46 protein-coding genes and 1 pseudogene (2 of these 47 only partly in view) are annotated in these 57,671 nt (G+C 59.1%); 23 read left to right on the top strand and 24 right to left on the bottom strand.

The annotated features are described in order from the left end of the window. Together B9Z51_RS08020 and B9Z51_RS08015 are read right to left on the bottom strand one after the other, a co-directional pair. Positions 1-1,529, bottom strand: the 5' portion of a protein-coding gene (locus B9Z51_RS08020) for a bifunctional (p)ppGpp synthetase/guanosine-3',5'-bis(diphosphate) 3'-pyrophosphohydrolase (protein ID WP_199227485.1). Its footprint begins 712 nt before the window's first position; 1,529 of the gene's 2,241 nt are visible here — the first part of the coding sequence; the start codon lies at positions 1,527-1,529; the stop codon falls past the left edge of the window. A 4-nt stretch (positions 1,530-1,533) separates the two neighbouring features. Then, the gene (locus tag B9Z51_RS08015) at positions 1,534-2,463 is read right to left on the bottom strand and encodes an alpha/beta fold hydrolase (protein ID WP_233254881.1); all 930 of its coding nucleotides are present in this window, start codon (positions 2,461-2,463) and stop codon (positions 1,534-1,536) included. 101 nt (positions 2,464-2,564) lie between these two features. Here B9Z51_RS08015 and B9Z51_RS08010 point away from each other — a divergent pair, with 101 nt between their 5' ends. From B9Z51_RS08010 to B9Z51_RS08000, 3 genes are read left to right on the top strand one after another with little or no spacing between them, the layout of a single operon-like run. Beyond that, a complete protein-coding gene (locus B9Z51_RS08010) occupies positions 2,565-3,335 on the top strand; it encodes a 3-hydroxybutyrate dehydrogenase (protein ID WP_108373497.1) in 771 nt (256 codons plus the stop codon). Between the two features lie 3 nt (positions 3,336-3,338). After that, positions 3,339-4,067, top strand: coding sequence for a two-component system response regulator OmpR (ompR, locus tag B9Z51_RS08005; protein ID WP_108373495.1), 729 nt, complete (start codon positions 3,339-3,341; stop codon positions 4,065-4,067). Then, on the top strand, positions 4,064-5,446 hold the full coding sequence (locus B9Z51_RS08000; protein ID WP_108373493.1) for a sensor histidine kinase: 1,383 nt from the start codon (positions 4,064-4,066) through the stop codon (positions 5,444-5,446). The genes ompR and B9Z51_RS08000 overlap by 4 nt, the downstream gene beginning before the upstream one ends. 233 nt (positions 5,447-5,679) lie before the next feature. Here the strand turns inward: B9Z51_RS08000 and ispF are convergent, their stop codons facing one another. From ispF to B9Z51_RS07965, 7 genes are all read right to left on the bottom strand, one after another. Then, positions 5,680-6,177, bottom strand: a complete 498-nt coding sequence (gene ispF / locus B9Z51_RS07995) for a 2-C-methyl-D-erythritol 2,4-cyclodiphosphate synthase (protein WP_108373491.1) — start codon at positions 6,175-6,177, stop codon at positions 5,680-5,682. Continuing rightward, positions 6,174-6,914: a 2-C-methyl-D-erythritol 4-phosphate cytidylyltransferase gene (gene ispD, locus B9Z51_RS07990; RefSeq protein WP_108373489.1), complete on the bottom strand. Its 741-nt coding sequence runs from the start codon at positions 6,912-6,914 to the stop codon at positions 6,174-6,176. The genes ispF and ispD overlap by 4 nt, the downstream gene beginning before the upstream one ends. Positions 6,915-7,019: 105 nt before the next feature. Further along, a complete protein-coding gene (locus B9Z51_RS07985) occupies positions 7,020-7,757 on the bottom strand; it encodes a SapC family protein (RefSeq protein WP_158272849.1) in 738 nt (245 codons plus the stop codon). Positions 7,758-7,922: 165 nt separating this feature from the next. Further along, the gene (locus tag B9Z51_RS07980) at positions 7,923-9,956 is read right to left on the bottom strand and encodes a M3 family metallopeptidase (RefSeq protein ID WP_108373486.1); all 2,034 of its coding nucleotides are present in this window, start codon (positions 9,954-9,956) and stop codon (positions 7,923-7,925) included. A 105-nt stretch (positions 9,957-10,061) separates the two neighbouring features. After that, positions 10,062-10,913, bottom strand: a complete 852-nt coding sequence (gene folD, locus B9Z51_RS07975) for a bifunctional methylenetetrahydrofolate dehydrogenase/methenyltetrahydrofolate cyclohydrolase FolD (RefSeq protein ID WP_108373484.1) — start codon at positions 10,911-10,913, stop codon at positions 10,062-10,064. A 76-nt stretch (positions 10,914-10,989) separates the two neighbouring features. Next, positions 10,990-11,616, bottom strand: coding sequence for a response regulator transcription factor (locus tag B9Z51_RS07970; RefSeq protein ID WP_108373482.1), 627 nt, complete (start codon positions 11,614-11,616; stop codon positions 10,990-10,992). Further along, entirely contained in the window at positions 11,613-14,144 is a 2,532-nt protein-coding gene (locus B9Z51_RS07965) for a PAS domain-containing sensor histidine kinase (RefSeq protein ID WP_108373481.1), read from the bottom strand. Before B9Z51_RS07965 ends, B9Z51_RS07970 begins: the two co-directional genes overlap by 4 nt. Before the next feature lie 174 nt (positions 14,145-14,318). On the opposite strand from B9Z51_RS07965, the gene aceE reads away from it, so the two are divergent. From aceE to lpdA, 3 genes are read left to right on the top strand one after another with little or no spacing between them, the layout of a single operon-like run. Next, on the top strand, positions 14,319-17,015 hold the full coding sequence (aceE, locus tag B9Z51_RS07960; protein WP_108373479.1) for a pyruvate dehydrogenase (acetyl-transferring), homodimeric type: 2,697 nt from the start codon (positions 14,319-14,321) through the stop codon (positions 17,013-17,015). Positions 17,016-17,030: 15 nt separating this feature from the next. Beyond that, positions 17,031-18,680, top strand: a complete 1,650-nt coding sequence (gene aceF / locus B9Z51_RS07955) for a dihydrolipoyllysine-residue acetyltransferase (RefSeq protein WP_108373477.1) — start codon at positions 17,031-17,033, stop codon at positions 18,678-18,680. Between the two features lie 15 nt (positions 18,681-18,695). Further along, positions 18,696-20,522, top strand: a complete 1,827-nt coding sequence (gene lpdA / locus B9Z51_RS07950; RefSeq protein ID WP_108373475.1) for a dihydrolipoyl dehydrogenase — start codon at positions 18,696-18,698, stop codon at positions 20,520-20,522. Between the two features lie 195 nt (positions 20,523-20,717). Here the strand turns inward: lpdA and B9Z51_RS07945 are convergent, their stop codons facing one another. Then, complete coding sequence (locus B9Z51_RS07945; RefSeq protein WP_108373474.1) at positions 20,718-21,932, bottom strand: ATP-binding protein; 1,215 nt, start codon at positions 21,930-21,932, stop codon at positions 20,718-20,720. A 97-nt stretch (positions 21,933-22,029) separates the two neighbouring features. Here B9Z51_RS07945 and B9Z51_RS07940 point away from each other — a divergent pair. The 9 genes and pseudogenes from B9Z51_RS07940 to B9Z51_RS07900 all read left to right on the top strand — a co-directional run. Then, positions 22,030-22,212, top strand: a pseudogene (locus B9Z51_RS07940) (hypothetical protein); the annotation flags it as partial. A gap of 46 nt (positions 22,213-22,258) precedes the next feature. Next, a complete protein-coding gene (locus B9Z51_RS07935) occupies positions 22,259-24,607 on the top strand; it encodes a class I SAM-dependent DNA methyltransferase (protein ID WP_108373472.1) in 2,349 nt (782 codons plus the stop codon). Then, positions 24,604-25,620, top strand: coding sequence for a YhcG family protein (locus B9Z51_RS07930; RefSeq protein ID WP_199227484.1), 1,017 nt, complete (start codon positions 24,604-24,606; stop codon positions 25,618-25,620). The genes B9Z51_RS07935 and B9Z51_RS07930 overlap by 4 nt, the downstream gene beginning before the upstream one ends. Positions 25,621-25,757: 137 nt before the next feature. After that, the gene (locus B9Z51_RS07925; protein ID WP_199227483.1) at positions 25,758-26,966 is read left to right on the top strand and encodes a restriction endonuclease subunit S; all 1,209 of its coding nucleotides are present in this window, start codon (positions 25,758-25,760) and stop codon (positions 26,964-26,966) included. 76 nt (positions 26,967-27,042) lie between these two features. Continuing rightward, positions 27,043-28,185, top strand: a complete 1,143-nt coding sequence (locus B9Z51_RS07920) for an AAA family ATPase (RefSeq protein ID WP_108373468.1) — start codon at positions 27,043-27,045, stop codon at positions 28,183-28,185. Positions 28,186-28,199: 14 nt separating this feature from the next. Further along, the gene (locus B9Z51_RS07915; RefSeq protein ID WP_108373466.1) at positions 28,200-31,472 is read left to right on the top strand and encodes a type I restriction endonuclease subunit R; all 3,273 of its coding nucleotides are present in this window, start codon (positions 28,200-28,202) and stop codon (positions 31,470-31,472) included. A gap of 309 nt (positions 31,473-31,781) precedes the next feature. Further along, positions 31,782-33,887 (top strand): ATP-dependent endonuclease, encoded by a 2,106-nt coding sequence (locus B9Z51_RS07910; protein ID WP_108374853.1) that lies wholly within the window; start codon positions 31,782-31,784, stop codon positions 33,885-33,887. A gap of 1 nt (position 33,888) precedes the next feature. Beyond that, positions 33,889-35,727 carry a UvrD-helicase domain-containing protein gene (locus tag B9Z51_RS07905; protein ID WP_108373464.1) on the top strand — a complete coding sequence of 613 codons (1,839 nt, stop codon included), beginning with the start codon at positions 33,889-33,891 and terminating at the stop codon, positions 35,725-35,727. Between the two features lie 45 nt (positions 35,728-35,772). Next, on the top strand, positions 35,773-37,185 hold the full coding sequence (locus tag B9Z51_RS07900) for a DUF2130 domain-containing protein (protein WP_108373462.1): 1,413 nt from the start codon (positions 35,773-35,775) through the stop codon (positions 37,183-37,185). 36 nt (positions 37,186-37,221) lie between these two features. Here the strand turns inward: B9Z51_RS07900 and B9Z51_RS07895 are convergent, their stop codons facing one another. Beyond that, positions 37,222-38,226, bottom strand: a complete 1,005-nt coding sequence (locus tag B9Z51_RS07895) for a hypothetical protein (protein ID WP_233254879.1) — start codon at positions 38,224-38,226, stop codon at positions 37,222-37,224. A gap of 116 nt (positions 38,227-38,342) precedes the next feature. Here B9Z51_RS07895 and B9Z51_RS07890 point away from each other — a divergent pair, with 116 nt between their 5' ends. After that, on the top strand, positions 38,343-39,437 hold the full coding sequence (locus B9Z51_RS07890) for a DNA glycosylase AlkZ-like family protein (RefSeq protein ID WP_108373460.1): 1,095 nt from the start codon (positions 38,343-38,345) through the stop codon (positions 39,435-39,437). A gap of 58 nt (positions 39,438-39,495) precedes the next feature. Here the strand turns inward: B9Z51_RS07890 and B9Z51_RS07885 are convergent, their stop codons facing one another. From B9Z51_RS07885 to ylqF, 6 genes are all read right to left on the bottom strand, one after another. Beyond that, positions 39,496-40,089, bottom strand: coding sequence for a 3'-5' exonuclease (locus tag B9Z51_RS07885; RefSeq protein ID WP_108373458.1), 594 nt, complete (start codon positions 40,087-40,089; stop codon positions 39,496-39,498). A gap of 18 nt (positions 40,090-40,107) precedes the next feature. Beyond that, a complete protein-coding gene (locus tag B9Z51_RS07880) occupies positions 40,108-41,781 on the bottom strand; it encodes an FAD-dependent oxidoreductase (RefSeq protein ID WP_108373457.1) in 1,674 nt (557 codons plus the stop codon). A gap of 31 nt (positions 41,782-41,812) precedes the next feature. Next, positions 41,813-42,670, bottom strand: coding sequence for a dioxygenase (locus B9Z51_RS07875; protein ID WP_108373455.1), 858 nt, complete (start codon positions 42,668-42,670; stop codon positions 41,813-41,815). Positions 42,671-42,682: 12 nt separating this feature from the next. Next, a complete protein-coding gene (locus B9Z51_RS07870) occupies positions 42,683-43,552 on the bottom strand; it encodes a fumarylacetoacetate hydrolase family protein (RefSeq protein ID WP_108373453.1) in 870 nt (289 codons plus the stop codon). Between the two features lie 80 nt (positions 43,553-43,632). Beyond that, positions 43,633-44,541 carry a tripartite tricarboxylate transporter substrate binding protein gene (locus tag B9Z51_RS07865; RefSeq protein WP_158272848.1) on the bottom strand — a complete coding sequence of 303 codons (909 nt, stop codon included), beginning with the start codon at positions 44,539-44,541 and terminating at the stop codon, positions 43,633-43,635. Positions 44,542-44,653: 112 nt separating this feature from the next. After that, on the bottom strand, positions 44,654-45,580 hold the full coding sequence (gene ylqF / locus B9Z51_RS07860; protein ID WP_108373449.1) for a ribosome biogenesis GTPase YlqF: 927 nt from the start codon (positions 45,578-45,580) through the stop codon (positions 44,654-44,656). A gap of 256 nt (positions 45,581-45,836) precedes the next feature. Here ylqF and B9Z51_RS07855 point away from each other — a divergent pair, with 256 nt between their 5' ends. Genes B9Z51_RS07855 through B9Z51_RS07845 form a run of 3 tightly spaced genes read left to right on the top strand, consistent with a single transcriptional unit; the run spans position 45,837 to position 48,444 of the window. After that, complete coding sequence (locus B9Z51_RS07855; RefSeq protein WP_108373447.1) at positions 45,837-47,264, top strand: cytochrome ubiquinol oxidase subunit I; 1,428 nt, start codon at positions 45,837-45,839, stop codon at positions 47,262-47,264. Next, positions 47,261-48,265, top strand: coding sequence for a cytochrome d ubiquinol oxidase subunit II (cydB, locus tag B9Z51_RS07850; protein WP_108373445.1), 1,005 nt, complete (start codon positions 47,261-47,263; stop codon positions 48,263-48,265). The genes B9Z51_RS07855 and cydB overlap by 4 nt, the downstream gene beginning before the upstream one ends. Then, positions 48,262-48,444, top strand: a complete 183-nt coding sequence (locus B9Z51_RS07845) for a DUF2474 family protein (RefSeq protein WP_108373443.1) — start codon at positions 48,262-48,264, stop codon at positions 48,442-48,444. The genes cydB and B9Z51_RS07845 overlap by 4 nt, the downstream gene beginning before the upstream one ends. Positions 48,445-48,562: 118 nt before the next feature. Here the strand turns inward: B9Z51_RS07845 and B9Z51_RS07840 are convergent, their stop codons facing one another. The 5 genes from B9Z51_RS07840 to B9Z51_RS07820 are packed head-to-tail and all read right to left on the bottom strand — an operon-like array spanning position 48,563 to position 51,351. After that, on the bottom strand, positions 48,563-49,039 hold the full coding sequence (locus B9Z51_RS07840; RefSeq protein ID WP_108373441.1) for a DUF2269 domain-containing protein: 477 nt from the start codon (positions 49,037-49,039) through the stop codon (positions 48,563-48,565). Next, on the bottom strand, positions 49,036-49,398 hold the full coding sequence (locus tag B9Z51_RS07835) for a DoxX-like family protein (RefSeq protein ID WP_108373439.1): 363 nt from the start codon (positions 49,396-49,398) through the stop codon (positions 49,036-49,038). Before B9Z51_RS07835 ends, B9Z51_RS07840 begins: the two co-directional genes overlap by 4 nt. Then, entirely contained in the window at positions 49,386-50,282 is an 897-nt protein-coding gene (locus B9Z51_RS07830; protein ID WP_108373437.1) for an NAD-dependent epimerase/dehydratase family protein, read from the bottom strand. Before B9Z51_RS07830 ends, B9Z51_RS07835 begins: the two co-directional genes overlap by 13 nt. Continuing rightward, positions 50,279-50,797: a thiol-disulfide oxidoreductase DCC family protein gene (locus B9Z51_RS07825; protein ID WP_108373435.1), complete on the bottom strand. Its 519-nt coding sequence runs from the start codon at positions 50,795-50,797 to the stop codon at positions 50,279-50,281. The genes B9Z51_RS07830 and B9Z51_RS07825 overlap by 4 nt, the downstream gene beginning before the upstream one ends. Continuing rightward, positions 50,794-51,351: a GbsR/MarR family transcriptional regulator gene (locus B9Z51_RS07820; protein ID WP_108373433.1), complete on the bottom strand. Its 558-nt coding sequence runs from the start codon at positions 51,349-51,351 to the stop codon at positions 50,794-50,796. Before B9Z51_RS07820 ends, B9Z51_RS07825 begins: the two co-directional genes overlap by 4 nt. A 128-nt stretch (positions 51,352-51,479) precedes the next feature. On the opposite strand from B9Z51_RS07820, the gene B9Z51_RS07815 reads away from it, so the two are divergent. From B9Z51_RS07815 to B9Z51_RS07805, 3 genes are all read left to right on the top strand, one after another. After that, positions 51,480-53,543 (top strand): ATP-dependent DNA helicase RecQ, encoded by a 2,064-nt coding sequence (locus B9Z51_RS07815; RefSeq protein WP_233254878.1) that lies wholly within the window; start codon positions 51,480-51,482, stop codon positions 53,541-53,543. A 356-nt stretch (positions 53,544-53,899) separates the two neighbouring features. Continuing rightward, positions 53,900-54,394 carry a hypothetical protein gene (locus tag B9Z51_RS07810; protein WP_108373429.1) on the top strand — a complete coding sequence of 165 codons (495 nt, stop codon included), beginning with the start codon at positions 53,900-53,902 and terminating at the stop codon, positions 54,392-54,394. Positions 54,395-54,567: 173 nt separating this feature from the next. Continuing rightward, on the top strand, positions 54,568-55,743 hold the full coding sequence (locus tag B9Z51_RS07805) for a YbfB/YjiJ family MFS transporter (RefSeq protein WP_108373427.1): 1,176 nt from the start codon (positions 54,568-54,570) through the stop codon (positions 55,741-55,743). Between the two features lie 16 nt (positions 55,744-55,759). On the opposite strand, the gene B9Z51_RS07800 is transcribed toward B9Z51_RS07805, so the two are convergent. Both B9Z51_RS07800 and B9Z51_RS07795 read right to left on the bottom strand, forming a co-directional pair. Further along, positions 55,760-56,464, bottom strand: a complete 705-nt coding sequence (locus tag B9Z51_RS07800) for a VOC family protein (RefSeq protein ID WP_108373426.1) — start codon at positions 56,462-56,464, stop codon at positions 55,760-55,762. After that, positions 56,461-57,012 carry a C40 family peptidase gene (locus B9Z51_RS07795; RefSeq protein WP_108373424.1) on the bottom strand — a complete coding sequence of 184 codons (552 nt, stop codon included), beginning with the start codon at positions 57,010-57,012 and terminating at the stop codon, positions 56,461-56,463. Before B9Z51_RS07795 ends, B9Z51_RS07800 begins: the two co-directional genes overlap by 4 nt. A gap of 122 nt (positions 57,013-57,134) precedes the next feature. On the opposite strand from B9Z51_RS07795, the gene B9Z51_RS07790 reads away from it, so the two are divergent. Continuing rightward, positions 57,135-57,671, top strand: partial view of an isochorismatase family protein gene (locus B9Z51_RS07790; RefSeq protein WP_108374849.1) — the 5' portion only. Its footprint extends 69 nt past the window's final position; only the first 537 of its 606 coding nucleotides appear in the window; the start codon lies at positions 57,135-57,137; its stop codon lies beyond the right edge, outside the window.

Genomic DNA, 57,671 nt, shown 5'->3' with positions numbered 1-57,671 from the left:
TTGAACCAGGCCCGGACTTTGGCGCGCGCACGGTGGCTGGCCAGGTATCCCAACTCGGGGTTGAGCCAATCGCGTGATGGGCCGCCTTCCTTGATGGCTGTGACTTCCACAGTTTGACCATTGGCCAGGGGGGTGTTCAGCGGCACCATGGCGCCATCGACCTTGGCCCCTCGGCAGCGATGCCCCAAATTGGTGTGCACGGTGTAGGCAAAATCAATCGGCGTGGCGCCCTGTGGCAACTCAACCACCGCAGCATCGGGGGTGAGCACATAGATGCGGTCATCGAACAAGCCCTGAGCATTGGCAGCGCCAGAGAGGTCGCGCTCCCAGGCCAGCAGCTGCCGAAGCACGGCGATCTTCGCGTCATAGTCGCTGGTGGCTGAAACCCCGGCATAGCCTTTGGCGCCTGCCTCCTTGTAGGCCCAGTGTGCCGCTACACCGTGCTCAGCATGGTCGTGCATGGCCTGTGTGCGGATCTGGACTTCGATCGGCCGACCATCCACGTCGCGCACCACGGTGTGCAGCGATTGGTAGCCATTGGCCTTGGGTTTGGCGATGTAGTCGTCAAACTCTTCAGGTATCGGCGAAAAGTGTTCATGTACCCAGCTGAGCACCTGGTAGCAATCGGAGACGCCAGGCACGACCACGCGCAGGGCTCGGATGTCAAATACCCGGTCAAACGAGAGCGACTTGCCACGCATTTTGCGCACGATGCTGTAAATGTGTTTTGGGCGGCCTTCCACCGTGGCATGGACGCCTTGCTCGGCCAGTTCCTGCTGCATGCGCTGGCGCAACTCGACCATGTACTTTTCGCGCTCTACCCGTTTTTCATCGAGGAGTTTGGCAATCTCTTTGTAAGTCACTGGCTCGAGAAAACGGAAAGACAGGTCTTCCAGCTCCCACTTGATTTGCCAGATACCCAAACGGTTGGCCAAGGGGGCAAACACCTGCAAAGACTCCCGGGCCAAGGCCGGGGGCACCGGCAGTTTGGTGGCGGCGTAGTGGCGCAGGGTTTGCATGCGCGAGGCCAGGCGCAGCATGACCACACGCAAATCGCGGCTGAAGGCCAGCAGCATCTTGCGCACGTTTTCGGTCTGAAGCTTGGGGTCGTCCACCAATTGGGCGCTGGTCTCGGCCGCTCGCGACAGGCGTTGCACATGCACCAGCTGGTTGGTGTGCATGGCCAATTGGGCCAGGTTGGGATCAAAGGCTTTGGCGATCACCTCTTCCGGCTTGTTCAGGTGCGGGCAGGCATAGACCAGGTAGCTGGCTGCCTGCATGAAACCCGACCCGCCGATCTCCGCCAGAATGCCTGCCACAGCATCGGCATGCGACAGGACGTTTTCACCGGTATCCAGCGACTCGCTGGCGATCAAGGATTCGGCAAAGGCGCGTGCTCTTGCCAGGGTGTCGGCCTGCCCGGCCACATCGCTTGCAGTGGCCACCATCACCGGCGGTAATGCGGATGCATGCAACTTGCCGGAGATGGCTGTTGGACTGGCTGAATGACTGGATGAGGGACTGACCATGGTTTTAATCAGCTAGCAAGAAGTTGGCCGCCACGTCGATCTGATGCGAACTTGTCAACGTCGGCGCATGGCCGATTCCGGCCCAGCTCTCCAAAGCAGCTCGGGGGCCTCGCTGTGTCATGCTCAGGGCGGTTTCAGCTGTCAGCAAATCAGAGTCCGCGCCGCGAATCAACAAGGTCTGCGCCTTGATCTGGTCGTACATCGTCCACAAAGCCGCCTCGCCAGCCATGGCCGCCTCGGGTGTCAAAGACCGCAAGGGCTGGCCTATGGCGGGGTCGTAATGCAAGGTCACAGTCCCATCCGCGCCAGGGCGGATCATGTGCGAAGACATGTCCAACCAGACCTCATCAGGCACGGGACCAAAGCCTTGCGAAATCGACCGCATGACCGCCGCAGCTTCTTTCAGATCCCCGTACTGGCCATAGTGGCCCACATATTGCTGCATGCGCTCTACAGACGACCAGGTGATAGCAGGCCCCACATCGTTGAGCACCAGGCGGCGGATCGGGGCAGGCAATGGCAGACCCGGTTGACCGGCCATCACCATGCCAATCAGCCCACCCATGCTGGTGCCCACCCAGTCCAGCGATTGCAGTGTTTGGCCGGAGCCCAACTGAGCGCTGATTTGCGCCAACATGGCCAGCATGTCTGAGGCATATTGCCCGATCTGATAGCCCATGGGGTCGCTCAGCCATTCACTGCGCCCACGCCCCACCACATCGGGGCAAATGACTTGCAAAGGCTCGACGCTGCGCGCCACCAGGGCTTGTGCCAAGCGGTCAAAGTCCCGACCTTGCCGAGTCAGGCCATGCACACACACCACCAAACGGCGGGCAGAGGCATCCCCCCAACGCCAATAGGCCATCCGGTGCAGGCCCTCAGGATGGGGGCAGGATACGAATTCAAGGCTGGTTGGGGTCAAGCTGTTGTTCATGACAATCGGAAACAATCTGATCGCACCAAGGGTCAAACTGCCCTTGTGCGGCGCCATAATGGACTTTTAAGCATCCTAATTCATCTTTCGGAGTGGAAATCATGTTGCAAGGTAAAACAGCGTTGATCACTGGTTCAACCAGCGGTATTGGTTTGGGCATTGCCAAGTCTTTGGCCAAGCAAGGGGCCAACATCATCCTGAACGGCTTTGGCGATACTGCAGGCCCTCAAGCCGAAATCGCAGCCTTGGGCGTCAAAGTGGCCTACCACGGCGCCGACATGAGCAAATCCAACGAGATCGAAGCCATGATGAAATTCGCGGCCGACACTTTTGGCCGTGTTGACATCCTGGTCAACAACGCTGGTATCCAGCATGTGGCCAAGATTGAAGACTTTCCAGTTGAGCGCTGGGACGCCATCATCGCCATCAATCTGACCAGCGCATTCCACGCTACGCGGCTGGCCTTGCCCGCCATGAAAGCTGCCAATTGGGGCCGCATCATCAACGTGGCCTCGGTACACGGCTTGGTGGGTTCGGCAGAAAAGTCCGCCTATGTTGCGGCCAAACACGGCATTGTCGGTCTGACCAAGGTCACGGCCCTGGAAACCGCCCCCACGGGTGTGACCTGCAACGCGATTTGCCCCGGCTGGGTGTTGACCCCCCTGGTGCAAAAACAGGTGGACGCCAAAGCAGCCGCCGCAGGTTTGACCAACGAAGAGGCCAAAAAATTGCTGTTGGGCGAAAAAGAGCCCTCGATGCAATTCACCACCCCCGAAGAGCTGGGCGAGTTGGCCGTGTTCTTTTGCTCTGCCGCAAGCAACAACGTGCGCGGCGTGGCCTGGAACATGGACGGTGGCTGGACGGCACAGTAAACCATGACTGCCTCATCTCGTCTCGACAAAATCGTCATCGTGGATGACGACGCACGCATCCGCGATTTGCTTCGTCGTTACTTGTCGCAAGAAAGTTTTGACGTTTTGCTGGCCGAAGACGGCCGATCGTTGGACCGCATCTTGCAGCGTGAAACCATTGACCTGATCGTGCTCGATTTGATGCTTCCTGGTGAAGATGGCCTGAGCATTTGTCGCCGCATGCGCGCTGCGGGCAACAAAACACCCATCATCATGTTGACCGCAAAGGGTGAAGAGTCCGAGCGCATCAACGGTCTGGAAATTGGCGCTGACGATTACCTGGGTAAACCTTTCAACCCGCGTGAACTGCTGGCCCGTATTCATGCGGTTTTGCGCCGCAGACCCCAGGCCGAAGTGCCAGGTGCACCGGCCAGCGAGAAAGAGGTGGTCAACTTCAGTGAATTCATCTTTGATCTGGGGGCACGTTCACTGAGCAAAAACGGGCAGGACATTGCCTTGACCACGGGAGAATTTGCCATGCTCAAAGCCTTGGTGCGGCACCCCCGGCAGCCGATGACGCGCGACAAACTGGCCCAGCTGGCCCGAGGCCGTGATTTCGAGCCCTTTGACCGCAGCCTGGATGTGCAGATTTCGCGGCTTCGCAAGATGATTGAACTCGACCCAGCCAGCCCCAAGATCATTCAGACGGTTTGGGGTGTCGGCTATGTGTTTGTGCCTGACGGTCAATCGTGAGCGACGAGTCCTTTGAAAACGGTGAAAGTGCAGTCGCCGAAAAGTCGCCACGCAGGCTCAAGCTGAGCCTGTTTTGGCGCACCTTCTTTTTGCTGGCCTTGCTGATCCTGTGCAGCAGCTTGGCTTGGTTGCAGATGTTTCGCACCCAGGAATACGAGCCGCGCATTCTGCGCAATGCCCACCAGATTGCCACAGTCGTCAACCTGACGCGAACCGCCCTGATGCACACCGATGCCATTGCCCGGGTATCGCTGCTCAAAACATTGGCTGACGAAGAAGAAGTCATCATCCTCACCCGCGAGCCGGGTGACCGCATTGTTCCGTTTGGCGCCTCGGGCTTGGAAAAGCGTCTGATCCACGAAATGGTTGAACGCCTGGGGCCGGGCACAGTGATCGCGTCCCAAGTCAATGACGCGCCCGGACTCTGGGTCGGTTTTGAAATCGAACGCGACAGCTACTGGCTTCAGATGGACCCACAACGTCTGCAGCCCTTGGGCGGCTCAGCTTGGCTCATGTGGCTGCTCGTGACGGCAGGGTTGTCGCTGGCGGGCGCAGCCATCATGGCGGGTCTGATCAACCGACCCCTCAAACGCCTGTCGTTTGCCGCCAGCCAGGTGCGAGAAGGCTACTTCAATACGTCCACTTTGGACGAAGATGCCGCCACCAGTGAAATCCGCGAAGTCAATATTGGCTTCAACCGCATGGCCGAGCGCCTGGCCAAGATCGAGGCCGAACGCGCCTTGATGCTGGCGGGCATCTCACACGATTTGCGTACACCATTGGCGCGCTTGAGGCTGGAAACCGAGCTCAGCGTAGCCGACGTGCAAACCCGCGAACTCATGGCCGCAGACATCGCCCAGCTTGATGAAATCATTGACAAATTCCTCGACTATGCCCGCCCGGAGCCTACCCATTTGGGACCCGTGCTGCTGTCGGGCGTGATCAGCCGGTGCATTGCGCCGTTTCGCGCCAACCCGCGCATGGACATTGCCGTGGACGTGGCCGAGGACCTGCACGTCAAGGCCGAAACGGTGGAGCTGGGCCGTGTGTTGTCGAACTTGCTCGAGAACGCCCGCCGCTACGGTCAAAGCCCCATCGACGGCATCACCCGCGTCGAAATCGTGGCCCGCGTGCACGATGGTTGGGTGCTCTTGCGCGTGCGCGACCAAGGCCCCGGGGTGTCGCAAGCCACCCTCAAAAACCTCACACAGCCTTTTTTTCGTGGCGACACCGCCAGAACCTCGGCCACAGGCTCGGGACTGGGCCTGGCCATTGTGGAGCGCTCTGTTCAGCGCATGGGGGGCACATTTTCAGTGTTCAACAGCAGTGCAGGCGGTTTGATGGCACTGATGAAATTCAGGCAAGCAGAAGCAGCTTGAGCACGTTGTAGTGCTTTTCATGTTGGACTCTGCCAGGACTGCGCCGTAGCGCACAACGTTGGACATGAAGGGGCATCTAAGGGTGATTTGGTAGGTCGCTTTAGCCCCGACAGATGCAGCGCTGTGATGGGGTAGGTCGGTACTCGAAGAGTTCGACATTGACGGATTGACGCATAGAGCCCGATATGGGCATGGGCGGTTTGCGAGCCCATGTCGGGCCTTCGACCGCCGACCTACACGTCGGCAGCCAAGACACCCAGGGTCAGCAGCACCACCGCCCGCGCTTCGATGCTTTGGCCCATGCCCACGGGTCCGAGCTTCTCTGCGGTTTTGGCCTTCACGTTCACTTGCGTTGCATCCACTCCCAGTGCTTTTGCCACCGAGGCGTTGATGGCGCTCATGTGGGGCGCCAGCTTGGGCGCCTGGGCGACGATGGTGCTGTCCACATTGACCAACTCCCAGCCTTTGTCACGCACACGGCGCATGGCTTCGGCCAGCAAGACTGACGAATCGGCGCCCTTGAACTGCGCGTCTGTGTCCGGGAAATGCCGCCCGATATCGCCCAGGCCCGCAGCCCCCAACACCGCATCGGTGATGGCATGCAACAGCACATCGGCGTCTGAGTGGCCAAGCAGTCCAGCCGTGTGCGGGATCTTTACCCCCCCCAGAATCAGTTGACGACCAGGCACCAGTGCATGCACATCCCAACCTTCTCCAATGCGAAAACTCATGTGCGACCTTTCAAAACTGCCTCGGCAAACGCGAAGTCCGCCGGGTAAGTGACTTTTAAATTTTGGGCAGAACCGGGCACCAGGCGCGGCGCCAAGCCCAGGCGCTCCATGGCGCTTGACTCATCAGTGATGCCTACAAATCCAGTGGCGGCAACCTGTGTCAAGGCCTCATGCAAGCCCCCTAGACGGAACATTTGTGGCGTCTGCGCCAGCCATTTGTCTTCTCGGGGCACGGTGCTTTGCACCCGTACACCCCTGGCGTCCTGACGTTGCGACTTGAGCGTATCGGGCAAGGGCAAAGCCAGCAAACCGCCCACGGGGTCATGGCGGCAAGCCTCTATCAAGCTGGATACGGCCCCGGGCGTGATCAGGCAGCGGGCGGCATCGTGCACCAGTACCCAATCATCTGCGGCCAGGCCTGCCGCCAGCATGGCCCCCAAACCGTTGAAAACACTCTCGGCCCGTGATGCACCGCCACAGGCCACGCGCACAAAGCGCTCGGGCCAGGCACCCGCCTGAGGCCAGGCAAAGTCGTCATCGGGCGATAACACCACCCAAGCTGACTCGAGCTGTGGCACTTTCGCCAGGGCCTGCAAGGTGTGCATGACCATGGGCTGACCGGCCACCAGTTGGTACTGCTTGGGCACGACTGTGCCCGCACGGCTGCCCACCCCCGCACAAGGAATCAAGGCATGGAAATGTGGCGAGGTGTTCTGTGAGGGCAAGGCATCTGTCATAAGCCCGCCATTGTAGGAGCCGATATCGCGTTGCAAGCGATGATTGAGGGGTGATTGTGCAGGTCGGTGGTCGAAGGCGACGACCTGCTGTCTGGCGCCCGGCGTTCAGGCCATCTTGGGGTTGGCCTTGAGCAAGTTGGCCAGTTTGTTCATGCTGCCCATGGAAATCAGATGCGCGTATATCAGACCCATCCAGCCGCTTGCAACAAACTTTTGCAGGGTTTTGGCAGGCAATTGGCGCAGCTTGTGTTCATCGATGATGCGAAAGCCTGACAGGCTCAATGTTTCGCCATTTTCAAGCGTGATGTTGGCATGCTGATCCACCAAGATATCGGCCGCTTGCAGGGCTTCGCTGAATTCACGCGTTTGCTGCATTTGGATGTGAAAACGCTTGCAAAACTCCAGCGCCTGGTCGGTCACGGTCGTTTTTATCCCCTGTTCGTCGAAAAATGCCAGGGTCTGACCAGGAACCACCCACTTGGAATCAAAGTCAACGCACAAAGTCAGATCGTTAGAGCCCTCATTTTCGGCAAAAATGAAGGGGTAACGGCGCACATAAGCGGGGATATAGGTGTTGGCTGCCCAGTGGCCATCAGCTTGCACGTAAGCGTTGTGGTCGGGATTCATGCCCAGAACCGCCAAGGGCATGGCGGTATCGCCGGTAGTGAAAACGATGACATAGTCTCGGCAGGCGACCGAAAACTCTTCAATGACCAGCGGCAAGGAGTTGGTTTCTCGCGCAAAACCAAACCCGATTTCAGGATGGAGTGACAGCTGTCCGTGTTGTTCGGGGTTCAAGGCCTGGGGGTTTTTGTACAGGATTGGAAATACACCGTTAGTCATGATTTTTATCCTCAAATGGGAACTAAAGTGTATATCCATTCACTGCTTTAACGGTAATTTTTGAGGCAGCCGGGGCTGCGAACCGATTCGATGAGGGCGGTTCATACTTTCGCCATTCGGAAACAGGGGTTCACCAGTCCCCTGCAAATTCACCATGGCGCGCAATCACACCATGCCCTGGTGCCGCAACAAGGCATCGAGGCTGGGCTCGCGGCCCCGGAAGGCTTTGAACGACTCCAGCGCCGGGCGGCTGCCACCGGCTTCCAGAATGGCTTGGCGGTACAGGCGTCCGGTTTCCACGCTGGGCGTGCCGTCTGCCGCAGCGGTTTCTTCAAATGCCGCGTAAGCGTCGGCGCTCAGCACTTCGGCCCATTTGTAGCTGTAATAACCGGCGGCGTATCCGCCTGCAAAGATGTGGCTGAAGGTGTGGGCCATGCGGTTGAAGGCGGGCGGCTGCATCACAGCCACTTCGTCGCGCACTTGGCGCAGCAGCGGCATGAAGTCTTGCGCCGGGTCGTGCTCGGCGTGAACCAGCATGTCGAACAACGAAAACTCGATCTGGCGCAGGGTTTGCAAGCCGCTTTGGAAGTTCTTGGCGGCCAGCATCTTGTCGAACAGGGCTCGGGGCAGGGTCTCGCCGGTGTCCACATGGGCCGTCATGTGGCGCAGCACCGACCATTCCCAGCAGAAGTTTTCCATGAATTGGCTTGGCAACTCGACCGCGTCCCATTCGACGCCGCTGATGCCTGAGACATCGCGCTCGTTGACCTGGGTGAGCATGTGGTGCAGGCCGTGGCCGAATTCGTGGAAGAGGGTGATCACGTCGTCGTGCGTGAGCAGCGCAGGCTGGCCGTTCACGCCTTCAGCGAAGTTGCAAACCAGGTGCGCCACGGGCGTTTGCAGCACGCCGGTGTCGGGGCGCTGCCAGCGGCCACGCACATCGTCCATCCAGGCGCCGCCGCGTTTGCCTGCGCGGGCCGGGGGGTCGAGGTAGAACTGGCCCACCAACTGGCCGTTGCGCTCGATGCGGTAAAACGCCACTGCCGGGTGCCACACGGGCGCTTGATCGGCGCGGATGTTCACTTCGAACAGTGTTTCGATGATCTTGAACAAGCCAGCCAGCACCTTGGGCGCCGTGAAGTACTGTTTGACTTCTTGCTCGCTGAAGCTGTAGCGCGCTTCCTTGAGCTTTTCAGACAAATACGGCACGTCCCAAGCGTTGAGCGGACCGGCGATGCCCAGCGCGTTGGCCGCAAACTCGCGCAGGTCGGCCAGGTCTTTTTCGGCAAAAGGGCGGGCTTTGACCGCCAGGTCTCGCAAAAAGCCGATGACTTTTTCGGGTGACTCGGCCATCTTCGGCACCACAGAAACTTGGGCATAGTTGGCAAAGCCCAGCAGACGGGCTTCTTCCTGGCGCAGCGCCAGGATTTCCTGCATCAAGGCGGTGTTGTCAAAATGCCGGGCGTCTTCCGGGGCTTGGTCTGAGGCGCGGGTGACATGGGCTTTGTAAAGCTGTTCGCGCAAAGCGCCGCTGTCGGCAAACTGCATCACCGGTAGGTACACGGGCATCTTGAGCGACAGGCGATGGCCTTCTAGGCCCTCTTTTTTCGCAGCATCGCGGGTGGCCTGAATCACATCAGCGGGTACGCCTTGGAGCTGGTCTTCGCTCACGTACAGGGCAAATTTATCCGTGGCATCCAACGTGTTCTCACTGAACTTTTGCGTGATTTCGGCCAGACGCTCCTGAATGGCGGCGTAGCGCTCTTTGGCTGCCCCTTGCAGTTCGGCTCCGCCGAGCATAAAGCCGCGCAGGGCGTTTTTGTGGGCCTGTTTTTGTTCGGTGTTGAGCTGGGCTGGGTCGATCGCCTTGTATTTGGCATACAGGCGCTCATCACTGCCCAGCCGCGTCCAGAACTCGGTCACGCGGGGCAGGGCAGCGTTGTAGGCGGCGCGCAGCTCAGGCGTGTCGGCCACGCTGTTGAGGTGGCTCACCGCGCCCCAGGCCATGCCCAGACGCTCTGTGGCTACGTCCAGATTCAGCGCCATGGCGTGCCAGTCGGCTGGAAAATCTGTGGCGGTGACCTTTTCCAGTGCCGCGTCGGCCACAGCCAGCAATTCGTCCATGGCAGGGGCGACATGTTCGGGCGCGATGCGGTCAAACAAGGGCAGGCCGGATGTATCGAGCAAGGGGTTGGTCATGGGTGTTTTCAGAATGGGTGGCCAAAAAGGCTGGATGAACCAGAAAAGGGTCCGGGGCAATCCCCCGGGCAGACAGACCTTTGTGCAGGTTTGCCCGTTACGGGTTTAACTGGAGGCGCGTTCAGCCGCTTCAAGGGTGTTGACCAACAACATCGTGATGGTCATGGGGCCCACACCGCCGGGAACGGGGGTGATGTGGCTGGCGACTTCTTTGACGCCTTCAAAGTCCACGTCGCCGCACAGCTTGCCTTCGTCGTTGCGGTTCATGCCCACATCCAGCACCACTGCGCCGGGCTTGACCATGTCAGCGGTCAGCACATTGCGTTTGCCGACGGCGGCCACGATCACGTCGGCCTGCAGCGTCATGGCTTTCAGGTCGGGCGTGGCGCTGTGACAGATTGTCACGGTGGCGTTTTTTTGCAAGAGCATCAGCGCCATGGGTTTGCCCACAATGTTGCTGCGGCCAATGACCACGGCGTGCTTGCCGCGCAGGTCGTAGCCAATGCTTTCGAGCATCTTCATGCAGCCGTAGGGCGTGCAAGGCCAAAAACCCGGCATGCCGGTCATGAGCGCGCCGGCGCTGGCGATGTGAAAACCGTCCACATCTTTGGCGGGGCTGATGGCTTCGATGACCTTTTGTGCATCAATGTGTGCAGGCAAGGGCAACTGCACCAAGATGCCGTGGATGGCCGGGTCGTTGTTCAGCGCTTCGACGCGGGCCAGCAGGTCGGCCTCGGTCATGGTGGCCTCGTATTTTTCAAGCACCGAATGCAGGCCGCTGTCTTCGCAGGCTTTGACCTTGTTGCGCACATAAACCTGGCTGGCCGGGTTGTCGCCCACCAGCACCACGGCCAGGCCGGGGGTGATGCCTTTGGCCTTGAGGGCCTGCGCGCGGGTGGCGACTTCGGTGCGCAGTTGTTTGGATAGCTGGTTACCGTCGATGATTTGGGCAGTCATGTTTGAATACTCGAAAGGTCGGTGAAAAATGCAAAACGCCCGACGGGTGCGGGCGTTTCATGAGCGATGGAGCGGATCAGGCCTTGGGTGCGTTTTGCCCTAGCGCGATCTTGAGCAGGTCGGCCACGGTGTTGGCGTTGAGCTTTTCCATGATGTTGGCGCGGTGCGCCTCCACCGTCTTGATGCTGATGCCCAGATCGTCGGCAATCTGTTTGTTCAAGCGACCGGCGACGATGCGTTCGAGCACCTGGGCTTCGCGGCCCGTCAGCTTGGACAGCAGGGCGTCGCGGCTGGCCGCTTGCTGGTGGCCTGCAAAGGCCTCGCGTGCTTCGTCGAGCATGCGCTCCACCAAGCCCAGCAGTTCTTCTTCTTTGAAGGGCTTTTGAATGAAGTCCATGGCACCTTTTTTCATGGTGTTCACCGCCATGGGCACGTCGCCGTGGCCGGTGATGAACACGATGGGCAGGGGTGAGCGGCGCTCGATCAGGCGGTCTTGCAGTTCCAGGCCAGTCATGCCGCCCATGCGGATGTCGGCAATCAGACAGTCCACTTCACGCGGGTCATAGCGGCTGATGAAAGACTCTGCACTGTCAAAGCAACGCACGCGGTAGTCTTTGCCTTCGAGCAGCCACTGCAAGGAGTCGCGCACAGCTTCGTCGTCATCAACGACGTATACAGTGCCTTTTTTAGGTATCAAACTCATTCATTTACCCCGGTGGGTTGTTCTGCGGTCAAAGTGGTGGGGACGGGTATCCAGAAGGAGAAACGGCACCCGATCACATCGTCGGCATTGTAGATGTTCTCAGCATAGATCCTGCCTTGGTGCGATTCGATGATGCTGCGGCACAAATTCAGGCCAATGCCCATGCCTTCGACCTTGGTGGAGAAAAAAGCCTCATACACGCGGTCAATCACTTCGGGCGGCAAGCCCTGGCCGGTATCGGTGACCGAGAACTCCACCACGGCCTGGTTTTCTCGGGTCATGGGCACCACACGCAACTCAACATGCCGTTGCCCGGCAGGCCGATGGGCGTTGTCGATGGATTCGGCCGCGTTTTTCATCAGGTTGATCAAGACCTGTTCGATGAGGATGGTGTCCACCAAGAGTTGGGGCAAACGTGCTGCCACGTAGTGCGACAGCCGGACATGGCGCCTGCGCAATTCAATCTCGGCCAGTTCCAGCGACTCGTTGACCATGCCTGATACGTCCGAGAGCATGCGGTTGGGTTCGCTGCGCTTGACGAAGCTGCGAATGCGCAAAATGATCTGTCCCGCTCGCTGCGCCTGATGGGCCGTTTTTTCAAGCGCCCAGACCATGTCGTCTGCCTTGCCATGATTGTTTTTGATGCGCGAGATCATGCCGCTGCAGTAATTGCTGATGGCGGTCAGGGGCTGATTCAATTCGTGCGCCACACTGGACGCCATCTCGCCCATGGTGATCAGGCGACTGGCAGTTTGAGCGCGTTCTGCTTGCTGGGCGGCCAGCTCTTCGGCCTGGCGTCGCGGTGTGATGTCGCTGGCAATCACCATCTGGGCCAGGCGACCATCGGCCCAATTGATGTACCGTGAACGCACTTCGAGCCATTTGCCCAGTTCGGGAACAAAAATCTCGGCGTTTTCAGAGCGAGCCACCGTCAGGCTTTCTGTGGGGAGCCCCGCCAGATCATCGACATCGTCCGTTGTTTTTTCGCTGGTGTAGGCACCGGCCTGGGCAACCAAACGCAAATGGCCTTGTGTGTCTTGACCAAACCACAAGCGGTAAAGCTTGTTGGCAAACAACAACTCTTTGCTGCCCAAGGGGGCCACCGATACGGAGGCATCAAGTGCTTCCAGCACAATGGTGAAGCGGTCGTGCGCACTGGCCAATTGCTCACGAATCCGATTGGGCTCGGTGATGTCGGTCATCGACGTCATCCAGCCGGTGTGCTGGCCACGGGCGTCGATGAGCGGCGAAACATACAGCCGAGCATCGAACAAACTGCCGTTTTTGCGCTTGACCCGGACCTGAAACCCCCCGGCTGAATGCTGACCGCTGATCTCTTCTTCCAGCCGTTTGGTCAGCATTTCGCGGTCTTCGTCAGGCCAATAAGGGAAGGGGGCTGTGCCACCGACCAGCTCCGACTCGCTCCACCCGGTCATTTGGCAAAAGGCCGGGTTCACGTAGGTGATGCGGCCATGCAGGTCCAAAGCGCGCATGCCCGTGAGCATCGAGTTTTCCATGGCGCGGCGGAAGTTGGTTTCGGCCACCAGTGCCTTTTGGGCTTGCAGGCGCCTGCGGGTGTGTCGCCAATTGCCGATCAGCATCCAGGCCGTCATCACACTCAGCACACTCACCAACCAAAACAGGCCGCTGCCCACCAGGCCTTGCGATGTGCGCCAGGCTTGCGCCCGCAAAATCAGGCCATTGCCCACTGGCGCCACGGGCACCTCGTAATCGTTGTCAATGCGTTGACTGCCGGGCAGCAGGTTCCACAGGTGTACTCGCTTGGGAATGGTTTGACCCGCTTGCAGCCTGCCTTTGCTGTCTTGCAGGGCCACCGCATATTTGGCCAGTACTTCTGTGGGAACGCCGTAGCGCAGCAAACCCTCCATCGAGTATTGCGCCAGGATCACGCCGCTGAAGCGTCCTTGGTCATTGGTCAGAGGCGAGTGCAATTGCAGCACAGCGTTTCCTGCATCGCGCTCATCCTCGGCTTCAATCTGACCGTAAATGGGTTGCAATAAATCCCGGGCCAGGCTGAAGTTGTTTTCTGTTTCGCCGACTTTGAGCACGCTCCCGGCACGCAAATGGTGGTTGCTCAACAGGCTGGACACACTTTGGTTGGCAATGATGCGGCGCCGGTCGTCAATCCAGGTCAATGACTGGTATTCCGGGTATTGCTGCACCAGGGCCTCGGCACGCGACATGAACTGATCCACACGAATTTCGTGGTTGGAAACATCGCGTGCCAGGCGCATGACCTGTTCCTGGCGTTCGATCAGCCTCAGGCGAAGTCGCTGCTGGGCGTATTCCACATCGCGCTTGATGGCTTCTTGTTCCCGTTCAACCTCTTCAACGCGCAGGTACCAAAACGCACTGACGATGGCCGCCAAAAACAATAAAACGGCTGCAACCGGTGCCAAATTGGCAAAGCGGTCTTGATGGTTGGGCGATTGGCGTTGCCACCAAGTGCGCCACCATGCCCAAGGGCCCACTTTTTTGACAACGGATGCGGCTTTGTTCAATTCCATGACTTGAGTTTAGGTGACAACCCTTGCGTAAGTACCCTGCCATCCGACTGGTTCTGAGGGAAAAATTTCTTTAAATTTCATAATGTGATACGTTTATGCACTATTTGAAATTTGAGAAAAAATATGAGAAACTTGCGCCATCATTTAACCCATAACATCCAACAGGAGACACAAATGACTGCGGCAAACCCCCAACAGCCGAAGCTGGATCTCGACGCCCAAGAGACCCGTGAATGGATGGACGCTCTGTCCGCCGTGATTGAAAAAGAAGGCGGCGAACGCGCCCACTTCCTGATTGAACAACTGCTCGAACATGCCCGCGAAAACAGCATCGACATGCCGTTTTCTGCCACCACCGGCTACGTGAACACCATCGAGCCGAACCAGGAAGCCCGTTGCCCCGGCAACATCGAGATCGAAGAGCGCCTGCGCGCCTACATGCGCTGGAACGCCATGGCCATGGTGGTCAAGGCCAACCGCCACAACCCCGAAGACGGTGGTGACTTGGGCGGTCACATCGGCTCCTTCGCTTCGTTGGCCCACATGTTCGGTGCCGGTTTCAACCACTTCTGGCATGCCGAAAGCGAAAACCATGGTGGCGACTGCCTCTACATTCAAGGTCACGTCTCGCCCGGCGTTTATGCCCGCGCCTACCTCGAAGGCCGTTTGACTGAAGAGCAGTTGCTCAACTTCCGCCAGGAAGTGGACGGCAAAGGCCTGTCGAGCTACCCGCACCCCAAACTCATGCCCGAGTTCTGGCAGTTCCCCACCGTGTCCATGGGTCTCGGCCCCTTGATGGCGATCTACCAGGCCCGCTTTTTGAAGTACCTGCACGCCCGTGGCATTGCCAACACCGAAAACCGCAAGGTCTGGGTCTTCTGCGGTGACGGCGAGATGGACGAGGTTGAATCTTTGGGCGCGATTGGCTTGGCCGCGCGCGAGAACCTGGACAACCTGATTTTTGTCGTCAACTGCAACTTGCAGCGCCTCGATGGCCCGGTGCGCGGCAACGGCAAGATCGTGCAAGAACTCGAAGGCGAGTTCCGTGGCTCCGGCTGGAACGTCATCAAGCTGCTGTGGGGCAGCGAGTGGGACAGCCTGCTGGCCCGCGACAAAGATGGCGCGCTGCGCAAGCTGATGATGGACACGCTGGACGGCGACTACCAGGCCTTCAAAGCCAACGACGGCGCTTATGTGCGCAAGCATTTCTTTGGCCGCGACCCCCGCACGCTGGAGATGGTGGCCCACCTGTCCGACGACGACATCTGGAACCTCAAGCGCGGTGGCCATGACCCACAAAAGGTCTACGCTGCGTACCACGAGGCCGTGAACACCAAGGGCCAGCCCACCGTGCTGCTCATCAAGACCGTCAAAGGTTTTGGCATGGGCAAGGCCGGGGAAGGCAAGAACACCGTCCACCAGACCAAAAAGCTGACGGACGAAGACATCAAGTACATGCGCGATCGCTTCAACCTGCCGATCCCTGACAGCGAGCTGCCCAATATTCCTTTTTACAAGCCTGCAGAAGACACACCCGAAATGCGTTACCTGCACGAGCGCCGTAAAGCCTTGGGCGGTTACCTGCCCAAGCGCCGCGTCAAGGCCGAAGAAAACTTCACCGTGCCTTCTTTGGAAACCTTCAAAGCCGTGATGGAGCCCACCGCCGAAGGCCGTGAAATCTCCACCACCCAGGCGTATGTGCGCTTTTTGACCCAACTGCTGCGCGACCAAGCCCTGGGCCCACGCGTGGTGCCGATTTTGGTGGACGAAGCCCGAACCTTTGGTATGGAAGGCCTGTTCCGCCAGATCGGCATTTACAACCCCGCAGGCCAGCAGTACACCCCGGTCGACAAAGACCAGGTCATGTACTACAAGGAAGACAAAGCCGGTCAAATCTTGCAAGAAGGCATCAACGAAGCCGGCGGCATGTCCAGCTGGATCGCTGCGGCCACCAGCTACAGCACGTCCAACCGGATCATGATCCCGTTCTATGTGTACTACTCGATGTTTGGTTTCCAGCGCATTGGCGACTTGGCATGGGCTGCGGGCGACATGCAGGCACGCGGCTTCTTGCTGGGCGGCACCTCGGGCCGCACCACTTTGAACGGCGAAGGCTTGCAGCACGAAGACGGTCACAGCCACATCATGGCCAACACCATCCCCAACTGCGTGTCGTATGACCCCACCTTCGCACACGAAGTCGGCGTCATCCTGCACCACGGCTTGAAGCGCATGGTCGAGAAGCAAGACAACGTCTTCTATTACCTGACGCTGCTGAACGAAAACTACGCGATGCCAGGTCTCACGCCCGGCACCGAAGAGCAGATCATCAAAGGCATGTATTTGTGCAAGCCCGGCGCGGCTGGCGACAAGCGCGTGCAACTGCTGGGTTCGGGCACCATCTTGCGCGAATCGATTGCGGCACAAACGTTGCTGGCCACCGACTGGGGCATTCAGGCCGACGTGTGGAGCTGCCCAAGCTTCAACGAACTGACCCGCGACGGCCAAGACGCCGAGCGCCACAACATGCTGCACCCGCTGGAAACGCCACGTGTGTCCTTTGTGGGTCAACAGCTGGCCGAGCACAGCGGCCCCGTGGTCGCATCGACCGACTACATGAAGGCCTATGCCGAGCAGATCCGTCCTTTCATTCCCAAAGGTCGCACCTACAAAGTGCTGGGCACTGACGGTTTTGGCCGCTCTGACTTCCGCAGCAAGTTGCGCGAGCACTTCGAGGTCAATCGCCACTACATCGTGATCGCGGCCCTCAAGGCGCTGAGCGAAGACGGCGCTGTGCCCGCAACGCAAGTGGCTGAGGCGATCAAAAAGTACGGCATCAACACCGACAAGATCAACCCGCTGTACGCATAAACCCGGGAGACACACATGGCATTGGTAGAAGTACAAGTCCCGGACATCGGGGATTTTGATGAAGTGACCGTCATTGAGTTGATGGTCAAAGTGGGCGACACCGTGAAGGCCGAGCAATCGCTGATCACGGTCGAATCCGACAAAGCCTCGATGGAAATCCCGTCGAGCACGGCTGGCGTCGTCAAGGAAATGCGCGTCGCTTTGGGCGACAAGGTCAAGCAAGGCTCGATCGTGTTGGTGGTTGAAGCCGCTGGTGCGCCTGCAGCCCCAGCCCCAGCTGCTGCGCCCGCCGCTGCAGCGGCTGCACCCGCACCCGCTGCCGTGGCTGCTGCGCCTGTTGCTGCGGCATCTGGCCCCGTGCAAGTGTTTGTGCCCGACATTGGCGACTTCAAAGACGTGGTGGTCATCGAAGTCATGGTCAAGCCTGGCGACACCATCAAGGTCGAGCAATCGCTGATCACCGTGGAGTCCGACAAAGCCTCGATGGAAATCCCATCCTCGGCAGCGGGCCTGCTCAAAGAACTCAAAGTCAAAGTGGGCGACACCGTCAACATCGGCGACCTGCTGGCCGTGCTGGAAGGCATTGCGGCTGTGGCTGCGCCAGTGGTGACAGTGGCTGCAGCAGTTGCGGCTCCTGTGGCTTCGGCCCCGGCCGCCGCACAAGCCCCTGTGGCTGCCGCTGCCGCTGCGGTGGCAGCGCCCGCGCATGCCCCCGGCGGCAACACCGTGGGCTTGCCTCACGCGTCGCCTTCGGTGCGCAAGTTCGCCCGCGAACTGGGCGTGCCGCTCGACGAAGTCAAAGGCTCCGGCCTCAAGGGCCGCATCACGGCGGACGACATTCAAGCCTTCACCAAGGCCGTCATGTCGGGTGCTGCACAAACCAAAGCGCAGGCGGCCAAAGCCCCTGCATCTTCAGGTGGCGACGGCGCAGCCTTGGGCCTGATCCCATGGCCCAAGGTCGACTTTGCCAAATTCGGCCCCATCGAGCGCAAAGAGATGGGCCGCATCAAGAAGATCAGCGGTGCCAACTTGCTGCGCAACGCCATCATGATTCCGGCTGTCACCAACCACGACGATGCCGACATCACCGACCTCGAAGCCTTCCGCGTCTCGACCAACAAAGAGAACGAAAAGTCAGGCGTCAAAGTCACGATGCTGGCCTTCTTGATCAAGGCCTGCGTGGCCGCGCTCAAGAAATACCCCGAGTTCAACAGCTCGCTCGACGGCGATGCGCTGGTCTACAAAAACTACTGGCACATCGGCTTTGCCGCTGACACGCCCAATGGTTTGATGGTTCCCGTCATCCGCGATTGCGACAAAAAAGGCGTGCTGCAAATTAGCCAAGAAATGGGCGAATTGGCCAAGAAAGCCCGTGACGGCAAACTCGGCCCCGCAGAAATGACCGGCGCAACTTTCACCATCTCCAGCCTGGGCGGTATTGGTGGCAAGTACTTCACGCCCATCATCAACGCGCCAGAAGTGGCCATTTTGGGTGTGTGCAAGAGCACCATGGAACCCGTTTGGGACGGCAAGCAGTTTGTGCCCCGCCTGATGCTGCCTTTGTCGCTGACCTGGGATCACCGCGTCATCGACGGCGCCGCAGCGGCACGCTTCAACGCGTTCCTGGGTCAAATCCTCAGCGACTTCCGTCGCGTGTTGCTGTAAGCCCAAGGAACTGATATGGCAATGATTGATATCAAAGTTCCAGACATCGGCGACTTCGACGAAGTCGCCGTGATCGAGTTGCTGGTCAAACCCGGCGACACCGTCCGTGCAGAGCAATCGCTCATCACTGTGGAGTCCGACAAAGCGTCGATGGAAATTCCATCCTCACATGCGGGCGTGGTGAAAGAGTTGAAGATCAAGCTGGGCGACAAGGTCAAAGAAGGTTCGGTTGTGTTGGTGTTGGATGTAGAAGGTGCGGCTAGCGCTCCAGCTGCCCCTGCACCCGCAGCGGCTCCCGCTGCAGCAGCACCTGCCGCTCCAGCAGCCCCTGCACCCACAGCCTCATCCTTCGGCGGCTCTGCCGACATCGAGTGCGATGTGCTCGTCTTGGGCGGTGGCCCCGGTGGTTACTCGGCAGCATTCCGCGCGGCTGACCTCGGTTTGAACGTCGTCATCGTCGAGCGCTACGCCACCTTGGGCGGCGTGTGTTTGAACGTGGGTTGCATCCCGTCTAAAGCGCTGTTGCACGTCGCAGCCGTCATGGACGAAGTCAGCCACATGGCCGACTTGGGTGTGGACTTCGGTACACCCGCCGTCAACATCGACAAGCTGCGCGGCCACAAAGAAAAAGTCATTGGCAAGCTCACCGGCGGCTTGGCTGCCATGGCCAAGATGCGCAAGGTCACCACCGTGCGCGGCTTGGGCCAGTTCGTAGGTGCAAACCACCTCGAAGTGTCGGAGACCACTGGCACTGCACAAGAACAAAACGGCAGCAAAAAAGTGATCGCCTTCAAGAAGGCCATCATCGCTGCCGGTTCGCAAGCTGTGCGTTTGCCTTTCATGCCGAATGACCCACGCGTGGTCGACAGCACTGGCGCGTTGGAACTACAGAGTGTTCCTAAGCGCATGCTCATTTTGGGTGGCGGCATCATCGGCCTGGAAATGGGCACGGTTTACAGCACGTTGGGCGCACGCCTGGACGTGGTGGAAATGATGGACGGCCTCATGCAAGGCGCTGACCGCGACTTGGTCAAAGTCTGGCAAAAGATGAACGCCAAGCGCTTTGACAACATCATGCTCAAGACCAAGACCGTGTCCGCACGCGCCTTGCCCGAAGGCATCGAAGTCACGTTTGCACCCGCAGAAGAGGGCGGCACAGCCCCCGCGCCGCAGGTGTACGACCTGGTGTTGCAAGCTGTGGGCCGCACGCCCAATGGCAAAAAACTCGCCGCTGAAAAAGCCGGCGTGTCTGTGACCGACCGCGGCTTCATCAACGTCGACCTTCAGATGCGCACCAACGTGCCGCACATCTTCGCCATCGGCGACATCGTGGGCCAGCCCATGTTGGCGCACAAGGCGGTGCACGAAGCCCACGTGGCGGCCGAAGTCATTGCGGGTGAACTGCAAGGCAACAAAGAGTTGGCGGCGGCGGCGTTCAACGCCCGCGTCATCCCCAGCGTGGCCTACACCGATCCCGAAGTGGCCTGGGTGGGCTTGACTGAAGACCAAGCCAAAGCGCAAGGCATCAAGGTGAAAAAGGGCTTGTTCCCTTGGGCCGCCTCGGGCCGCGCCATTGCCAACGGCCGCGACGAAGGCGTGACCAAACTGCTGTTTGACGATTCCCCCGAGGCCCACGGCCACGGCAAGATCCTCGGCGGCGGCATGGTCGGCACGCACGCGGGCGACATGATCGGCGAGATCGCGCTGGCGATTGAGATGGGCGCAGACGCCGTGGACATCGGCAAAACGATCCACCCACACCCCACGCTGGGCGAAAGCATCGGCATGGCGGCAGAGGTGGCGCACGGTAGCTGCACGGATTTGCCGCCTGGCAAGAAGTAAACACTTCGCGCCTCAAAAGAAGAAGCCCGGACGGGAAGCTGTCCGGGCTTTTTTTTCTGTGAGCGTCTGGTAATCACCGCATTTCATGCGGTGATTAAGCGGCGTATTCGCCGCACCCATGATGTGCATTTTTAAAAATACGTCTCAAATTTTGAGTCGTATCGCACAAAACTCAGAGCAGCTAAGTTGATGCACTTAGCTCTGCAGCCACAAATCCAACGGCATGCCTCCTGTGCCAATGACCAGCGGTTGCGCTTGTTCAAACAGTTGCACAAATGCTGTCAAGCCGGAGACATTGCCCATGTTGTGGCCGCTTTTGACCTCCAGTGCTTGTAGCGTGGGGCCATCGCGCAGCACGTAGTCCACTTCTTTTTGGCCATTGTTCCAGTAGTGAATGACGGGGTGCCGGCTGCTGTGGGTCAGGTGCCGGGCCAGCAGCTCAGTGCCTACGGCGCTCTCGGCAAGACGGCCCCACACGTCGGGGCGCGCTTGCGCCGCTTGCAGTCCCACGCCTTGTGCTACCCAGTGGCAGCCCATCAGTGCGTTGTTGAACACTTGCAGCTTGGGGCTTGATGCACGTTGACGCACCACTTGGCCCATGTATTTGGGCAGGCCGCAGGCCATGCCCGCGCCTTCTAGCAGGTCGAGGTAGTGGGCGAGGGTGGTGGTGTTGCCCGCATCATCGAGCTGGCCCAGCATCTTTTGGTAGCTCAGAATTTGGCCGCTGTATACGCAGGCCAGGTCAAACACGCGGCGCAGCAGGGCGGGCTTTTGCACGGGGGCCATCAACAGCACATCTTTGCTGATGGTGGTTTCGATCAGGGCATCGCTCACATAAGCGGCCCAGCGGGTTTCATCGTGCACCAAGGGGGCTGCGCCGGGGTAGCCACCATAAAAGATGAACTGCTCCAAGCTAAAGCCAAAGGCGTCGCGCATTTCGGCAAAGCGCCAGTGGCCCAAGCGGCTGATTTCAAACCGCCCGGCCATGCTTTCGCTCAAGCCCCGAGCAATCAACAACGGGGCAGAGCCGAGGATGACCACGCGCACATCGCGGCCAGCGGCGGTGTCTTCGTCCCACAGGCGTTTGACTTCTTCCGTCCAGTTGGACACTTTTTGAATTTCGTCCAGAACCAAAACACAACTGCCTGCTTGGGCGGCCAGTGCACGGGCCACTTGCCATTGGGTGCTTAACCACACTTTGCCTTGCAAACCGGGGCCATCGGCACTGGCGCTGTGTTGTGCTAATGGGGTGTTGGTTTCGGATTTGGCATCAATCTGCAAGCGCTCCAGCGCTTGGCGTACCAGTGTTGTTTTGCCCACTTGGCGTGGACCAGCCACCACTTGGAGAAATCGGCGGGGTTCTTTGAGCCTTGCCACCAATGGGGCCAGTGATTCGCGTTCGATGGTCATTTTTCTTTGCTCAGTTCATTGAGTAATTTATCTCATTTTATTGAGTAAATTTAATTCCATCCATGCCCGTCAATGCGCCTCGAGCTAACAACCCTCAACTCACTCTTTTTTGGGCGGCGGCATGGTGGGCACACATGCGGGCGACATGATTGGCGAGATGGCTTTGGCCATCGGCAAAACCATCCACCCACACCCCACGCAGGGCGAAAGCATCGGCATGGCGGCTTTGTTCTTTGCAGGCCTGCGCATGGGTGGCCAATTCCCCCTCAACCCCGTGTAATACTTAGCCAGATAAGGTTGAAACTCCGACCCCTCGTTCGTAAAAAATGACCCAAGAAACCAACAACCTCGCGGCCGATCTGTGGGCGCTGGCCGACCTGCTGCGCGGTGACTTCAAACAGAGCCAATACGGCCGCGTCATCCTGCCCTTTGCCCTGCTGCGCCGTCTGGAATGTGTGTTGGAAAGCAGCAAGCCCGCCGTGCTGGTCGAAGCCGCCAAGGTGGAGAAGATGGCCATTGCCGAAGAGGCCAAGGAAAAGCTGCTCCTGCGCGCTACCGGAGGGCTGAGCTTTTTCAACACCTCGCCCATGGACCTGAGCACCCTGGGCGAGTCGGGCATCAAGGCCAATCTGGAGCGCTACATCCAGTGCTTTTCCAAAGACGCCCGCGAGATTTTTGACCACTTCAAGTTCGCCGAATTCATTGGCCTGCTGGGCGATGCCAACCTGCTCTACAAGGTGGTGCAAAAAGTCCGCACCATGAACTTGCACCCCAAAGCCGTTTCCAACTACGAGATGGGCTTGGTGTTTGAAGAGCTGATCCGCAAATTTGCCGAAAGCTCAAACGACACTGCGGGCGAACACTTCACACCACGTGACATCGTGCGCCTCACCACCTCGCTGGTGTTCATGGAAGACGACGAAGCCCTCACTAAGCCGGGCATCATCCGCACCATTTACGACCCGACAGCGGGCACCGGCGGCTTTCTGTCGGCGGGCATGGAGTATGTGCACGAGCTGAACCCCCAAGCCGTCATGCGCGCATTCGGTCAGGAGCTGAACCCCGAAAGTTACGCCATCTGCAAGGCAGACATGCTCATCAAAGGGCAGGATGTCAGCAACATCAAGCTCGGCAACACGCTCTCTAACGACCACCTCTACGCCAGCAAGTTCGACTACATGCTCTCCAACCCGCCGTTTGGCGTGGACTGGAAAAAGATCGAAGGCGACATTGCCGACGAACACACCCTCAAAGGCTTTGAGGGCCGCTTTGGCCCTGGCCTGCCGCGTGTGTCCGACGGCTCGCTGCTGTTTTTGCTGCACCTCATCAGCAAGATGCGCGATGTCACGGACGGCGGCTCAAACGGCGGCTCTCGCATCGGCATCATCCTCAATGGCTCGCCGCTGTTCACCGGCGGTGCAGGCTCGGGCGAATCCGAAATCCGCCGCCATATTCTTGAGAGTGATCTGCTCGAAGCCATCGTCGCACTGCCCACCGACATGTTCTACAACACGGGCATTGCCACTTATGTGTGGGTGCTGTCGAACAAAAAGCCCGCCGAGCGCAAAGGCAAGGTGCAGCTCATCAACGGCGTCAACCTCTGCGGCAAGATGCGCAAATCGCTGGGCAGCAAGCGCCATGTGATGGACGAGGCCGACATCGCCACCATCACCCGCTGCTTTGGCAAGTTTGAGGTGGTACAAGCGCAGGCGCTCGACAAACCGGCTGAAGTCAAAAGCAACCGTGGCCGCCAAGCGGCCAACCCCAAGCCCGAAGCCGTCAAAACCTTTGCCAGCAAAATTTTTGCCTCGCACGAGTTCGGCTACCGCCGCATCACCATCGAGCGGCCACTGCGTTTGTCGTGGCAGTTCAGCAATGAACGCATTGCCAACCTGCGCTTTGAGTCCGGCGCACTTGGCAGCGCCATGCAGTGGATCTACACCGAGTATGGTCAGGACCACTGGCAAGACGCGGCAGATTGCGAGCTTTACGGCCAGCTTGACGACTACGCCGTCGAAATCCGCGCTTACCTGAAAAGCCACTTTGCCGACCTCAAGGAAAAGCAGATCAAAGACCTGCTCGACGCCAGCACCTGGCTGGCACAAAAGGCCGTGCTGCTCAAGGCCCGCGCTCTGCAAGGCGAGATCGGCAATGCCCAGCACGACGACTTCAATGGCTATGACGAAGCCATCAAAACCGCAAGCAAGCGGGCAGGCCATGGTGACAAATTCGTGCTGGACGCCAAAGAGAAAAAGCAGATCGCCGATGCCGTGAGCTGGAAGAACCCCGCCGCCGAAAAGGTGGTCAAGAAAACGCACAAAGGCAAAGCGAACCCCCTGTACGGCCTGTTCGACGTGAACAAAGAAGTCATCGAATACCAAGCCGATGGCGAGCTGCGCGATTTTGAGAACGTGGCGCTAGACCCCAGCCGCCCTGTGAGCGAGAGCGTGGAGGCCTACTTCATCGCCGAAGTGCAGCCGCATGTGCCCGATGCGTGGATAGACGCCAGCAAGCGCGATGCCAAAGATGGCGAGATCGGCATCGTCGGTTATGAAATTCCCTTCAACCGCCACTTCTACCAATACCAGCCGCCACGCCCGCTGCAAGAAATTGACGCCGATCTGGATGCCGTGAGCGCCGAAATCATGGGGCTGCTGCGAGAGGTGCATTCGTGAGCGACTTGACCCCAACGACGAAGACCCCCGACTTCGCCGAAATCACCCAACTCATCGAAAGTGCCCGCCAGCGTGCCTACCAGGCAGTGAACATCGCGCTGATCGAGCTGTACTGGCAGGTCGGCGCCTATCTCAGTGCCAAGATCAAGGCCGCCGAATGGGGCGAGAGCATTGTCGAGCAGCTGGCGCAGCACATTGCTACGACCCAGCCCGGTTTGCGCGGTTTTTCTGCCAAAAACATCTGGCGAATGCGGCAGTTTTTTGAGGCCTACAGCGACAGTCCAATTCTCTCAGCGCTGCTGAGAGAATTACCCTGGACGCACAACCTCATCATCCTCAGCCGCAGCAAGCGCCCAGAAGAACGCGAGTTCTACCTCAAGATGGCGGCGCAGGAAAAATGGTCAAGCAGGGAGCTGGAGCGGCAGTTTGACGCCGCCCTTTTTGAGCGCGTTGTCCTCAGCCCGGCAAAAGTGTCACCACTGGTGACACAAACTCACCCCAACGCGGCCAGCGTGTTCAAAGACAGCTACTTGGTCGAATTTCTCGATCTGCCAGCCGCCCACCTGGAGAGCGACCTTCAACGCGGCCTGCTCGCGCAGCTCAGGCAGTTTCTGCTTGAACTCGGGCGCGACTTCTGTTTTGTTGGCAGCGAATACCCGTTGCAAGTGGGCAAGCAAGATTTCGCCCTCGACTTGTTGTTCTTCCACCGAGGCCTCAACTGCCTGGTGGCCATCGAACTCAAAACCAGCCGCTTCTCGCCCGAGCACCTGGGCCAGCTCAACTTCTATCTGGAAGCGCTGGACCGCGACCACAAAAAAACCCACGAAAACCCCGCCATCGGCCTGCTGCTGTGCGCCAGCAAAGACGACGAAGTGGTGGAGTACGCCCTGAGCCGCAGCCTGTCCCCAGCCCTCGTCGCCCTATACCAGACCCAGTTGCCCGACAAGAAACTGCTGCAGGCCAAATTGCATGAGTTTTATTTGGCGAACTTGGGCGATAGGGAGGCGGAATGAGTCGGTACAAGGCTTATCCGGAGTACCGGGATTCGGGCTTGCAATGGCTTGGAGAAATGCCGAGCCATTGGGTCTTACGAAAATCAAAGTACGTCTTCAATCGAGTTCAACGCGAAGTTCGTCTTGAGGATGGGGTTGTGACCGCTTTTCGCGACGGACAAGTAACTTTGCGATCAAACCGCAGGACGGAAGGCTTTACCGAATCCATCAAGGAAATTGGCTATCAAGGCGTTAGGAAAGGCGACTTGTTAGTACATGCCATGGATGGCTTTGCTGGCGCCATTGGCGTTAGTGACTCTGATGGGAAATGTTCGCCAGTCTGTTCTGTCTGCGTGCCAACAGATCCAGAACAAATCCATGTCGCTTACTTTGGTTATCTTGTTCGTCAACTGGCTGTGACAGATTTCATTTCATCCCTTGCGAAAGGAATTAGGGAGCGATCAACAGAGTTTCGCTACAGTGAATTTTCTGTCTTAGATTTAGCTTTGCCGCCTCAAAATGAGCAGGCAAACATTGCTGCTTTCCTCGACCAAGAAACGGCGAAGATTGATGCCTTGATCGAGAAGCAGCAGCGGCTGATTGAGTTGCTCAAGGAAAAGCGCCAAGCCGTCATCAGCCACGCCGTCACCAAAGGCCTCAACCCCAACACCCCGATGAAAGACTCCGGCGTGGAGTGGCTAGGTGAAGTGCCCGCGCATTGGGGAGCAACTTACCTCAAATATGCCACTTCAATGATTGTTGATTGCCCACACGAAACTCCTGTGTATTCAGACGACGGAGAGTATCTAGTCATACGAACTGCTGACCTTAATGAAGGCCATTTGGACTCTTCAAAAATGTATCGCGTTCAGGATGATGAATACATTCGGAGAGTGCGTCGTGCAGATTTGATGTGTAGCGATATTGTTTATGGACGAGAAGGGGAGCGATGGGGGCATGCGGGTCTAGTTCCAGAAGACTCTCGATACTGTCTCGGGCAACGCATGATGCAATTTCGTGTTGGCCCAGATTTTTCTCCAGACTTTCTTATGTGGTTACTCAATAGCGACAATGTTTATAAGCAGGGGCAACTTGATACTGTTGGCGCTACGTCTCCTCATGTCAATGTATCGACAATCCGAAACTTTTCATTGACGAAACCTCCATTGATTGAGCAGAAAGAGATTGGTCGCTTCTTGAGCGAAAAGTCACGCCGTTTTGATGAACTTATTGATAAGGCAGTTAAGACGATTTCGCTACTCCAAGAACGCCGCACTGCCCTGATCTCCGCCGCCGTCACCGGCAAGATCGACGTGCGCGATTGGCAAGCCGTCGCTGTTCAAGAGGGTGTCGGCGTCGAATCTTGAGCCAACTTATTCCGACTTATGTCGAAAACCATAAGTTATACTTTTTCCCATAAGTTGCCATAAGTCGGAGTCCAAGATGAGTGCGATAAAGCCGTTTACCTTTCACCGCCCAGCTCTGGCGGAGAGTTATTGCGAAAGCCTTGGGGGCCACGGCTTGGCGGACAGTCGCTCCGGCTTGTTCCTGGCCGCGCCAAGACGCACGGGAAAAAGCACTTTCTTGCGTGAAGACATGTTGCCCGCCATGCAAAAGCGAGGCTGGACCACGATCTATGTGGACTTGTGGGCGGACAAATCCAAAGACCCGGCTTTACTCATTACCAGCGCCGTCAAAGCAAAAATTGGTACTTTTGCGGGTGTCATCGCCAAGATGGCCAAGTCGACCGGGCTGGAAAAAGTGAACGTGTTCGGTGCCCTGAGCCTCAACCTCGATTCGCTAGAACTGCCAACGGGACTGACGCTGGCGGATGCTCTGGAGGCGTTGGTTGAAGCCGGAAAGGCGCCAGTCGCCATCGTCATTGACGAAGCACAGCATGCGCTCTCTACCCAGGCTGGCGTGGATGCCATGTTTGCCCTCAAGGCAGCACGCGATCACTTGAACCAAGGCAGTGGGCAGCAAGGCCTGTTTATTGTTTTAACGGGTTCCAACCGTGACAAGCTGGCCCACTTGGTGTTGAAACGCACCCAGCCTTTTTTTGGCTCGCAAGTGACGCGGTTCCCCTTGCTGACCAAGGACTTTACCGACGCTTATACGGACTTCGTGAACCCCTTGCTGGCCAATGACAACCAGTTCCGTCACGAGGATATGTTTGAGGCCTTCAAGTTGGTTGGACATCGCCCTGAGATGCTGCGCAGCATCGTCGGCGAGATTGCCTTGGATGCCGGCGCGGACCACCTTGGCGAAGCGCTGAAGAATGGTGCGGAAGAAATCAAGGAAAGAATGTGGGGAGCGATGGAGAGCGAGTTCGCCGGTTTGCCCGACATTCAGCGGGCGGTGCTGGAGACGATCATCGATCAGGGCAAAAATTACGTTCCTTTCTCCGAGGCGTCGATGCGCGCTTATGCCAACTTGGTGCAGCAAGAAAAAGTATCGGTTCCATCGGTTCAGGCTGCGCTGGACACATTGCGTGAAAAGGGGTTGGTCTGGCGTGCCGCCTACGGTGACTATGCACTTGAGGACGAAAGCATGGCCGGTTGGTACAAAACCAAAATGCAAGGCTAAAGACAAGGATAAGTATGAGCGACCAAGCCACCGAACGCATCTTTCAAGACGACATCATTCGCCAGCTGCTGGCGAACGGCTGGTTGCTCGGCTCGCCGGACAAGTACAACCGCGAGCTGGCCTTGTACCCCGAGGATGCGCTGGGTTTTGTGCAGGAAACGCAAGACGCGCAGTGGCAAAAGTTTTGTGCCAACCACCCCAAGGATGCGGAGCAGAAGTTTTTGCAACTGGTTGCCGCACAACTGGGCAAGGCCGACCCCAATGCCACGCACAAAGACAGCCGCACTTTTGGCACGCTGGGGGTGCTGCGCCACGAGCTGCGCGACCGCAATGCGCGTTTGTCGCTGTGCCAGTTCAAGCCCGAGCACGACCTGAACCCGGACACGCTGGCCCGCTACGCCAAAAACCGCCTGCGTGTGGTGCCAGAGCTGGTGTACAGCCCGTGGACGACGGATGCTCACCTGCTGGAGACGGGAAACACTGACGCAAAAAAGGCCAAGGCGTGGCGCATTGACCTGGTGCTGTTTGTGAATGGCGTGCCGGTGGCCACGTTGGAGCTGAAAAGCGAATTCAAGCAGGCGGTGGAACGCGCCATTCGGCAATACAAGACCACGCGCCTGCCTGTCGACCCGGAGGCCAAGAAAGCCGAGCCGCTGCTGACCTTCAAGCGCGGTGCACTGGTGCACTTTGCAGTCAGCCAGTACGAGGTGCACATGGCCACGCGCTTGGAGGGGGAGGGCACCTACTTTCTGCCCTTTAACAAAGGCACACACGATGGCGGCGCGGGCAATAGTGTGCCGTACGACATCAACCGCTACGCCACGGATTACCTGTGGAACGAGGTGCTGCTGCCGGACAACCTGCTCAACATCTTGGCCCGCTTTGTGCACTTGCAGATTGAGGACAAAGAAGACTGGGAAGGCCGCAAGTACAAGAAGGAAAGCATGATCTTCCCGCGCTACCACCAGTGGGACGTGGTGGGCCAGCTGCTGGCGGCGGCGCGCAGCGAGGGGCCGGGGCAGATGTACCTGATTCAGCACAGCGCGGGCTCGGGCAAGTCCAACTCGATTGCCTGGGTGGCGCATCAGCTCTCGTCGCTCTACAAGGCCGATGGCAAGAAGCAGTTTGACTCGGTGATTGTGGTGACCGACCGCACCGTGCTGGACGCGCAGTTGCAAGACACGATCTACCAGTTTGAGCACACCGATGGCGTGGTGGGGCGCATCAACAACAAGGAAGGCGACGGCTCCAAGTCCGAGAAGCTGGCCGCAGCCCTGGAGTCGGCCCAGCCCATCATCATCGTCACCATCCAGACCTTCCCCCATGTGTTGAAGGCGATTGAAAACAGCGTGAGCCTGAAGGACCGCTGCTACGCCATCATTGCCGACGAGGCGCATTCGTCGCAAAGCGGCTCCACGGCGCGGCAGCTCAAAGAAGTGCTGATGAAGGAAGCACGGGACGACGCCGAAGAGCTGGACAGCGACGACATCATCGCCGCCACGGTGGCTGCGCGCCGCGCATCGGGCAACCTGAGCTACTTTGCTTTTACCGCCACGCCCAAGCCCAAGACGCTGGAACTGTTTGGCCGCGTGCCGCGCCCGGACGAAGTGCCCTCAGCCACCAACAAACCAGCGGCGTTTCATGTGTACAGCATGCGCCAGGCGATTGAGGAGGGCTTCATCCTCGATGTGCTGAAGAACTACACCAACTACAAGGTGGCCTACAAGCTGGCCCTGAAGGTGCAAGGTGCCGACACGGAAGTGGAAAGCAAGCGGGCCAAGGTGAAGCTGAACCAATGGGTGCGCCTGCACGACCACAACATTGCCCAGAAGGTGATGGTGATCGTGGAGCACTTCAAGGACAACGTGATGGGCTTGTTGGGTGGGCAAGCCAAGGCCATGGTGGTCACCAGCTCGCGTAAAGAGGCGGTGCGCTACAAGCAGTGTTTTGACAAGTACATCGCGGAAAAGGGATACCAGAAGATTCGCGCCATGGTGGCGTTTTCGGGTGAGGTGGAGTTCACCGACAAAGACCCGAACGTGGCGGGCCTGACCGGCGAGAAGTTCACCGAAAGCAATATGAACCCGAACCTCAAGGGCCGCGACATGCGCAAGGCTTTTGATTCGGACGACTATCAGGTGATGATCGTCGCCAACAAGTTCCAGACGGGCTTTGACCAGCCCAAGCTGTGTGCCATGTATGTGGACAAGAAGCTGGCGGGGGTGGAGTGTGTGCAAACGCTGTCGCGCCTGAACCGCACCTACCCCAACAAGGCCGAGACGGGCACCTATGTGCTGGACTTCTTCAATGACCCGGATGAGATTCTGGAGGCGTTTCAGCCTTACTTTCAGACCGCTGAGCTGTTGGATGTATCCGACCCGAACCTGATCTTTACGCTGCAGGACAAGCTGCGTGCCGGTGGCATTTTTACTTGGCAGGAAGTGGAGCAGTTCTGCGCCGCGTTTTATGTGAAGAACAAGAGCAACGCTGCGATTGCCAACATCTGCAAACCAGCGGTGCAACGCTGGCAGCTGCGCTACAAATCGGCAGTGGAGGCTTTCAAGATGGCCAAGGAGATGTTTGAGCGCACGCAGAAAACCGGCGATGCGGTGCTGATTGCGAACGCCGAGAAAAGCCTGAAGGAATGCCAGAAGGAAAAAGACGCGCTCGAAATCTTCAAGAAAGACCTGGGCACCTTTGTGCGCTTTTATGAGTTCATGTCGCAGATCGTGGATTACGACGACGCCGGTCTGGAAAAGCTCAGCCTGTACGCCCGCAACCTGCGGCCCATGTTGCGCGAAACCTTGCTCGATGTTGACGACATTGACCTGGGCAACGTGGTGCTCAGCCACTACCGTGTGGCCAAGATACGACAGCAGGATTTGGTACTTCAAGAAAATAGCGAGAACCACAAGCTGGTGCCGGGCGAAGGCCTGGGTACGGCCAAGCCGCAGGACAAGAAGGAAGAGTTTTTGTCGCTGATCATCAACCGCCTGAACGAGGTGTTCGTCACCGACCAGCTCACCGACAAGGACATGGTGAACTACGCCTACACGATCCGCGACAAGGTGGGTGAGAACATCAAGGTGATGAAGCAGATCGAGAACAACTCGCCCGAGCAGGCCCTGCTGGGTGACTTCTCGAAGGCCATTGACGACGCCATCCTCGACAGCAGCGAAGCCCACCAGAACCAGATGATGCAGCTACTGGCCGACCCGAGCAAAGCCGCAAACTTTGCGCGGATTGTGTTTGATCTGCTGGTGCAGGGGCAAGCTGGGAACCGTTGAAGACAGTGAAGGCTTAACTGGCCTTTGTGGCCCAGGGCAAAGGGTAGTCCAACACGTCACAAAAATTCAAATTTGTGGTGAGCTGGGTTTTTTGGGGCCAAATTCAGAATATGCTTGTGTGAACTTTTTTCGCATATATTTTGGCTTCTCTGATCTCCCGCGACTTTCTGTTTCAACTCACGCAGGCTGAAAACGCCGATGTGGTCGCAAATTGCGACCACCTGTGCGGCATAAACGGCTTTGGCAGGAACTTAGGGCAATGACTAGCCCATAGATGTTTAGCACACCACAACAATGATGAGGATACGTATGAAGGTCAGTAAAGTTGCCATTAGAAATTTCCGCCGACTAGAGAACGTTCAGATAGACATCGAAGAACGCGAGTCAATATTCGTTGGACCTAACAACAGCGGAAAGACGTCTGCCACTGCAATATTCCGATGCTTTCTTGGCGGTCGCGAGTTCAAGATTCACGATTTCTCGGTAGCCAGAATGGCAGATTTTGATACCTTTATTGCCACTGGGGATGCTGAGCACCTGCCGAAAATTAGCCTTGATTTGTGGTTCACCATTGATCCCGAGAGCATTGCATTCGGCAGGGTTTTCACTTTGTTGCCCAAGCTTTCCGACTTCACTCGCGTCGGCATTCGACTGTCGTACGAGATACAGGACGCAAAGAAGTTACGCGAGCAATATGAATCCGCCTACCCCACCCAGGAAGATGGGACGCGTGCAAGGGCGTTGGCGCAATATCTTTCGCTCGACGGTAATCTAGGTCGCCATTTTGCGGTTCGCTATTTTTCGCTTAATGAAAAGTCAATAGAAGGGGCCCTTCCCGAGATTGTGGCGAGTGAGCTTGAGTCTGACGAAGGCAAGCGACTCCTGAAGCATCTCATTCGGGTTGAGTTCGTTGATGCACAGCGCAACATCAACGATGACGACAGTAGCCGTAGCAATCGGCTTTCGTCGGCCTTTGCCTCCTTTTACCGGAAGAACCTTGAGCAAGTTGGACATGCAGCGGATGCTCACAGTGTGATCGATGCGAACAACAAGCTGCTAACAGACCATTACGCCAAGCAATTCGACCCATTGATAAGGCTGATCAAGCATCTTGGCGTACCGTCGATTAACGATCGTGAATTACGCATCATTTCCTCGCTCAGCCCTGAAACTGCATTGCGTGGAAGCACTGAGCTGCTCTATGTTGATCCCAGCCGAGAGCATGAACTGCCCGAGCTTTACAACGGTCTTGGCTTCAAAAACCTGATCTACATGGCTATTCAGGCTCGGCATTTCCATTCTCAGTGGGTGATGACCAAAGAGGACAGACCACTATGCTTGATGATCTTTATTGAAGAGCCAGAGGTCCATCTTCACGCTCAAGTGCAGCAGACCTTTATTTCAAACATTTGGGAGGTAATCAACCAGTCCGCTCTGGAATCAGGTGAATCTGGTTTGGTGCCGCAGCTCGTCGTCACAACACACTCCTCTCATATTATGGAAGCGGTGGCTTTCGAGAAAGTTCGATACTTTCAACGATGCAACAGTGAGGGCGAGGTGGAAGCGCCAGGCATCCGCAATGCGTCTGTGGTTCGTAGCCTTCGAGCGTTCCAGCCAGAGGCTGAGGAAATTGAAGGCAAGCTGATATCCCCTTCAGAATCGCTAGCTTTTCTCAAACGCTATCTTCGTCTCACCCACTGCGACCTCTTCTTCGCCGATGCGGCCGTACTTGTTGAAGGGGCGGTCGAAAAGCTCCTCATGCCTTACATGATTGAGCGCACTGCGAAGCGATTGCAGTCCACGTACCTCACGGTTTTGGAGGTGGGTGGAGCTTATGCTCACCGTTTTGAAGGCTTGCTCAGCTTCCTTCACATTCCTTATCTCGTCATCACGGATCTGGACTCAGTAGTGCCGACTGGATATCAGACTGCCTGTCGGGCGGACGTGGTTGGCGCGCGAACCTCCAATGCCTCCCTTAAAAAGCTGTGTGCGCAATCCACTGTCGACGGTTTGATTAGACTAACCTCGGCGGACAAGCGCCACTCCGCAAAAGATCGCTGCATTGCGTTCCAGACCGATATTCAGGTTGTCGATGGTGCCGATAGTGCGAAGCTCCGTCCCCGCACCTTGGAAGAAGCGATCGTTTACGAGAACTTTGGGTTGTTTCGAGCCGGCACGCTGTCCATCGGGGTTGAAATACTGAAACCACTCCAAGACGCTTATGAATGCGTCTACAAACGAATTCAATCCAACGATTTCAAGAAGACCGATTTCGCCATGGATATCTTGGCGTGCGCCGAGGAATTGATTGTCCCCAACTACATTGCTGAAGGGTTGCATTGGCTTGAAGAGCGGCTGTGTCCGCCGAGCACCACAACTGTTTCACTAGGCGCTGCGACGACGGAGGCTGCTTAGTATGGCGACCCGTGTAGAAAGCGCAGCGGATGCGCAGGTTCAAAAATGCCTACAAGAGCATCGCAGCTTCGCAATGATTGCTGGCGCGGGTTCCGGCAAGACAAGCTCGCTGGTCGAGGCTCTGAGCCGAATCCGTGATCGCGAGGGGAGTGTCCTCAAAAGGCAAGGTCAACGTATCGCCTGCATCACTTTTACTAAGCGAGCGGTAGAGGTGATCAAGACTCGGTTGGGGTTCGACAACATTTACTTAGTTTCAACGCTTCACAGCTTTCTGTGGGGACAGATCAGCCGCTTTCACGAAGATATTCGGGTGGCGCTGCGAGAGAGTCGCATCCCGGCCCTTATAGAGAAAGCCAAGGAAGATGACAACGGAGGGAAGAGCAAAAAAGCATTGAAGGCGCGCGCAAAGATCGAGCGACTTACAGAAGATCTTGCAGCTATCGTAAAAGTTAAGTTTTTCGAATATGCCGACACAAACTTCAGCGATTACGGTGAAGGCCAGATTGGTCATGATGACGTCATTGAGATTGCGACCTACCTGTTTGCAAAAAATGCCACATTCAGACGGATCACCGGCCTTCGGTTTCCATACATCTTTGTCGATGAAGCCCAGGACACATTTGAAGGCATCGTCGCCGGTCTCAATTTAGTAGGTGCTGGCAGCGGACTTCCAGTGATTGGTTATTTTGGGGATCCATGGCAGCAAATTTACGACCGAAGCGCAGGGGACTTTGCACCACCTGAAGGTGGTGAGGTCATCACGAAGACCGAAAATTTCCGCTGTTCGCAGAGTGTCATCCGGCTTTTAAACGCCTATCGTGATGACGTCGAGCAATATGCCGCTGGCGCAAATAAGACTTGCGAAGGAAGTGTCGAATTCCTGCTAGTTCAAGCGGAGGAGCCAACGGAGCCTCGCAAGCGCTATTCAGAGGACCAGATTGAGCGCGCGCTAGCGCGAATGGACGCTGCGATCGAGGGCTGGGGGTGGACCGGACGAGATGACGTCATGAGACTCTTCCTAGTGCGTCAAATGATCGCGCGGCGGCTGGGCTTTGCCGATCTGAACCGACTCTTCACTGGTGAATATGCCTCGTCTCGCGCACAGGATGCTTTTGAGTCCGGCGAGCATTTTCTTCTAAAGCCTTTTCTTTCTACTATTTGCCCGTTGATCGCGGCCCATGAGCAAGGCGACGCCCGAATGGTTATTAATTTACTCCGGCGCGAAAGCCCGGCGTTCGCAGCAGACGGATTCAATGCAGAAAAGTCGCTGAAGGTTATGGTCCAAACCTCAAGCGCATTGGTGAGTCAATTGCAGGCTTTGTGGCGTACCGAGACGATAGGTGCCGTTCTTCGTTTCTGTATTGACAATCAGATCGTCCAACCCTCTGAGAGGCTAAGTGAGCATCTCGACCGCGCGCCTCGAGACGAGGCGTTTGATGAAGATCTTCACAGTCTCGACAAAGGAGATTGGCTCGCGGACTCGCTAATCCAAATGCCTCCCGGGCCAGTGGCTCACTATGCTGAATACATTGCCAACAACACTGCCTACAGCACCCAACATGGAGTGAAAGGCGAGGAATATGAAAAGGTCATGGTTGTCTATGACGATGTCGAGGCCGCTTGGAATAATTACAGCTTCAACAAAGTCCTGACGCCGCTGACGGCCGGCAAGCCTACTGACAGGCAGCTCTCCATAACTCAGAAGCTCGCCTATGTATCGTTCTCGCGCGCGAAAGAGGATTTGCGAGTACTCATGTTTACCGCTAACCCTGAAGACGCGCGGACTGAACTCATCAACAGTAAGCTACTCATGCCTGATCAAATTCGCATCGCAGCGTGAGACTCTGATTTATTACAACCTGTACGGACCAACATAAAGTTTCCCATGCACGAAATCATCTGCCCCCACTGCCACAAAGCCTTCAAGATCGACGAGGCGGGGTACGCCGACATCCTCAAGCAGGTGCGTGATGGCGATTTTGACAAGCAGTTGCACGAGCGGCTCGAGTTGGCCGAGCGGGAAAAGCGCGACGCAATTGCCTTGGCCGAGGCCAATGTCACCAATGCGCTGCAAAAAACAGCGGCGGCCAAAGACACGGAGATTCAGGCGCTGAAAGCCCAGCTGGATGCGGGCGAGGTGGCGCGCAAGCTGGCGGTTTCGGAGGCCTTGGGCACGGTGAGCAAAGAGCGCGATCAGTTGGCCAACGAGCTGAAGACCGAACAGGAGAGAGCGCGCAACAGCAGCCAAGCGGCAGCCCAGTTGGCCGAGGCCAAGCTGGCCCATGCGCTGCAGGCCGAAGCCGCCAAAAAGGACGCCGAAATTCAGGCGCTGCAAGCCAAGCTGGAGGCCACCGAGACAGCGCGCCAATTGGCTGTGAACGAGGCCGTGGGTGTGGTCGCCCGAGAGCGCGATGGCTTGAAAAATGACCTCAACCTGATTGCTGTGAAAAACCAGCTGGAAGAGAAAGCCATCAAGGAGCAATACGCCTTGCAGCTGCGCGACCGTGATGGCGAGATTGCGCGCCTGCGCGACATGAAGGCGCGGCTGTCGACCAAGATGGTGGGTGAAACCCTGGAGCAGCACTGCGAAATCGAGTTCAACCGCATCCGTGCAGCCGCTTTTCAGCGGGCGCATTTTGAGAAAGACAACGACGCCCGCAACGGCAGCAAGGGCGACTACATTTTTCGCGACGCAGACGAGTCGGGTGCCGAGATCGTCTCCATCATGTTTGAGATGAAGAACGAAAGCGACGAAACGGCCACCAAGAAGCGGAACGAAGATTTTCTGAAAGAGCTGGACAAGGACCGCACGGAAAAGGCCTGCGAGTACGCGGTGCTGGTCTCCCTGCTGGAGCCGGAGAGCGAGTTGTACAACAGCGGCATCGTGGATGTGTCGCACCGCTACCCCAAGATGTACGTGGTGCGGCCGCAGTTCTTTGTGCCCTTGATCACGCTGCTGCGCAATGCGGCTTTGAACGCGATGAAGTACAAGTCCGAGCTGGCCTTGGTGCGCTCGCAGAACGTGGACATCACCAAGTTTGAAACCCAGCTGGACGAATTCAAGACGGCGTTTGGGCGCAATTGGCGTCTGGCCTCTGAGGGCTTTGAAGAAGCCGTCAAGCGCATTGACGAAGCGATCAAGGACTTGGAAAAAACCAAGGAAGCGCTGCACAAGTCAGCCAACAATTTGCGCCTGGCCAACGACAAGGCCGACGACTTGACGATCAAGAAGCTCACACGGGGCAACCCCACGATGGCGGCCAAGTTTGCAGAGTTGCCAGGGAAAAGCCCCGACTGAGACGGCGTAGCGGGCGCTGGAATTTGCGCTCAGTGCTCAATGCGCCCCGAGGTAACACCCCTCAGCTCGCTCCCCATCCACTTCATCACCTTCTTCGCTGCACAGCGCAGCAATCAAGGCTTGGTCTACCACTTGGCCGGGTAGCAGCAGTTCTTCATTCGTCCAGCGCTTGACCAAATGGCCATTGGCCACGCCGCCGGTGTGGGGGGCTTGGTAGGCGCGGCGGTGTTGCATGGTGATGCCGCTGTTGGCGTTGGCGATGAAGCGGCTTTCACCCAAGGCCCAAGGTTCAAAGTAGGCATTGGCGGCGGCATCCACTTGGCGAAAGTAGCTGCGTGCGCCTTCGGCGTTGAGCTTTTTGCGCACGGTGCGCGTGATGAGGCCTTGCAAGTGGTCCAGCGCGGCATAGTCCATCATGTTGATGGTTTCTAGGCGCATGTCTTGCCCAGCCAGCGCCGACGTGGCGGCCAGCTCGGCGGGCAGCACTTGCACCATGGCTTTGACCACATCGTGGTGCGGTGCTACGGCGGTGGCCACGCCGCGTGTTTGCGGCTGGATGGGGCAGCGAATCTCGACAAAGCGTGGCTTGACGGGGCCTGTGCAGCCGTCGTGGTGGTAGTACTCGCCTTGGCTCAGTCGCCCTTTGCTGGAGCGCCCGCGCACGTCGCGGTAGGTGGGGTGTGCTGTGTGCACATTCAGGCAGACCACCAGGCCGGTGGCATCGACCAGTTGGTAAAAGGCCTCGCGCCATTCGGGCAAGAGCAGTTGGTCGTGCAGGTAGTCGCTGGGCGCTGTGCTTTCTTGGCCCACTTCGCCTTCGATCACCAACACAAAGGGCTTGGGCCTGCGCACGCGCCACAAGGCGTTGGCAAAGTTCAGCACTGTGTGGCTGGTTTCAGGGGTGGTTGCGGCGCTGTGGCCCGTGGGGTTGGACATGGAGGACATTTGCTGGAGGGAGGGCTTGGACAGCGAGCTTTGAATTGGCGGCAATTTTAGGGCTTTGGGCTCGTAGATCAGGGCTGGGCGCAGGGCAGTGCGCATGGCCGTTGCCCGCATGTGCCGTCAGCCCGTAAGCCCGTAAGCCAGCATCACTATCCACGAAAAATCAGAGGCCATCAGAGTGTTGCCCTGCTGGTTTGTGCTGCATCATCCCCCTTATGCCTGCACCTTTAATCCACCTGAACCAACTGCGCCGCCATGCCGTGGCCCGCAGTCTTTTTGGGCCCACGACGCTGCCCAAGGCTTTGCAGCGGCTGGGCTTTGTGCAGGCCGATCCTTTGCGTGCGCCTGCGCGGGCGCAGGATTTGACGCTTCGCCACCGCGTGGCCGGGTATCGGGCGGGCGATCTGGAGGTGCGCTACGCCAGCCTGGATGTGGAGGAGGACTTCTTCGTCAACTACGGCTTTGTCAGCCCCGATGTGCACCACCTGATGCACCCGCGCACACCCCGCATCGTCTGGTCTGCCATCCGCATGAAGCAGGCCGCCGAGGTGCTGGCGTTTGTGCACGAGCGGGGCGTGGTGCGGCCAGCCGAGGTGGATGCGCACTTTGACCACGGCACAGTCACCAACTGGTTTGGGGGCAACAGCCGGGCCAGCACGCAGTTACTCGACGGCATGCATCACCGGGGCCTGTTGCGGGTGGCGCGGCGCGAAGCGGGGCAGCGCCTTTACGCGGTGCGTGAGCCGCAGCCCCGCGTGTTGAGTGACGAGGCGGCGATGGACGCGCTGGTGGATGTGATCGTTGCCAAATACGCGCCCCTGCCTGCCGCCAGTCTGGGGCAGTTGGTGGGTTTGCTGTTGGGGGGCGGTGTGCCGCAGTGGCGCGGGCTGCGTCAGGCTGTGTTGCTGCGTGCGCGCTCAAGACTGCCCAGCGCGGAGGTGGATGGCGTGACCTGGTATTGGCCAGACGGCGAAAACCCGGCGTCGCGCCGCCATACGGTGGACGAGCAGGTGCGCTTGTTGGCACCTTTTGACCCGGTGGTGTGGGACCGTCGGCGCTTTGAACTGCTGTGGGGCTGGCCCTACCGTTTTGAGGCCTACACCCCGGCCGCTCAACGCGTGCGCGGGCACTATGCCTTGCCTTTGCTGTGGCGCGATCAGGTGATCGGCTGGGCCAACCTGAGTGTCAAAGACGGTGTGTTGACGCCCGATGTGGGTTATGTGGCGTCAGCGCCCCAAGAAAAGGCGTTTGCATCGGCGCTGGACGAAGAGTTGCAGCGCATTGCGGGGTTTTTGGGCTTGACGCCCTGAGACGGTTGAGGAGAAGACACGGCGCCTTTACCGCACAGCCCAAGGATTCAAGCCGTGTTCAAAGCCCCAGCGCCTGCCAGACCCGAATCGCCGCATAGGCATCGTTGGCCGCATAAATCAGTTGCGCTTCGCTCAAGCGGGCATTGGCCCAGTTGCTGGTGGCGGCTTTTTTGGATTTGATGAAGCGCTGGTTGAACAGCACCGCCACTGCGCCTTTGACGCCCATGTCTTTGCGGTAGCCGCGTTGGTGGAAGACGGTGTTGAGCTCCAGGATGCCTTGGGGCTCGATGCCCAGTTTGTGGATGATGCGTTTTCGGTCATCGCCCAGACCAAACCCGGCTTTGGCAATGCCGCCCAAGGCCAGCAACTGTGCAGCCACAGCTCGGCAATCGGGGTCGTGCAGCTGAAAAACCCAAGCCCGCTCGGCTGTAGACAGCTGCAGGATGTGTGGCCCGTCAGACGCTTCGCCCACCTTGAAGGTGGGCTTGGACTCGGTGTCAAAACCCCAAGCCCGTGCCTGGGTCAGTTGGTCGTAGGCATGGCTGGCCTGTGCGCCCGTGCACACCAAGGTGATGCGGTCCAGCCCCAAACGTTCAAATGGCGGGAGGAGGGCGATGGCGTCTTTGTCGGGCGTGGGCAAGCGTGCGTTCATGTGGAGGCATTCGTGGTGTCAGGCACGCACTGTAGCGCCTGCTCCGAGCACTTGCGCCAACACGGCCTGGGCTGCTTCAGTGTGGTGCCCGCGCCAGGCCACGATTTGGTCCGGGCGGATCAAGACCATGGGCGCTTCGTAGAGTGCCAATATCTCACTGCTGGGCTGGTGCACCACTTTCAAATCCAGGCCCATGGACGCGGCAACGCTTTCAAATGCGGAAGTGTCGGCACGGTCAGGGCCCAGCACCAGCAAGGTCCATTCGGTGTGGAAGGTGTCAAACAGCGAGCGGCCGTCTGGCAGCCAGGCGTGGGGTGGTCGGCCACCCGGTGTGGCGCAGGGTGTATAGCTGTTGGCGGCATCGGGCGGCGCGGTGGTGCCGTCGCCCACGACGATGGGGCTGCTGTCGTAGCGCCCGCCAAAGGTCACGCCGGGGATGTTGAACTCGCGGCGCACATGGCCATTGAGGTAATCCGAAGCCACGGTACGGGCTTGTTCGCCTGGCGGGCTGGCGTCTTCGAGTTCGGGCGCGGCGTCGAACAAGCCAATGGAGTCGGCAAACTGCCGCGCATAGCCCGTGTTGCGCACGGCCAGCGCATGGCGCTCGAGGTGGTAGCTGTCCAGCAACTTCGCAGGGGCCACGCCCTTGAGCACGCTGGCCAACTTCCAGCTGAGGTTGACGGCGTCTTCAACCGCCGTGTTGTAGCCCAAGCCGCCTGTGGGGGTGAAGAGGTGCGCTGCATCACCACCCAAAAACACGCGGCCTTGTTGAAAGGACTCTGCCACCAGGGCGTGGCCGGCCATCCAGGTGGCCATGGACAAGATCTCGATGTCGATGGGCTGCCCAAAGGCCTGCGCAAACAAGCGACGCGCATCGGCCTCGGTCAGGGCTTCGGTGGCGGCGTCGTCGGCCATCTGGATGTGGAAGGCAAACTCGCTCACGCCGTCCACCGACATGATGAATGCACGCAACTCGGGGTTGACCACCACGTACATCCAGGCGCGGTCATTGGGGTTGCGGGCATAAAAGTCGGGGGCATTGAGGTAGACCGCCAGCATCTTGCCGCCCATGAACTTGCGCTTGAACCCGGTGGCCCCGCCCCAGGCGATGCCCAGCTGGTGCCGCACCCTACTGCGTGCACCGTCAGCGCCGACCAGGTAGTCGGCTTTCACGTTCAGCGTTTGCCCACCGTTGACCGAGGCCACAAGGGCCTCGATGCCGTCGCCCGTGTCGGTGAACTGCTGCAGTTGCCAGCCGTAGCGCATTTCAATGCTGGCTTGCTGCTGCGCATGACGGTGCAGGCAAACCTCGACGTATTTCTGTGAGACCCGATGCGGCAACTCGGCCGCGCTCCAGGAGCCCGACATGTTCTTGATGGCTTGCGGCGCGGCCGCCGCTGTGGGCAGGCGAAGTCGGGCCAGTTCGGTGCCTGCAAAGCGGGTGAGGTAGGTGATGTCGGTGGGGTGGTCCGGTGGCAGGCCCATGCTCCGAATTTCGTGTGCAAAGCCCAGACGCCTGAAATGCTCCATGGTCCGTGCCTGGGTTGCATTGGCCTGCGGATTGAAGGCTGTGCCGGGTTTGGCGTCCACCAGCAGGCACGAGATGTTGCGTCGCCCCAGCTCATTGGCCAGCATGAGTCCGCAGGGGCCACCGCCAGCAATGAGCACTTGGACCGTGCATTTGTTCGTCATGGATGAGGTGCTTTCTGGTGGCTGGGTATCGTCAATCTTCGCGTGCCAGCCGGATCGGCAGGTCCACGCTCAGGTAGTTGGCGGGCAGGCCCATGCGCTGGGCCGTGGCCGCGTCGGACGCGGGTGTGAATGGGCGAACCAGCGAGGCGCGCACGCCAAAGACGGCGTCTTTGTCCACCCAAGGATCGGCTTCGTCAAAGACTTCGGTGATCAGGCTGCGGTGGCCGGGCGCTTCGACAATGATGTGGAAATGCGCCGGCCGCCAGGCGTCTCGGCGCGACACGCGCAGCAACTCGCCCACCGGGCCGTCGGTGGGCACCAGGTAAGGGCGGGGGCGGATGGTGGCCAGTTCAAAGCAACCATCGGCTTGCACTTTGATCTGGCAGCGCAGATTGTCTTGGGGCTGGCTGTCGTCGATTTGCCAGTACATGCCGTTGTCGGCGTTTTGCCAGAAGTCGATCGTGGCGTTGGCCAGGGGTTGGCCATCGATGTCGGTCACACGCCCTTGAATCAGCACAGGCTCGCCCGCGTTGTCACGGATCAAGTTGCTGCCGTTGTCCACCCAAGGCGAGCCCCGGGTATGAAAAGGCCCGAGCACGCTGCCCTCGGTGGCGCCGGGCCGGGCGGCCAGCAGGTCCACCAGAGATGACAAGCCCAGCACGTCAGACAGCAGGGTGAACTCGCTGCGCGAGGGGCTGCTGATCTCGGCCATGCGGTGCAAAAAGGCGATGCCTTCGCGCCATTCGTCGTGGCTCAGGCCGGTTTCGGTGGCAAAAGCGTGCAGGTGATGCACCAGGCGGTTGACCAGGTGGCGCTGGCGTTCATCGTCGATCTGGGCAAAACTGCTTTTGACCGTGTCCGTCAGGTTGTCTCGGGTGATGTTTTTCATGGCAGGACGGGTTCAGGCGGACAGCAGTCCGACTGGGTTGCTCAAAATGCCGATGCCTTCGATGTCGATCTCAATCGTGTCGCCTGGCTGCATCCACACGGGGGGCTTGCGGGCGTAGCCGACACCGGCTGGGGTGCCCATGACGATCACGTCGCCGGGCTCGAGCGTCATGCAGGCCGACATCATGGCGATCGTCGGAGCCACATGGAACACCATGTCGGTGGTGGAGGCGCTTTGCATGACCTGGCCGTTCAGGCGCGACTCGATGTGCAGACCCACGCATCCCGGGGGCAGTTCATCGGCGGTCACCAAGCAGGGGCCAAAGCCGCCGGTTTGGTCAAAGTTCTTGCCCACGGTCCATTGGGTGGTTTTGCGCTGGTAGTCGCGGAAGGTGGCGTCGTTGAAACAGGCATAGGCAAACACCGAGTCCAGTGCCTGGTCCTCGCTCACGTTGCGAGTGGTCTTGCCGATCACCAAGGCCAGCTCGGCCTCGTAGTCGAGTGATGTGGAGATGGGCGGGATTGGGATGGTGCCGCCGTGGGCCTGCAAAGATGACGGGCCACGGAAAAAGATGGTGGGGTAGTCCGCCACCTTGTTGCCGCCTTCGGCCGCGTGGTCGTGGTAGTTCACACCCAGGCAGATGATCTTGCTGGGGCGCGGCACGCAGGGCAGCAGGCTGACCTGTGCCAGCGGCGTGGCGGTGGCGCTGGCCGCGCGTTGGGCGATGCTGGCCATGAGCGTCGCGTTGCCACTGGCTTGCGCAAAAAAGTCGTTGATGCTGGCGGGCGCGTTGTCCATGCACTGGCGCATGTCGACCACGCCTTGGCCTAGCAAGACGCCGTAGCGTGTCGCTTTGTCGTGGGTGTAGCTGATGAGTCTCATGGTGGCTTTCTTTGGGATGGTGGTGGGGTTTGGGATCAGTCCACTTTGGCGCCGGTTTGCTGCACGACATGGCCCCACTTTTAGGCCTCGGCGCTCAGGTAGGCGTCGAGCGTGGGGCGGTCCATGCGCACGGTCTCCAGCGACTGCGCGGCAAAGCCTTCGTTCAGGGCCTTGTTTTGCAGGATCTTGTTGATTTCGGTGTTGACGCGGTCAAGCACTTCACGCGGTGTGCCTGTGGGAGCCAGCATGGCGAACCAGGTGTTGGCCTCAAAGCCCGGGTAGCCCAATTCGGCCACGGTGGGCACATCGGGCAGGGCGCTGCTGCGCTTGCTGCTGGTCACGGCCAAGGGCCTCACTTTGCCCGCTTTGGCCAGTTGAACCACGGGCGGAATGGAGGTGGAACCCACGGGCACCTGGCCGCTGACCACGGCGTTGGCCGCCGAGGCCGGTGCGTGAGGGACGTGCAGGATGTCCACTTTGGCCAGGTTGCGGAACAGCAATTCGGCCCCCAGGTGGGTGGTGGTGCCGTTGCCCGAGGAGGCGTAGCTGAGCTTTACGGTGGGGGCCAGCGCCAGCAGTTCCTTGAGGCTGTTGGCCTTGACTGAGGGGAGCACATAGATGATGTTGGGCGAAACGGCGGCCATGGCCACACCGGTGAGTTCTTTGCCGACGTCGTAACCGGCCTTGCTGTAGAGCGAAGGATTGACCGAGTAGGCCACGCTGTGCATGAGGAAGGTGTAGCCGTCAGGGGCTGAGCGTGCCACGGCCTGCGTGCCGATGTTGCCGCCTGCGCCGGGGCGGTTTTCGATCACCACAGGCTGGCACATGGCCTCGGACAAGGGCTGGCCCAAGGCGCGGGCCACGATGTCGGTGGAGCTGCCCGGTGGGAAGGCCACCACGATCTTGATGGATTTGTCAGGGTAGGCTGCTTGCGCAGTACCGCTGACCAGTGCCAATGCCGCGATCCACCACGGGATTGAAGTTTTCAAGGGCCGTCTCCTTGGCAGTGCATCTGCCTCGGCGCATCCTAGATGAAAAAAACAAGCGGCCGTGTCACGCTTGAGGCTGGTGGCGCACCCAAGCGACCGCTCTAGCAGCCTTTCACTTGCGTTGTGGCTTCTTGGCTTTGTCGGTGGCCTCTTTGCGCACGGCCCGCTCTGCATCCGCCTTTTTGCCTTCGGCCAGCCATTTCGCAAATTCTTGTGGGGTTTCCAGCGTGAGGCGGCCCATAGCGGCTGCACGGAAGTCGTGAATCACCAGGTGTGCGGCTTTGGTGGTGTTGACGCGTCCGCCGCTTTGCACAGCGCCGCGCTGGCGGCCAATGGCTTCGAGCAAGGTTTCGTCGGTGTGGCTGGCCACGTCGGCGATCTTGTAGCGGTCCGTCAGTGCCTGCGGATAGTTGGGGATCAGGTAGTTCAGCAGTTCCAGCGCCACGACTTCTTCGTCAAACGCGTTCACGCCAATCGCACCGCTGGCGGCCAGGTTGTAGCCACTTTGCTCAACGATGATGCGCGGCCACAGCACGCCGGGGGTGTCGTAAAGGTAGAAGTCATCGGCCAGGGCAATGCGCAACTCTTGTTTGGTCACACCCGCTTCGTCGCCCGTCTTGGCGGCACGTTTGCCTTTGAGGGTGTTGATGAGGGTGGACTTGCCCACGTTGGGGATGCCGCAAATGAGCACGCGCATGGGCTTGACCATGCCGCCCCGATTGGGTGCGAGTTGCCTGCAAGCGTCGATCAGCGCTTTGGCGGGCGAAGTCATGCTGGTGTCCAGACCCAGGGCGCTCACGCCGGGCATGGCGTTGTAGTGGGCCAGCCACTGCTGGGTGCGTGCCGGGTCGGCCAGGTCTTGTTTGCTCAGGATTTTGAGGGCAGGTTTGCCCTTGATCAGCTCGGCCAGCATGGGGTTGGCGCTGGAGCCAGGCAAGCGGGCGTCGAGCATTTCGATGACGACGTCAATTTCTTTGATGCGTTCCCCGATCGCTTTGCGCGTGAGGTGCATGTGTCCGGGGAACCATTGAATCGCCATAAATGCTGTTGCCGAAAGGGAAAGAACCAAAGGGGTGATTGTCGGGCAGTTCGGGGCTGGTCTTGAGCGGTAGTCATTTTGCGGGGTACCGCACAAAAACTGCAGCTTGCCCACGGTCACTCCCGCATCGCACACTGTGGGGGGACTTTTGCAGCGTCTACCTTGTCCAGAGGGTGTATGGACGAAAAAGATTTTTCATCCATAGACTTGTTAAAAAGCGACCGTCTATTCAGTAGAAATTCTAGAAAGACATCCCATGCTTCAATTTCCCGACGCCTTGCTGTTGGCACGCATTCAGTTTGCCTTCACGGTCAGCTTCCATTTTTTGTTCCCGTCCATCACCATTGGCCTGGCGAGTTATTTGGCGGTGCTCGAAGCTTTGTGGCTCAAGACGGGGCGCGCGGAGTTCATGGACTTGTTTCGCTATTGGGTCAAGATTTTTGCGCTGGTGTTTGGCATGGGTGTGGTGTCCGGCATCGTCATGTCCTACCAATTTGGCACCAATTGGGCGGTTTTCTCGGACAAAGCCGGGCCCATCATTGGCCCACTCATGGCGTATGAGGTGCTGACCGCCTTTTTTCTGGAAGCGGGCTTTTTGGGGGTGATGCTGTTTGGCATTCGGCGCGTGGGCAAGCACCTGCATTTCCTGGCCACTGTGATGGTGGCGCTGGGCACGGTTGTCTCGGCATTCTGGATTTTGTCGGTCAACAGCTGGATGCAGACACCCGTCGGCTACGCCATGAACGCCCAGGGGCAATTCATCAGTGCGGGCAGCTGGCTGGCCATCATCTTCAACCCGAGTTTTCCTTACCGCCTTTTGCACACCGTGTCGGCCGCCTACCTGACGACGGCCTTCATCGTGGGCGGTGTCGGTGCCTGGCACTTGCTCAAGGACCGGACCGATCCGCGTTCGCGCATCATGTTTTCGATGGCGATGTGGATGGCCACGCTGGTGGCGCCCGTGCAAATTGTGTTGGGCGATCTGCATGGCCTCAATACTCTGGAACACCAACCGACCAAAGTCATGGCCATGGAAGGCCACTACCAGAGCCACCCGCAAGGCGCGCCGCTGATTTTGTTCGGCATCCCCAACAGTGCTGACCAGCGCGTGGACTACGCCCTGGAAATCCCCAAGCTCTCGTCGCTGATCCTGCGGCACGACCTGAACGCGCCCTTGGCCGGTCTGGACACTGTGGCACCCGATCTGCAACCGCCGGTGGGCGTGGTCTTCTGGGCGTTTCGCGTCATGGTCGGCTTGGGCTTTTTGATGGCGGGTTTGGGGCTGTGGAGCCTGGTCACCCGCCTGCGTGGCCAACTCTATGAGAACCGCGCGCTGCACCGAATGGCATTGGTCATGGGGCCTTCGGGCTTGGTGGCGGTGCTGGCGGGCTGGATCGTCACCGAGGTGGGGCGCCAGCCTTGGACCATTTATGGCCTGCTGCGCACCAGTGAAGCGGTTTCGCCCTTGGCGGCACCGGCTGTGGCCGTGTCGCTGGTGGCTTTCGTGCTGGTGTACTTTGCGGTGTTTGGGGCTGGCGTGATCTACATCCTCAAGTTGATGGGCAAACCGCCCGCCGCCCACGAGCCCGAGCCGCCCCCCATTCCGGTGCGCAGTGCGGGCGTGACCCCCGCTGCCGCGATGCGCCCCGACGCCTTGTTCACCGACATGAGGAGCGAGACATGACCTGGGACCTGACCCTCCTTTGGGCGCTGATCATTGCGGTGGCCGTTTTCATTTACGTCGTGCTCGACGGCTTTGACCTCGGCATTGGCATTTTGTTCAACCTCTTCAAGGTCGGCCACGACCGCGACACAGCCATGAACAGCATTGCCCCCGTTTGGGACGGCAATGAAACCTGGCTGGTCATGGGCGGTGGCGGTTTGCTGGCGGCTTTTCCGTTGGCCTATGGGGTGATTTTTTCCGCGCTGTACGCGCCCATCATCGCCATGCTGTTGGCGCTGGTTTTCCGGGGCGTGGCGTTTGAGTTTCGCTGGCGCGACCCAGCGCACCGCCACTTTTGGGACTTGGCGTTCACCGGGGGATCTGTGCTGGCGGCCATGGCCCAAGGTGTGGTGCTCGGGGCCTTGTTGCAAGGCATTGCCGTCAGCCACCGGGCTTATGCCGGGGGCTGGTGGGATTGGTTGACGCCGTTTTCACTGCTCACGGGTGTGAGTGTGGTTGTGGGCTATGCCTTGCTGGGAGCGACTTGGCTGATCCTCAAGACCGAAGGCGGCTTGCAGTTACAAGCCCGGACCCTCGCCTGGTGGTTGGGCGCGGGCACCTTGCTGGCCATTGGCTGGGTCAGTCTGGCGACCTTGTTTTTGAGCGCGGATTATTTTGACAAATGGTTGCGCTGGCCGGCCATTGGCTGGGTGGCCCCCGTGCCGGTGTTGGTGGCCGCCGCCAGCTTGGCCTTTGTTCGCAACCTGAAGGCGGGCCGCGAGCTGGCGCCCTTTTTACTGACGCTCTTTGTCTTTTTGTTGTGCTTTGTAGGCTTGTGCATCAGCATTTTTCCGTACGTTGTTCCCGGTGCGGTGACTTTCCAGGAGGCCGCCACCGAGCACAGCAGCCAAGTGTTCATGCTGGTCGGCACGGCGGTGGTGTTGCCCCTGATCTTGGCTTACACCGCCTGGTCGTACTGGGTTTTTCGCGGCAAGGTCAACGCCGAGGGCTACCACGCATGACGCGGCCACGCTGGGCATGGGGGCGGGTTTGGCGCTGGACCGACAGTGTGGCCCTGCCAACGGGCGAGACGCCTGCGCCGCTGTGGCAGCGTGCGCTGTGGTTTTGGGGTATTTGGCTCGCCAGTGTGGCGGCTCTGTTGGTGGTGGCGCTGCTGCTGCGCTGGTTTTTGCGGCCTTGATCAGGTCCTGATGGTCATCACCCACCCGACACCTCGTCTCGGAGACGATCACGTTGAAGACTGCCTCAGCAACGTCCGAATGGACAATCCCCGTTGAGTCGTCTATCTCTGCGCTGCATCAGTTCCAGAGCGCAGGCTTGGCCACCATCAGATAAAAAACGCCAACCATGCTGACAAAGGCGGGGTAGCCCAACCCCTCCCACCAACGGCGATAACGTTCATAACTGTCTGGCAGCGCCGATCCATGGGCATGGGCGGTGTGTGCCATTTTGGCCATCTGGATTTGCAACCAGACCACGGGCAACCAGCAAATGCCCGCAAACACATACAGCGCCAATGACAAGGCGATCCAGGGTGTGGTCAGCGGAAATTGAGCCAAATAGACCATGACAAAACCTGTCACGGGCTGGATGATGACCGTGGGTGTCGTGAACCACCAATCGGCGCGAACACACAAGCGGCTGACTTCGGCTTTGACTTCCACGCTTCGCGTACGGTTCGCAAAAAACAGGTAATAAGCCGATCCGAAACCGGTTCCCACCAGCACCACCGATGACAGGATGTGAACGTATTTGAGCAGGAGGTAGGTGTTCATGATTTTTCGGCACGAATGAGTACATAGAGCATGGCAGCGATCGGGATGTTCTTGAGCAAAGGCCCCAGGGGGTGCAACCACAGTGAGGGGCTGAGCAGTGTGGCAATCAAAGTCATCAGGCACATGCTGGCCATGGCGATGCCGTAAACGCTTTTGCGCGGAGCCCACCACAGCGCAAAACCCAGCAAAAAGTCGAGTCCTGCACCGCTCCAGATGAGGGTGTCGATCCAGAACCTGTTGCTTAAACCTGCGCTCTTGAGCAAGTCGGCGCTTTGTCCGTGCAGTTCAAAGAGGCTGACCACGCCCGTGATCAGCCAGACGGCCACCAGGCTCAAGCGCAAAGTTTTCAGTGGTTCCATGCCTGGCTCCAGAAATGTTGAATTGGCAATGGCGCATGGCCGAGAAGCAGTGCAAATGCGCCTGAGTTGCTGACGTTGTCTTTGGCCAAAAGTGCCTGCGTTTCGCTGCACCACGGAATGGCGGGTATGCGGTCGCCGATGCTGACACTCAGACGGGTCAAGCACTGGGGCAAAGGCATGACGCGAGCAGGTTTGAGGTTTTGCTGTTGTCGCAAGCTGGCGATGAATGCGGACAAGCTCAGTGCTTGCGCACCCACGCATTCGATCAGCGGTTCGGCGCTCTGGTGGGCGACCAGCCAGGCCACTGCGCTGGCCAAATCCTTGACGGCCACGGGCTGCACCTGTGCAGTCAACACGGCCTGCGGGAGCAGCAGAACAGGCAGTTTTGAAAGCTGGACAAACAGCTGACTGCTTTGCCCCCCTTGGCCGAACACAATGCTGGGCCGCAGCACGGTGGCGTTCACTTGGGCGGATGCGTGCAAGCTCAGCAGGTGCTCGTCTGCGGCGCGTTTGGTGCTGGCGTATCGGGTGGCGTTGCCCTCGATGCCCAGGGCAGAGATTTGAATCACCCGCAGCGCTTGGCGGCGTTGTTGACCGGCCACACTACAGGCGTCAAACAAGGCGATGGGCGTTTTGCTGTGCACGGCTTCAATGGGGCGGCGTGAACTATCGCGCAGCACGCCGACGGCATTGATCACGGCGTCAATGCCTTCGAGCCGTGGCAGCCATGCGGCGACAGAGGTGTCTTGTGCGTAATCGACCCGCAGTTGGTTGTGCGCATTGCGCACTGACCCTGCGCCCACCACTGTGTGGCCCTGCGCTTGCAGCGCCACGCGGATGTGGCGGCCTAAAAAACCACTGGCCCCGCAGAGCAAGACTGTCATGGGCGGACCTCTTTGGCCGTGGTTGAATGCAGCGAAATGTCACAAGCGCCGTCTTTGCAAGCCTGGCTGTTCGCCCATGCTGTCTTGGCTTGACGCTGAAGTTGCCGGTGGGTCAGGGCATTGAACAGTTTGTGGATGCCCAGGCCAGACAGGATGTAACGGTTGCGCACAATCCATGGGTACACCCGTTCCGCAAGCGGCTTGGCAAACGCAAATGCGCGGGCGATGGTTTGCAACTGCGCGGCGCGGTAGCAGACCACAAACACGTCTGTGGATTTGAGCCATTGGCCTTGCGCATCCCTGGCGTGAATGCAGTTCATCAGTGTCGCTTGGTCAAATGGCAAATCGCTCGCATCAAACTGGGGTGAGGAACAGTCCAGCATTTGCAGGTTGCCGTTTTTGTCTCTGGCGCTGAGATTTTCAATTTCGCTGCGGCACAGGCGGCATGAATGGTCGTAATAGACCGTGATCGGCAAAAGGGCCTGATTAGGGGTGGTGAAAATGGCTTGTTTCATGATTTTTCTCCTGGATTTCCTCTGATCATTGACTGCACTTTGGCACCCAGCTTCATCACTTTGAGCAGGGTCGAAGGCTCGAGTCGCAGCATTTCCTCGGTCCAGCTGTTGAGCGTTTCCATCAGGGCCAGGCTCTCTTTGACACGCAATTGGCTGGACTTGTCTTCCGCGTCAAAGGCGCTGTCGTTGACCACATCGCGCAGCAAACTGATGGTCGGATCGAACTCGCGCTGCTTGCGTTGCGCCACGATGGTGCGAAACAGAGCCCATACGTCGGAGCTGGTTTCGAAGTGATCGCGCCTGTCGCCCATGAGGTGAACCACGCGAATCAGGTTCCAGTTTTGCAATTCCTTCAAGCTGTTGCTGACGTTGGAGCGTGCGACGTTGAGCGTGTTTGAAATGTCATCGGCCGCCATCGGTGTGCCGGTGAAGAAGAGCAAAGCATGAATTTGCGCGACGGTGCGGTTGACGCCCCAGCGTGAACCCATTTCGCCCCAGTGCAGGACAAAACGTTCAGCCAGTGGTGAGAGAGGAGCTTGTGTGTCGTTGGTCATGGGTGAATTCTGTTTATGTCTGAAATTTCTGTCAAGACAGAAATAAAGAAAATGGATGCATTTCAAAAAATTGTTTCAACCCAGACGATTCATCGACAAAATCAGCGCTGTCAAAAAGGGAGCGCGCCATGCCACAAGAGAACACATCCCGCGACTTTGCGGAGCACCACATGCATGCCATCCTGGCCCGTTTGGCCGGGCCAGGCGCGGTGCCCAGGGCGGATCAGGTGGACGCCGTACACGCCGTGCTGCAACCGGCCTCGCGCGTGCTGGTGGTGCAGGCCACGGGCTGGGGCAAGTCGGCGGTGTACTGGGCGGCCACGCATGCGATCCGCAGCACGGGCGCTGGCCCCACGCTGGTGGTTTCGCCGCTTTTGGCGCTGATGCGCGACCAGGTGAGCGCGGCCGAGCGGGCGGGCCTGAAGGCCGCGACGGTCAACTCCACGAACATCGACGATTGGGACGATGTGTTCCAGCGGCTGGACGAGGACGCCATCGACGTGCTGCTGGTCTCGCCCGAGCGGCTGGGCAACCCGCGCTTTGCGGCGCGGCTGGGCGCTTTGCTGGCCCGGGTGGGCCTGATCGTGATCGACGAGGCGCATTGCATCAGCGATTGGGGTTTTGACTTTCGGCCTGACTACCAGCGGCTGGCGCGGGCGCTTTTGTCCACGCCAACAGCCAGCGTGCTGGCCACCACGGCCACAGCCAACGAGCGGGTGACTTTGGACATTGGCAAGCAGTTGGGCCCGAACACGGTGACCTTTCGCGGCACGCTGGCGCGCACCTCGCTCACGCTTTCGGTGGTGCCGGGCTTGTCGCCCTTGCAGCGCTATGCCTGGATTGCTGACGCGCTGGAGCAATTGCCCGGCTCGGGCATTGTGTATGTGCTGACGGTGGCCGAGGCCGAGCGACTGACCGCGTTTTTGCGCAGCTGCGGCCATACGGTGGATGCCTATTCGGGCCAGATCGACGCCGACACGCGCTTGAAGGTGGAAGACCGTTTGCGCCACAACCAGGTCAAAGCGGTGGTGGCCACCTCGGCGCTGGGCATGGGTTACGACAAGCCGGACCTGGGTTTTTGCGTGCATATGGGCTCGCCCTCGACCCCGGTGGCCTATTACCAGCAGGTGGGTCGGGCGGGCAGGGCGGTGGCGCATGCCGAAGGGGTGCTGCTGCCTTCCGACGCAGACGAGCGCATTTGGGATTACTTCGCCACCGCGTCGATTCCTGAGCCGCATACGGCGGCCAAGGTGTTGCAAAGCCTGGGTGGTGATGCACGCAGCCTGATCGAGATCGAAGCCGACACGGGCGTGCGAAGAGGGCGGCTGGAGGCGCTGCTGAAAATTTTGGCGGTGGAGGGCGTGGTGGACAAAGACGGCACGGCCTGGCGGGCCACGGGTGTGCCCTATGTGCACGACACCGCCAAGTGGACGGCGCTGGCCCAGGTGCGCCAGCAAGAGGCCGGCATCATGCGCCAGTATGCACACGGTGCGGGTTGCCTGATGGCGTATTTGCAAACCGCTCTGGACGACCCGTCGCCTGCACCTTGCGGGCGGTGTTCAGTCTGTACTGGGCATGTGCCGTTTCCGGGCTTGACGCCCTCACAAGACAAATTGATCGCAGCACGCAACTTCTTGCGCGGCATGGACGTGGACATCGAGCCACGCAAACGCTGGCCCGCCGGGGTAGGGCGCAAAGGGGCGATTCGCGGCTTTGATGTGGGCCGCGCTGTGGCCTTTGCCGATGACCCGGGCTGGGTGACCGAGCTGCAGGCTTTGCGCCTGAACCCCGGTGATGTGCCGCCCGATTTGCTGGCCGGGGCCGTGGCCACGCTGGGACGCTGGGCCAAGACCTGGCCTGCGCGCCCGGTGTGCGTGGTGCCGCTGCCCGCGCCCGACATGACGGCCAACCGCGTGCTGGCCGAGCACATTGCGCGCAAGGGGCGCCTGCCGCTGCACGATGTGTTCAGCTGGCACGGCGGGCCTGCGCCTGACGACACCGCATCCACACCCGTGGTGGCGCATCTGGAGTCGGCCATTCGGTTGGCTGACGATGCGGAACTGCCGAACGGCCCGGTGCTGCTGGTCGCCAGCACAGTGCGTACCCGCTGGGCTGCCACGGTGGCAGCGGCACGGTTGCGCGAGCAAGGCGTGAGCCAGGTGCTGGTGCTGGCTTTGCATTTGCAGCCTTGAGCAACCGACAAAGCAAAGATTTTTTGTAGAAGCGAACAGGCGATGGTTTTGCCTTTGTAGGAGCCCAACCTGTGGGCGATGGCATTCCTTGGCGGTGTGCATGAAAATCGCCCACGGGGGAGGGCTCCTACAAAAATCCGTCCAAGGCAATGGTTTTGGCGAGAGAAAATTTTCTACAGGCGATGTTTTTGTCTTCGTAGGAGCCCACCCTGTGGGCGATGGCTTGCCTTGGCGGTATGCATGAAATCGCCCGCGGGGTGGGCTCCTACAAAAAATCTTCCCATGCTTGGTGATCAAGACTTCAAGAGGTTGAATGCATAAGGCATGATCGCCATCCCTCTTTTCTCCAACGAACCATGACCGACGACACACACGACACACCGCTGCTGCAAGAACCCCGCCTGTGGCAGGACGAGCATTGGACCGCCAAAGTCATCAAAAATGAAGATGACGACGGTTGGGCGGTGGCGATGTACAAGCAAGGTGAGTCCGAGCCTGCATTGGTTGGCCCCTGGACCATGGGCCGCGACAAGAAGAACCCCAAGCCATTGGACGGAACGGCTTTCATTACCTTGGTCAAGACCGCCAGCGAGTTCGTGCGTCGCAGCGAACAGCAGCTGCACGCCCAACTGAATCAGAGCGTGACCGTGAACGGCAAAGACAGTCGGGTGACTGTGTTCTTGCGCATCGTGCCCGATGAGGACAACCCCTACGCCGTGCTGAGTGCGCAGGATGACTCTGGCGATACTCTGGCCGAGTTCAAGGTCGATGCCGGTTTCAAGCTCAATCGCCAAAGTGCGCAGGCCTGGGTGGATGCTGAATTTGCCAAACCGGGCAGTGGGCGACGATAAGCGCTCACGCTGTATCTGCCATGTCGGAGTCTTCGACCTCCGACCTAAGAAACACGAGCTGTCATGGCGGCACGGCCCTGTCTTGGTGTCTACAGACTCATTGCGCGGCTTGCTTCACAATCGGCGGTCTGGCGGCTGCATCCACCGCCGTTTGCCACGATATATCGCAACACATGAGCACTGACGCATCGCACCTCAAACCCTGGCAAGTCATCATCGGTGGCATTTTTGGTCTGGTGCTGACCATTGGTCTGGCGCGTTTTGCCTACACCCCTTTGCTGCCCGCCTTGCAATTGCAAACCGGGCTGAACGATGCCAGTGCGGGCGCTTTGGCGGCCATCAATTACGCGGGCTACATCTCGGGCGCGCTGGCCGCCGCCTGGATCGATGATGTGCGTTGGCGGCATCGGCTCTACAGCATGGGGCTGTGGATGTCTTTGTTCACCGTGGCTGGCATGGCTTTGTCGACCTGGATGCCAGCCTGGGCGCTGTGGCGTTATTTGGGCGGGTTGTGCGGGGCCACCGGCATGTTGCTCGGGGCAGGGCTGGTGCTGGGCTGGTTGATGCGCCAAGGGCGGCGGCCTGAGCTGGGGGTGCATTTCATTGGTCTGGGGCTGGGCATTGTGGTGTCGGCCGTCGGGGTTTGGGGCGTCTCGAAAATCTGGACACTGTGGTCATCGCAGTGGCTGGCGATGGCGGCCATTGGGCTGGTGTTTTTTGTGCCGGCCTGGTTTTGGAGGCCGCCTGTGCCGCCTGCAACCGCAGCCAGCAGCGCAGCCGATGCGAGCAACAAGGTGTCGCGCCGCTGGATGTTGACCATGGCGGGCAGCTATTTTGCGGCGGGTTGGGGCTTTGTGATCAGTGCCACTTTCACTGTGGCCATTGTGGAGCGTGAACCGGCTTTGGCCGGGCAGGGCGCCTTGGCCTGGGCGCTGGTGGGCCTGGCGGCCATGCCTGCGGTGTTCTTGTGGGACAAGGTGGCGCGGCGCTGGGGCGATACGCGGGCTTTGCTGCTGGCCTTTGGCTTGCAGACGCTGTCCGTGATCTTGCCTGCCGTGTCGGGCTCGATGGCCGCAGCTTTGGGCGGCGCCATCGGCTATGGCGCCACGTTCATTGGCATCGTGAGCTTGACGCTGGCGCTGGTGGGCCGCCGGGCTCCCCAGAACCCGGGCAAAGCCATGGCCAGACTGACCTTGAGTTACGGCGCCGCGCAGGTGATCGCGCCTGTGGTGGCTGGGGCCATGGCGCAAGCCACGGGCACGTTCAGAGGGGCGCTGTGGCTGACGGCGGCGGTCATGGCAGCGGGCATGGCGCTCTTGGCCACATTGCCCAAGGACGAGCAGGGCTGAAGCGCCTGTGTGGGACTCAAATGCCCAGGCTTTGCAATTGCACCAGGCCTTTGGGTGTTTTGAGCGTGGCCACCAAATTGGCGGGGCCGGTGTCGATGGCCATACCACTCAGGCCGATGGCTTCGTAAGCCGCTTGCAGCTTGGGTCCGCTGGGGTGGCTGATGGCGATGCTTTGCAGTGTCACGCCCGAACGTGGCAGGCTGTTGCGCGGGTGCAGGCGCAGGGGGTCCGTGGCTTCGGGCTTGCCCCATTGGATGAGTGTGGGCAGACAGCCATTGAACAGCCGTTCGCCGTCTTCGCGCACCGTGATTTGCCAGTTGAGTGTGCCTTTGTTGGTTTTGCGGCTGGCGTGCACGATTTGGCCGCGCTCAATGCCCTGGGTCCGCAAGGTGTGGCGGGCGGTCTTGATGTCCTCGGTGCTGGTGACAAAGGTGATCAGACGCGGTTCCTGAGCCACAGCCTTTTGCAAAGCCTTGTCGTCCATGTCAAACCAGCGTGCCACGGATCCTTTGGGGGCCGGGGCGTCGGGGTTGATGGCGATGATTTCAAAATAGGCCAGAGGGTGTGCTGGCGAGGCGATTTTGAACAAACGGTTGTGGGTGCCGTATTTTTCGTGTTCACCACCAGCCGCCGGGGTGATGCCCAAGGTGGCTTCGCACCACGCTACGCCTTGTTCCAGTGTTGAGGCCATGACCACGAGGTGGTCGATTTGTGTCTTCATGGTTTGGATGATTCTGCGTCCAGCGGCACCCTGCGGGCGCCGTTGAAGCGGTTTTGCCAATAGGCACTGCGCATGTCGTCCACTTTGACGGATTTACCCGACCTGGGCGAATGGATGAATTTGCCATCGCCGATGTAGATGCCAACATGGCTGAAGGCGCGCTTCATGGTGTTGAAAAACACCAGATCGCCGGGTTGCAGTTCACTGCGGTCAATCACGTCGGTGCTGCGCGCTTGTTCTTCGGCGCGCCGTGGCAAAAGCTGGCCCACAGATTTTTCATAGAGATGGCGCACGAAGCCGCTGCAATCAAATCCCGAGGTTTCGCTGCTGCCACCGCGCCGGTAAGGCACGCCCAGCAAGTCCATGGCTTGAGTGATCAGGCCTGTGGCTTGATCACTCGCGGTGTCTTTGGCGTTGTAGAGATGGTCTGTCAATTGCGACACCAAACCCTTGTCCACCAAGGATTTGAGGGCCTCGTCGTCTTGAGGCGCGGCCAAGGCGCCCGAAGACAAAGAAAGCCAGAAAAGTAACAGGGTGAACCAACGCATAAGCTTTGAGCATAACGGATGTTCTCAACGGCAATCAATGCACGCTGGATTTGCTTGAGGGGGTCAGAAAATACGGTGTAGTGGGCGCCTGCGACAATCTGGCCATCAAAGATGGGGGTTTTATGTTGATTGATGTTGAAGAATGCCAGTTGGTGTTGGTGGATTTGCAGCCCAAGCTCAAGCCTGTGATGTTCGACGCTGAAAGTGTGTGGGCCAATGCTGCCAAGCTGGCCGAGTTGGCGGCGGCTTTGGATGTGCCGATCTGGGGAACAGAGCAAAACCCTTCACGCTTGGGCGAGTTGCCCCCGGAGATGCGAATGCATTGCCGCCAAGTGTTGGCCAAGATGCAGTTCAGTGCGGTGGAAGAGGGCTTGGGTGAATGGCTGCAACCTGGGCCCCCCCAAGCGCCCCGCGGCAATGCCCGCAGCTTGCCGCGCCATTTGCAAAAGCCCCAGGCCGCAGCTCAGGAGCGCAAAAGCATTGTGCTGGCAGGGTGTGAAGCCCACATTTGCCTCATGCAAACCGCATTGGATTTGCTGGAAGACGAGTTTGAGGTCTGGGTCGTGACCGATGCCTGCAGTTCACGCACCGAACGCAACCGTGATGCAGCGTATGACCGTCTTGCAGGGGCTGGGGCCGAGCTGGTGACCGCAGAGATG

This window comes from Limnohabitans sp. T6-5 (assembly GCF_003063315.1).
GTDB lineage: Bacteria > Pseudomonadota > Gammaproteobacteria > Burkholderiales > Burkholderiaceae_C > Limnohabitans_A.
The sequence above is the reverse complement of the archived record's forward strand: the minus strand, read 5'-3'. Positions and strand labels throughout refer to the sequence as shown.

Excerpts from the sequence above, each read along its gene's own strand:
- B9Z51_RS08015 (WP_233254881.1), bottom strand. The coding sequence starts at position 2,463 with ATGAACAACAGCTTGACCCCAACCAGCCTTGAATTCGTATCCTGCCCC.
- B9Z51_RS08010 (WP_108373497.1), top strand. The coding sequence starts at position 2,565 with ATGTTGCAAGGTAAAACAGCGTTGATCACTGGTTCAACCAGCGGTATT.
- ompR (WP_108373495.1), top strand. The coding sequence starts at position 3,339 with ATGACTGCCTCATCTCGTCTCGACAAAATCGTCATCGTGGATGACGAC.
- ispF (WP_108373491.1), bottom strand. The coding sequence starts at position 6,177 with ATGAGTTTTCGCATTGGAGAAGGTTGGGATGTGCATGCACTGGTGCCT.
- ispD (WP_108373489.1), bottom strand. The coding sequence starts at position 6,914 with ATGACAGATGCCTTGCCCTCACAGAACACCTCGCCACATTTCCATGCC.
- B9Z51_RS07985 (WP_158272849.1), bottom strand. The coding sequence starts at position 7,757 with ATGACTAACGGTGTATTTCCAATCCTGTACAAAAACCCCCAGGCCTTG.
- B9Z51_RS07980 (WP_108373486.1), bottom strand. The coding sequence starts at position 9,956 with ATGACCAACCCCTTGCTCGATACATCCGGCCTGCCCTTGTTTGACCGC.
- folD (WP_108373484.1), bottom strand. The coding sequence starts at position 10,913 with ATGACTGCCCAAATCATCGACGGTAACCAGCTATCCAAACAACTGCGC.
- B9Z51_RS07970 (WP_108373482.1), bottom strand. The coding sequence starts at position 11,616 with ATGAGTTTGATACCTAAAAAAGGCACTGTATACGTCGTTGATGACGAC.
- B9Z51_RS07965 (WP_108373481.1), bottom strand. The coding sequence starts at position 14,144 with ATGGAATTGAACAAAGCCGCATCCGTTGTCAAAAAAGTGGGCCCTTGG.
- aceE (WP_108373479.1), top strand. The coding sequence starts at position 14,319 with ATGACTGCGGCAAACCCCCAACAGCCGAAGCTGGATCTCGACGCCCAA.
- aceF (WP_108373477.1), top strand. The coding sequence starts at position 17,031 with ATGGCATTGGTAGAAGTACAAGTCCCGGACATCGGGGATTTTGATGAA.
- lpdA (WP_108373475.1), top strand. The coding sequence starts at position 18,696 with ATGGCAATGATTGATATCAAAGTTCCAGACATCGGCGACTTCGACGAA.
- B9Z51_RS07945 (WP_108373474.1), bottom strand. The coding sequence starts at position 21,932 with ATGACCATCGAACGCGAATCACTGGCCCCATTGGTGGCAAGGCTCAAA.
- B9Z51_RS07935 (WP_108373472.1), top strand. The coding sequence starts at position 22,259 with ATGACCCAAGAAACCAACAACCTCGCGGCCGATCTGTGGGCGCTGGCC.
- B9Z51_RS07920 (WP_108373468.1), top strand. The coding sequence starts at position 27,043 with ATGAGTGCGATAAAGCCGTTTACCTTTCACCGCCCAGCTCTGGCGGAG.
- B9Z51_RS07915 (WP_108373466.1), top strand. The coding sequence starts at position 28,200 with ATGAGCGACCAAGCCACCGAACGCATCTTTCAAGACGACATCATTCGC.
- B9Z51_RS07910 (WP_108374853.1), top strand. The coding sequence starts at position 31,782 with ATGAAGGTCAGTAAAGTTGCCATTAGAAATTTCCGCCGACTAGAGAAC.
- B9Z51_RS07905 (WP_108373464.1), top strand. The coding sequence starts at position 33,889 with ATGGCGACCCGTGTAGAAAGCGCAGCGGATGCGCAGGTTCAAAAATGC.
- B9Z51_RS07900 (WP_108373462.1), top strand. The coding sequence starts at position 35,773 with ATGCACGAAATCATCTGCCCCCACTGCCACAAAGCCTTCAAGATCGAC.
- B9Z51_RS07895 (WP_233254879.1), bottom strand. The coding sequence starts at position 38,226 with ATGCGCACTGCCCTGCGCCCAGCCCTGATCTACGAGCCCAAAGCCCTA.
- B9Z51_RS07890 (WP_108373460.1), top strand. The coding sequence starts at position 38,343 with ATGCCTGCACCTTTAATCCACCTGAACCAACTGCGCCGCCATGCCGTG.
- B9Z51_RS07885 (WP_108373458.1), bottom strand. The coding sequence starts at position 40,089 with ATGAACGCACGCTTGCCCACGCCCGACAAAGACGCCATCGCCCTCCTC.
- B9Z51_RS07880 (WP_108373457.1), bottom strand. The coding sequence starts at position 41,781 with ATGACGAACAAATGCACGGTCCAAGTGCTCATTGCTGGCGGTGGCCCC.
- B9Z51_RS07875 (WP_108373455.1), bottom strand. The coding sequence starts at position 42,670 with ATGAAAAACATCACCCGAGACAACCTGACGGACACGGTCAAAAGCAGT.
- B9Z51_RS07870 (WP_108373453.1), bottom strand. The coding sequence starts at position 43,552 with ATGAGACTCATCAGCTACACCCACGACAAAGCGACACGCTACGGCGTC.
- ylqF (WP_108373449.1), bottom strand. The coding sequence starts at position 45,580 with ATGGCGATTCAATGGTTCCCCGGACACATGCACCTCACGCGCAAAGCG.
- B9Z51_RS07855 (WP_108373447.1), top strand. The coding sequence starts at position 45,837 with ATGCTTCAATTTCCCGACGCCTTGCTGTTGGCACGCATTCAGTTTGCC.
- cydB (WP_108373445.1), top strand. The coding sequence starts at position 47,261 with ATGACCTGGGACCTGACCCTCCTTTGGGCGCTGATCATTGCGGTGGCC.
- B9Z51_RS07845 (WP_108373443.1), top strand. The coding sequence starts at position 48,262 with ATGACGCGGCCACGCTGGGCATGGGGGCGGGTTTGGCGCTGGACCGAC.
- B9Z51_RS07840 (WP_108373441.1), bottom strand. The coding sequence starts at position 49,039 with ATGAACACCTACCTCCTGCTCAAATACGTTCACATCCTGTCATCGGTG.
- B9Z51_RS07835 (WP_108373439.1), bottom strand. The coding sequence starts at position 49,398 with ATGGAACCACTGAAAACTTTGCGCTTGAGCCTGGTGGCCGTCTGGCTG.
- B9Z51_RS07830 (WP_108373437.1), bottom strand. The coding sequence starts at position 50,282 with ATGACAGTCTTGCTCTGCGGGGCCAGTGGTTTTTTAGGCCGCCACATC.
- B9Z51_RS07825 (WP_108373435.1), bottom strand. The coding sequence starts at position 50,797 with ATGAAACAAGCCATTTTCACCACCCCTAATCAGGCCCTTTTGCCGATC.
- B9Z51_RS07820 (WP_108373433.1), bottom strand. The coding sequence starts at position 51,351 with ATGACCAACGACACACAAGCTCCTCTCTCACCACTGGCTGAACGTTTT.
- B9Z51_RS07815 (WP_233254878.1), top strand. The coding sequence starts at position 51,480 with ATGCCACAAGAGAACACATCCCGCGACTTTGCGGAGCACCACATGCAT.
- B9Z51_RS07810 (WP_108373429.1), top strand. The coding sequence starts at position 53,900 with ATGACCGACGACACACACGACACACCGCTGCTGCAAGAACCCCGCCTG.
- B9Z51_RS07805 (WP_108373427.1), top strand. The coding sequence starts at position 54,568 with ATGAGCACTGACGCATCGCACCTCAAACCCTGGCAAGTCATCATCGGT.
- B9Z51_RS07800 (WP_108373426.1), bottom strand. The coding sequence starts at position 56,464 with ATGAAGACACAAATCGACCACCTCGTGGTCATGGCCTCAACACTGGAA.
- B9Z51_RS07795 (WP_108373424.1), bottom strand. The coding sequence starts at position 57,012 with ATGCGTTGGTTCACCCTGTTACTTTTCTGGCTTTCTTTGTCTTCGGGC.